Source organism: Neobacillus sp. FW104-15D2, assembly GCF_058790155.1.
In genome coordinates this window covers 115,343-158,901 of record NZ_JBYTCJ010000009.1, presented here as the reverse complement: position 1 = coordinate 158,901, position 43,559 = coordinate 115,343, and the positions used below count along the sequence as shown (strand labels likewise).

Below are 43,559 nucleotides of genomic sequence, written 5' to 3'. Positions count from 1 at the left end.
AGCGAAGCATCCTGGAGTGGAAAACAACCGGCCAATTTAACAACCGCCATCCTTTAAGGACTTTTTCAGTGGCCTCGCTGCTAGCCGGAGCGTTTTTTTTGTGTGTAATAAAGTACAGAGTTTTAAATATCTAGCTCCAGCGCCCAGCGAGTGTCCATCGCGCTTCTCCCTGCGATAAGTCAACATCGAACTCAAGTGCTCCTGTGCCACAGCTTTTTCAAAGTGCCTTTCATATTTTAATGCTGCTTGTTCGGTAACTTTTCACTTTGGTGTTTTTTGCTTTGGCGCTTTTTGCTTTCCTCATTCTTCTTTTGGCGTTCATGCAATTTTTCTACAAACTCGTGTGTATTATCCACGAAATTACCTCCCCAAAAAATAATTCACCTTGATAATTTAACCTTCGTAATTAAAACCATGCATGCAGAAGCTTTGTTAAAAAAAGTAATTTTTTTGGAAAGTACTTTACTTTTTGGAAATGGATGGAATATAATCAAACTGTACTAACAATAATAGTACACTTAGTACAGATTGGGGGTCACTATGTTTGAGCTTGATATGAGGAGCCGTAAACCCATTTATGAACAGCTGGTCGATAAATTAAAGGAACTGATTATAAATGACATACTTAAAACTGACGAGCAGCTTCCATCCGTCCGGACATTGGCACAGGAGCTCACAATCAATCCGAACACGATTCAAAAAGCCTACAGGGAACTAGAGGTTCAGGGCTTTATTTATTCTGTTAAAGGGAAAGGCAGCTTTGTTAATCCAATTGATATTAAAAAAGATACTGAAAAAATGAAATCCGTCAAAAAGGAGCTTGGGAAGTTAATCCTTGAAGCGCTCTATCTTGGCATTCCGGCGGATGATCTAATTAAATTGATAAAAGACTTGGATGCTTCAAAAGGGGGAGGCGAAAGCAATGATTGAGATGAAAAATATTAGCAAGGCATTTGACCGGTTTGAAGCAGTTAAAAATGCCAGCCTGACGATACAAAAAGGCTCCATCTACGGACTAATTGGCTCTAATGGGGCAGGAAAAACAACACTAATCAAGCTTCTGGCAGGGATATACCAGGCGGATAACGGAGTGGTGAGAATTGACGGCGAAGCGGTTTATGAAAATACCGATATTAAACAAAAGCTTTTTTATATACCAGACCAGCCTTATTTCTTGAATCATTACACAGCTAAACAAATGGCACGCTTTTATAAAAGTATTTATCCGGGCTGGAGTGACCAGCGGTTTCTGACACTTGCCGATCATCTGGGATTGGATATAAATAAAAAAATCCATACTTTTTCCAAGGGGTGGCAGCGGCAGGCTGCATTTATCCTGGCTCTCTCAGCCAAGCCTGAATTCTTGATCCTGGATGAACCGCTTGATGGACTGGACCCGGTAGCCAGAAAAAAGGTAAAAAACCTGCTGATACAGGATGTGGCGGACAGAGAGATGACCATTCTAATTTCATCACATAATCTCAGGGAGCTGGAGGATATTTGTGACCATATTGGAATTATCCATAATGGTGAAATGCTTATCGAGAAAGAACTGGATGAATTGAAATCGGATGTTCATAAAATTCAGACAGCCTTTAGAGACGGATTGCCGGAACAATTTTTAAAAGGCCAAAAAGTGCTTCACAAAGAAAAGAGAGGCAGCATTTATTTATACATTGTAAAAGGAAATGAAGAGGAGATTGTAAAGCAGATCCGGCAAGAAAGCCCAGTTATCTTTGATTTGCTTCCGCTCACTTTAGAGGAAATTTTTATCTATGAAATGGGGGATTATGGATATGCCATCCAAAACGTCATTGTGGAATAAGGAGATAAGCACACAGATTGTCCGGAGCACTGGATGGGTCTCCCTCGTTTACTTTATTGGCCTCTTTATCGCATTGCCACTGAGTATTATGCAAAGGTATTCAGATGAAATAAGGATGCCGTTTCAAAGGGCAGATAACCTTTATCAATTTACATTTCAAATACAGATGAGTTTGACCCTGGCTGTTCCGGTTTTGCTCGCTGTTTTCCTGTTTCGTTATCTTCATGTTAAACAGGCGTCTGATTTGATGCACAGTCTTCCTCTAAAGCGGGAAAAACTATTTCATAGCTATGCTTTGAACGGTGTTTTATATTTAATCATTCCTGTCATACTTATTGCGATTTTAACAATCGTCCTTCATTCGGCAATGGGATTATCAAAGGTGTTTAACATTGAGGATGTATTTTATTGGGCAGGAACAACTATCCTCGTTGATCTTGTATTATTTACAGCCGCAGTATTTATTGCGATGCTTACTGGAATTTCGGCCGTTCAGGCAGTATTGACGTATGTCTTTCTCTTTTTCCCAGTAGGTATTATGCTTCTTGCATTTTATAATTTTAAAGTCTTTTTATTTGGATATCCAAGTGATTACTTTTTAACAAAACAGGTTGAAAAAATGTCTCCGCTTACTTACGCGGCAGAACTAGAAAGCCATAAATTCACCTGGACAATGGCGTCTGTTTACGGCGTGTTAATTATTCTTCTATATATTTTCTCTTTGTTCCTTTATAAAAAAAGGAAGCTGGAGGCTGCCTCAGAGGCAATCGCATTTAAAGGCTTACGGGGAGTATTTAAATACGGCGCCACTTTTTGTGCCATGCTTACAGGAGGAACATACTTCAGCCAAACCAGCCAAACATCCAACAGCGATATCTGGTGGACAATAATCGGCTACGCAATTGGTGCAATAATCGGCTACTTTGCTGCTGAAATGGTATTGCAGAAAACCTGGAGAGTTTTCAGGAATGTCAAAGGCCTTGCCACTTTTTCAGGTGTGATTACAGTTTTGATTCTTGGGGTACAAACCCTGGGATTTTATGAGAACAGAATTCCTGAATCAAATGAAATACAAAGCGTCCTAATGACGGACAGTTTGAATATTGCAAGGCCAAATGGAGATGTATACACAGATGCTTATGGGTCTCCATATGCGCCGCTTCCAATGACGGAAAAAGCAAATATTGAAGACGTACGCAGGCTTCATAAGCAGATTTTAGCGGACCGTAAGCAGGATTCTAATGATATTAGAGAAGAAAGGCAATTAGTCTTCTTGGTTTATAACCTGAAGGACGGCGGAAAAGTGATCCGTGAATATAGAATGTACGAAAAGTATTATGCAGATCTTTATAAGCCAATCTATGAATCTGCTGAATTTAAGCGGACTACCTACGATATTTTCAGAGTGAAAGAAAACAAGGTAAAAAGCATCATTTTTAATTCCAATGGACCGAATGGTAGCAGTGCTGCTGTTTCTTCTCCTGAGGATGTAAAAAAAGCGATTGCCCTGCTTAAAAAAGACATTCTGGAAGAATCTTATGATGATCGAACTTATTTTAAGTCAAGAGGCTCCAATATCGAAATTCGCGTTGGCAAGCGTCAATTTATAAACCTTCAGTTAAGCCCCACTTATAAAAATACCAACGAGTGGCTTAAGAAAAAGGGTTTGCTTGAACAGGCTAAAATAACAGCTAAAAACCTGGATGCTATTTTTGTGGCCAAAAAAACTTTAGATCCAGAGACCGATCCTGAAAGGGAAGCCAAGCAAATACAAAAGGATCCACAGACTTTAAAAATAACAGATCCAGGTCAAATGAATGAAGCTATAAACAGCGCAAGTGTCGGCAGGAAAGAATACCATTGTGTATTTACTTATAAGGGCGGAAACTTCCATGAGATTTTCTACTTTGATGACAAACACGTCCCTGATTTTATAAAAGAACATTTTAAATAAAAGGGGGTGGAGGCGTAGTGCGCCACGATTTTGAACAATTGCACTCAATGCACTCCAAACGGCTTTTCTATATTGCCTATTCAGTCACAAAGGACCGGTTTCTTGCAGAAGATGTCGTGCAGGAAACCTTTCTTAAAGCTTTTAAAAAAATGGACACAATAGATAACGTTGAAAAAGTAGGGGCCTGGCTGTCATCCATTGCTGCCAGGACGGCTATTGACTTCATTCGAACTGAAAAAAGAAAAAGGTGGGTTCCTGCAGACCAAAATTTGATGGAAAAGCTTAATTGGGAAGTTCCATCTGAAATGAATACCGAAAAGGAAGTAGAAGCACGTCTTCTTGAGGCTGACTTGAATAGAAGAATTAGCTGCCTTGCTTCCGAATATCGGGACATTCTCCTATTAAAGGTGAAATTCGGACTAAAGGAGCAGGAGATTGCAGGACTCCTTCAGCTAAAATCAGCAACCGTAAAAACAAGGCTCTACCGGGCAAGAAAGCAATTAAAGCAGTCTTTCCTGGAAAAATACTCAGCATAGCTCAGAAAAAAGCCGGATTCCCATTATTGGGTCCGGTTTTTTGCAGGATTTCTCCAAAGGGTTCTTTAATTAAATAGATAGGAATTATCTAAGAGAGGAATGAATCATATGAATCCATTTGTTTTTGCCGGTATTGCCCCTCACGGTACGGAAATCATTCCGGAATTGGCGGGAAAGGATCCGGGAAGAATGTCTGAAACACGCAAGAGCATGTTTAAGCTTGGAACGGAAATGGAAAAAGCGAAGCCTGAGGTTATCGTGGTTTTAACCCCTCATGGAACCAGGATCAATGGACAGTTTTCTATAACTGACTCTGAAAGAATGATGGGCTCTGTCGATGAAGATGGAATTTTTTTCGAAATGGAGAAAAGAGTGGATAGAGAGTTTGCAAGAAGCATAGCTGAAAAGGCTGCCGGAAAAGGGGTGCCTGTGGGAACAATTAATTTCGGAACCTCTGCCGGGCCAATATCCTGCCTGCCAATCGATTGGGGAGCTATGGTCCCGCTTCGTTTCATGCCGGAGGTACCAATTGTTGTCATCAATCCATCAAGAGAACTTTCGTACGAAAAGCATGTGGAGTTTGGCCGGGCCTTAAGGGAAGCGGTGGAAGCATCATCAAAACGCGTTGGATTGATTGCGAGCTGCGATTGGGCCCATGCACATGACGAAAATGGACCGTACGGATTCGATCCAGCTGCTAAAAAGCTTGATGAGGAGGTTGTTTCCCTTATAAAACAAAATAAGCTTGAGGGTATGGCCGAATTTGATGAAGAATTCATTGAAGCAGCTAAGCCTGACGGAATTTGGCAGACCCTGATTCTAGCTGGAGCCATACCGCCAGCTGAACGGAAAATTGAACTTCTTTCGTACGAAGTTCCGACCTACTTTGGATTAATCTGTGCTGCAGTAAAATAGAGAAATGAGCTCCTAATGGATTAAAGGGGATTTTTCGAGTAAAATCAGGTAATCAAAGAAATAAAAAAATAGGTGGTAAAGCAATGAACGACTATAAAGTTGTTGTAAGAAATGGCAGTGATATTATCTTCTCAGAAGTGATAAAAGCATATGATGAAAGAGAAGCACTAGGGGAATTATTAATCAAAAGTGAGCTATTTGGCCAGTCTTTTACAGATATAAGAATAAATGAAATGTAATTAGTAAAAGAACTAGTTTTTTTATGCTGGTTCTTTTTGTTTTCTATCGGGTGGATTAAGCAAGTGGGCTATTTATCTATTATACCCTTTCAATTTGATTGTAACGATACTAGCCGGTTTTGTCGTTCTTCTTTTAAGGATATATTTAAAAGTAGGAAACGACCAAGTTGTTTTAAAATAGGGTTCAATTGACATTACTTTGTCAGCCGAACCCGTTACTTGAAAAGTACTTTTAAAAATATTATATAGCTTGCCTTTCGAGTTCATCTGCTATAGTTGTTTTTCTAAACTTCATATAAAAAATAGCTGTGAGCACAATCGATATAAATCCATAAAGGACACACATAACCTGGAGTCCTACTGCATCAAGGAGAAAACCCGTCAGGATTAGAACAACCTGGAAGGTAATCCGGTCAAGCATATTACGGAAGGAGAAGAATCTGCCGTGAAACTCCTTTGGTACTCTGGTTTGAAAAATGGTTGCAGCAGTCGGGAAAAAGCAGCCAACTGAAAAACCAAAGATAAAAAATGCCATAACTGTAAAAACGGCCTGGTCCGCCAAGTAAAGAATAATTTGTGCAAACCCAATCACAAATGAAAAGATAAATAAAATCCGATAAGGGGATAATTTATCACTGACCTTTTTGATCACAAAGGCCCCTGTCATAAAAGCGATTCCTTCTGTTGTATAAATCCAGCCTTTAATAGCTGGACTGTGCTGCAGCTCGCTTATATCCATAACCAGCAAATTAAATCCGCCAAGGAAAAGTAAGGGTATAAGAACCAGAACCAGGGTCATCCCCACAATAGGAAGCCCTTTTATAATGGGGAAAACATCTTTAAACCCTGCAGGTTTGGCCCCGGACTTCTCTTTCATTGGCTCTATTTTTTCCTCGAATTTTAAAAACCAGGTGAAAATAAACAAAGCAGCGTATGCACCAAGAGAGAGAATATAAACCATTTGAAGCGGCATAACCACAAGAAGAATCCCGGCCACCGCTGTTCCGATAATCCGGGCAAGTGTAGTGACATTCATATATACTCCATTAAGGACCAGTAAGTCCTTTTCAGACACGACCAGCGGAATAGCTGCCTGCAGAGCCGGAAAGTAAAAGGCTGCTGATATCTGGAGAATAACCAGGAAAACAAGCATCCACCAGACAGAGTCGGTGTGGATGGCAACAAGCATAAATAGAACACTTATTGTCCGCATTAATCCCGAAGCAAGCATCACTGTTTTTTTGCTCGTTTGATCAATAAGCTTTCCGGCATAAGGACCAACTGCGATTCCTGCAAGAAGTCCTGCTGCTAAAAGCAGTGATTTCATAAAATCTGAGGGCACATTTGCCTGCATAAATTCCAAATTGCCTATAATCCCAAGCCATAATCCCAGACCTGCAATAAATTCTCCACTTAATAAAATCCATACGTTTCTATTTTTCCACATGGACTGTCCCCCTTTGTTTAAATTTCGGTGTTCGAAATATCCTCATATATCTTACTATATAATGACAGATAATTGTTAATTTTCTATCGGGTAAAAATGTTAAGCCTTCCTAAAGTAGTACTTTTAAGGGATAAGGTAAATAATAGTAGAAATAAAAAAGTCTGGAAGGGGTAAGGTTTTATGAAGAAACATATTATATTGCTGCTGGGAGCTATTATCTTTCTCTCGGTGGCCACAGCATTTTTTATAAGGGGGGGAGAAACTATCGCCACTCAGCCAATGAAGGATCCTATGTCATTTCAGCTAGTTGATGAAAGCAGCTTATCCGATTTGGAAAGAGCTTTTGTATTGATCGCAAAAGAATATCCAGGTGTTCATAGGTTCGGCTCACTTTACGTGATTTCCCTGGGGCAAAAACCACATCCAGGGTATCGCATGGAATTAACAGGGCAGAAACAAATTTTGGAGCAAGTGAAGCTATATATTCGGCAGCTTCTGCCTGAAAAGGGAAAGATGTATGCCCAGGTAATTGTCTATCCGCATCTAGTTGGAAGAATAGAGCTCCCAAAATACACTACGCTGTCTGTTTTAGATGCAGAAACCAAAAAGCCAGTTTTGGATCAAACCGGTTTTAAGCTTGAGTTTCATGATGAGCAGGTAGCAGCCGATACAAGAAAAGCTTGGACGATTCCACTAGATCATCCAATTTCTCAATCAGAACTGAGTTCGTATAAAATCACTCTAAAAAAAATGGACGGAATGGAGCTGCCGGTCACAACAATTTTAGAAAGGGATAATCAAATAAAAGTTATTCCAAATGAACCTTATGAAATAGGAGTAACGTATTTACTGCAGATCGTCCATCCCAAGGAGAAGGAAACGAATATGGCGGTCTGGCCTTTTAAAATTATCCAATGAAAAAGGGGCGCTAAAAAGTGCCCTTTTTTCATGTTTTATGGAATTTTTAAACAAATAATCGAATAGAATTTTAGAATGTGAGAGGAATCCATTTAGTTTTACGGGAATACTATAAAAAAAGATAAATTTGGGGGAAATATGGTAAAGGTTAAATTCATTTTTTTAATCGTTCTGGCGGTATGTTTAATGGGATTGGCTGGCTGTGCCGGTAAAACGGCGAAGGAAGCCGCACTGGAAAAGAAAGTAGCTGAACTCGAAAAGCAGGTTTCACCTCCGAAAAATAAAGCACCTAAACAAGAAGAACCAAAACAGGAGGAAAAGCCGGTTGTGATACAAGTTATCGATCCAATAACCAAAAAGGAACTTAAAACTTTTACACCCAAAGATCTCGGATATGGAACCGATAATGAAAAATACAAGGCGGAAATGGAAAAATGGGCAAAGGAATTAGCCCGGGGAACCCAAACCACACCAGGATACGACCAGCGTATGGTACCTGACCATATTGATGCAGGAGGCAACATTGTTAAGGGGAAACCAAAAGTAATTTTAGAGGAAAAAGAACTGCTTGATAAAATAATGAATGCCTCCCAAGCTGGAGGTTCAGTTGAACTGCCATTGTATGTTACGGACAGCAGCTATAAGCCGGAAGAAGTTCCTTCTTTAGGAGAAATAGTCGTAGCTTCCTATACAACTAGATTTAATAGTTCAGTAGTGGGAAGATCTAAAAATATTGAACTGTCTGCTCAGGCCATTAATAATGTAATTCTTGGTGTTAAGGATACCTTTTCATTTAATTCTACCGTAGGTCCGAGTGATCTGGCACATGGATATCAGCATGCACCTGAAGCAGTGGACGGAAAGTTGGTAGACGGTGTAGGCGGAGGAATCTGCCAGACCTCATCCACTCTCTACAATGCAATAGATAAACTGGGTGTAGCGTATGTTGAAAAGCACCACCATTCCTTGCATGTCGGATATGTTCCAACGGGAAGAGATGCAACTGTATCTTACGGCGGTTTGGATTTCCGATTCCAAAATACAACAGGCGTTCCTCTTCTTTTAAAGGCTTATATAAAAAGTGGTGCGCTGACCATCGAAGTTCGGACTTCTAAAAACTATCAAACAGCTTTAAAGACTGGACATGTAAATTCTTAATTGCCCGGACCATCCTTTTCCAATTTGGGAAAGGAAAGTTTAAGAGAGTCATTGGCACGGGGATTATTCCGCGGATAGGGGCAACCTGAAGCCGTGGCCATGCATTCTAAAACTGGAGTAGTGAATTTTGAAGCTGAAGTATTCGTGCATTCCAGGGGGAAGTCGTGCATTCTGGAGCCGAAATCGTGCATTTTGAAGTCAAAATCGTGCATTCCGGAGTCGAAATCGTGCATTCCGAAGCCGAAATCGTGCATTCCGAACCCGAAATCGTGCATTCCGGAGTCAAAATCGTGCATTCTAAAGCGAAAATCGTGCATTTTGACGCGAAAACCATCTATTTCAAAGGCCAGCTCTAGCATTCCTTATCTAAAAGCTCATATTTTTATAAAAAAATGGTCTTCCAGCTCCAAATGAGATGAAAAGTATGATTATTTTAATAGAAAATGAACCTTCTCAATAAAAAAAGTTCCAAAATAAAATAGAGGCCGTCCCACACGGGAAACCTCTATTTTTGATTGTCTTGATAATGTAAAATATAGTTAATATTACCAAGTAAAAAGGAGACAGCAATGGATAAAAGTCTTCAGCCACATATAAGAGTAGGAAAAGATATTGGGATCCAATATGCCTTGCTGCCGGGTGATCCTGGAAGGGTTAAAACCGTCGCAGAGTTCTTAGATGATCCCAAAGAGATTGCGTATAACCGTGAGTATCGAAGTATTTCAGGTTCATATAGAGGGATTCCTATTTTAATAACATCAACAGGAATCGGTGGGGCCTCCACAGGAATCGCAGTTGAAGAATTAAAAAATATTGGTGTGAAAGCGATGATTCGAATAGGAAGCTGCGGAGCCAATCAGCCTGGAATTAGGGTGGGAGACTTGATTATAGCTTCAGGTGCTGTAAGGAATGACGGAGCATCAGCGGCCTATATCGATCAATCATATCCAGCTGTTCCTGATACAGATTTACTGTTTCATATAGCAGGTGCTGCGAAAAGATTATCTTACTCACACTTTAAAGGTCTTGTCAGGAGTCATGACAGATTTTATACGGATGAAGAACAGTTGATTGACGAATATTGGGCGGGAAAAGGAATACTTGCTTCTGATATGGAAACGGCAGCTTTATTTGTAATTGGCGGCTTGCGGGGTGTAAAGACCGCATCCATATTAAATGTAGTAGTAGAAAAAGAGGAGAATCTTGAAGGGGGAATCAATAACTACATTGATGGTGACAATGCCGCAAAGCTCGGAGAAGAGAGAGAAATCCGGACTGCATTGGAAGCTATTGTATCATTTCACACTTCATTCCATTCCTGACCAGCAGCATACAGCATGAATCCAGCTCGTTCATTTAATAGCTTGATATTTATTAAGAAAACAAATGGGAGGGTTCACTCATGCAAAAACAAAGCATGTGGTCTTTGAAATTTTCAACAGCAGCTCTTGTATTAATACCAACTGCAGTAGGAATAAATTATATCGGAAAGCTTTTTGCAGGGCTTTTGAAATTGCCGCTATGGCTGGATTCAATTGGCACTGTTTTGGCAAGTATTCTGGCAGGTCCCATCATTGGTGCTCTGGCGGGTGCAGTAAACAACGTTATTTATGGACTTACAGTCGATCCAATTTCGTTTGTTTATGGAATAACAAGTGTTGCCATTGGCCTTGCAGTTGGAATTTTATTTTATAAAGGCTGGCTGACCAGCTGGTCGAAGGCAGCCCTAGCAGGACTAATAGTAGGACTTGTAGCAACGATCGTTTCGACACCAATCAATATCGGATTCTGGGGAGGACAGACAGGTAATGTTTGGGGAGATGCTTTATATGCGATTGTCTTAGCCAAGACAGACTCTGTTTGGCTAGCATCATTCCTTGATGAAATCGTGGTTGATGTGCCTGATAAACTGCTTGTTGTGTTAATAAGCTTTGCAATATATAGAGGACTTCCAGGCAGCGTGTCTCAAATGTACAATAACAGCAATAAATTTGAGAGCTTGGATTAAGACAGTACTGAAATAATACAAGCGGGAGCATCGGAAAATGGGTGCTTCCGCTATATTTTTAGAGGGTGATTTAGATTGAAGCAGATCAGTTTATACGCAGATAGAAATTCCTTTGTACATGATCTCGATCCTATCAGCAAGCTTTACTATATTCTTTTTTCAATTTTGATTCCGGTCGTTCACCCATCCATCACCGTTTCTGTGATATGCGCCATTCTTAGTGTTTTGCTACTTCTTTTGGCAAAGGTTTTCAAAAAGGCACTGCCTGTTTTTTTATTGGTTTTCATTGTCCTTATTACGGTTGTGATCATTCAGGGCCTGTTCCGTCCGGGGAATGAAACAGTTTTTTTAAAAATTGGACCTGCTGTATTTTATAAGGAAGGTCTCCTGTATGCACTTAAAGTAACTTTACGGGTTACTGATATTGTTGGGGCCTTTCTGATTCTCGTACTGACAACAAAACCTTCAGATTTAGTTGAGTCGCTTGTGAGGAAGGGATTATCACCAAAAATCGGCTACGTGGTTATTTCTGTTTTTCAAATTATCCCTGAGATGATATCAACAATGAGCACCATTATGGATGCCCAGAGGGCTAGAGGGCTCGAAACTGAGGGAAATATAATTACCAGAATAAAAGCATTTATACCGCTGCTCGGACCGGTAGTCCTTGGATCTCTTGTTAATACAAAGGAAAGGGCAATGGCCTTGGAGGTAAGGGGTTTTAATGCTCAGGGTAAGAAGACATTTTTAAATGAGGAAAAAACCTCCGTTTTAAGCAAACCTATTCAATGGGGGCTTCTGCTTATTGTAGTGGTGGCAATCGTTTGGAGGCTGCTGGCATGACCAAAATCATAGCTGAAAACCTAAAATATAAGTATCCTTTATCCGATAAAATGGACCTTGATAATATTTCCTTTGAGGTAAAAAAAGGAGAGTTTATTGGAATTATCGGTGCAAATAAGGCGGGGAAGTCCACACTGTGCCTGGCACTTACAGGACTTGTACCTCATTTTTACAAAGGGGCTTATGGCGGTAAGGTTTTTGTGGACGGATTGGAAGTGAAGGAGCATTCCATAGCGGAAATATCTTTGAAGGCTGGTATTGTTTTTCAAAATCCTTTTACTCAAATGACTGGCTCAAAGATGACAGTTTATGAGGAAATTGCCTTTGGGCTTGAGAACCTCGGTATAGCTCGCGAAGAAATGCAGAAGCGGATTGACCATGCCGTGGACTTAATGGATATTGCTTCTTTAAAGGAGAGAAATCCATTTGATTTATCAGGGGGGCAAATGCAAAGGCTGGCTATTGCCAGTATTATCGCCATGAATCCGGAGATTATTGTCCTGGATGAACCAACCTCGCAGCTTGACCCTGAAGGATCGGAAGAGGTATTTCTGGCCGTTCAGTTGTTGTCCAGGCAGGGAGTAACTGTCATTATGGCAGAACACAAAATGGAGAAGGTTGCCAAGTATTGTGACAGAGTTTTGCTCCTTCATAATGGGAAAGTAATTGATTTTGATACACCTGGAAAAATCTTTTCCAGAAATGATCTAATACAGTATGGCCTTGTTCCGCCTATCTTTACATCGGTATGCAGAGAACTTGGAGTGAAAAAGCAGGGGACGGACGAATATCCAGTGACCCTTGAGGAAGCAAGAGCAGCATTGGGGAGGAATGTTAAATGATAAGAGTTGAAAATTTAACATTCTCCTATCCAAATGGACCAGAGGTTTTATCGGATATTAACCTGGTTTTCGATGGAAGATTCACTGCCATTATTGGCCAGAATGGGGCTGGTAAAACAACCTTTGCCAAATTGCTTAAGGGCCTTTTAAGACCCTTTAATGGTGAGATTTTTATAGGAAATCAAAACATTAAAGAAACATCAGCGGCTATGCTCGCTGGTAAAATTGGTCTTGTCTTTCAAAATCCAAATGACCAGATTTTTAAAAGCAGAGTCTTGGACGAAGTAATGTTCGGTCCGCTTAATATAAAATTGGATAAACAAACTGCAAGGGAAAAAGCCATTGAAGCGTTAGAAATAACAGGTCTTGCTGATAAATTGGAAGTTAATCCTCATGATTTAAGCCTTTCGGAAAAGAAGCTGCTTTGCATTGCTTCCGTTTTAGCTATGGATACAGATATTGTTATCCTTGATGAGCCAACCATTGCCCAGGATCATACTGGAAAGGAAACCATCCGAAAAATAATCCAAAGCTTAAAGGAAAGAAACAAGCTTGTTATGACCATCATCCATGATATGGACTTTGCTGCTGAAAACTTTGAAAGAATCGTTATTTTTAATGGTGGCAAGGCAATTCTAGATGGAGATGCTCGTTTTGTTTTTAGCCAAAAGGACGTTCTGCATCAGGCGAGAGTCGAAGCTCCTGCTGCTGCAAGGCTTGCTGAGGAACTAGGACTTGCCGGCACTTTTTTAACAGAAGCAGAGTTGATTGAAGATCTCCGGCAGCGCGGGGGAAGAGCACAATTTTAATTGGGGACAGACTTGTATTGACACACTTCCATTAATTTGGTATATTAATAGTAATTAGTTGAATAGTAATCTCCTAAAGGGGAGTAGCTTTTACAACAAAGTCGTCATTACGGAGTAGACCTCCCGGCTTTGTTGGCAACATAACGTTGTTAGCAAGACCTTTACCCATGGGTAAAGGTCTTTATTTATTTTTAAGCCTTTACCGAACGATGGTAAAGGCTTTTTCTATGTCCTTTTATCCATGGTGTGAGATGAAAAAGATAAAAGGAGAGATGGAGATTGAAAATGTTCAAAAGAAAAGCCAAAGTCAAACGGGAGGTGAGAAGCCAATGATTTTAAGAAAATACATGTCTCTTATTGGTATTGGATCTGCAGAAGTCGACCTGGTCCTTGATAAAGATGTTTATAGGCCGGGGGAAGCTGTTCATGGCTGTTTCTATATTAAAGGCGGCACGATTGAACAGCAAATTAAACGGATTGATTGCGACTTGGTGATGGAGGACAGTTCCATTCAAAAGGAGGAGACTGTTGATTCAATATCCATATTGTCTTCTTCGCAAATTGAATCAGAGAAAACAGTCCAGTTTCCATTTTCTTTTCAGCTTCCGGAATCCCTGTCAGCTTCAACAGAGCAGATAACCTATAAGTTTAAAACCTTACTTACATTTACAGAAGGCCTTGAAAGCCAGGATTCTGATCATATAAAAATCATTTCAAAAAGAGATCAATCTTAAAAGGAGGATATGACAAATGGATCTTTCATTATTGCTTGAATACGGATGGGTATTACTTATTTTAATTCTTCTGGAGGGACTCCTGGCAGCAGATAATGCAGTTGTTTTGGCAATAATGGTTAAACATCTGCCAGAGGAGGAAAGAAAGAGGGCCTTGTTCTACGGACTTGCAGGTGCCTTTGTTCTTCGTTTTGGATCACTGTTTGCCATTTCCTATCTTGCTGATGTATGGCAAGTGCAGGCCGTGGGTGCAGCATACTTATTGTTCATTGCACTGAATCATATTATCAGAAAGCTTCTGGTTCATAAAAATAATCATGTGGAAAACGAAGATAGCCAAAAGAAAAAGTCAGGCTTTTGGTTAACAGTACTTAAGGTAGAACTGGCGGACCTCGCCTTCGCGATCGATTCTATACTAGCCGGAGTCGCATTAGCAGTGGCTCTTCCAGATTCGGGCTTACCGCAAATCGGCGGACTTGATGGCGGGAAATTTCTGGTTATCTTTGCAGGAGGGCTGATTGGAGTCATTATCATGCGCTTTGCTGCGAATGTCTTTGTAAAGCTCTTAAATTCAAGGCCTGGCCTAGAAATTGCTGCATTTATGATTGTAGGCTGGGTTGGAGTGAAGCTTTCTGTTTACTCGCTATCTCATCCTGCACTGGCGATTATGCCGGAAGAATTTGCCGAATCTCCAGCATGGAAAATTTCCTTTTATGCCGTCCTTGTTTTAGTTGCCATGGGCGGGTGGTTTTTATCGAAGGAAAAGAAAGAACTGCCGCAATAAATCAACTAGTTTTTAGATATCTAGGACTTTATCAATCAGTTTCAAAGATTAATCGATTAAAATGGACCATTAATCAATCAACTTCAGAGACTTATCAATTAAGTTGAGGGTTTTATCAATCATTATGGGATTCACCCTTGGTAGGTTTAAAAGCCAGGCGAATGCCTGGCTCTGTTAATTGGATTAAAAATAAATCAAACTAATCTAAGGATAATCAATCTTATGTGTGTAACCAATCATGTCTAGAATTAAATCAATCAATTTCCAAGATTTATCGATTAAAATGGACCATTAATCAATCAACATCAGAGACTTATCAATTAAGTTGAGGATATTATCGATTATTTAAGGGATTGGTCCTTTAAAAATTTAAAAGCCAGGCGAAGGCCTGGCTCTGTTAATTGGATTAAAAATAAATCAAACTGGTACAAGGTTAATCAATCTTAGGTGTAATCAATCATGTCTAGGATTTTATCAATCAAGTTCAAAGATTAATCGATTAAAATGGACTATTAATCAATCAACTTCAGAGACTTATCAATTAAGTTGAGGATTTTATCGATCATTTAAGGGATTGGCCCTTTAACTATAACTTTTTAAGTTTAAAAGCCAGGCGAATGCCTGGCTCTGTTATTGGGTCTAAAATAAATCAAACTGGTACAAGGATAATCAATCTTAGGTGTAATCAATCATGTCTAGGATTAAATCAATCAATTTCCAAGATTTATCGATTAAAATGGACTATTAATCAATCAACTTCAGGGACTTATCGATTAAGTTGAGGATTTTATCAATCATTTAAGGGATTCGCCCTTTAAATCCGATAACTTGTTAAGTTTAAAAGCCAGGCGAAGGCCTGGCTCTGTTAGTTGGGTCTAAAATAAATCCCAAGGATAATCAAATCTTAGATGTAATCAATCATATTTAGGGTTTTATCAATCAATTTCAAGGATTAATCGATTAAATTGGACTATTAATCAATCATATTGACAGTTTTATCCCTTAAAGAGAGATAGAAAAAAGCGCCCTCAGGCGCTTTTTTTACTCGGCAACTGTTAGTTTAATTTGGTTCCAGTCTCTGCGGTAGAATCTCATCAGCAGAACGAGGCCGAAGATGGATAGATAAGTATATAAAGCAGTCCAGGCGCCATAGCTTGATAGATTTAGAACAAATACCATTAGATACGTTAAAGGCACAAAGAATCCCCAGGCAAGAATGAGGGAGGATCGGAGTAAAAAGGTTGTATCTCCTATACCCCTTAGGCCGCCGCCATAGAAATTGAAGAAGCCATCAAAAATCTGTAAAAAAGCAGAGACCATAATGAGCTTTGCTGTCAGCAAATAAACATGAGGGTCATCGGTATAGATTCTTGCGACTGATTCAGAAAAAAAGAATTCAAAGCTTCCCAGAACGAATAGGAAAAGGCCACCCATAATAGCCGTTTCTGTCCCCATTTTTCTTGCTTTATCAGGATTGTTTCTGCCAATTTCCTGACCTACCAGAATTGTGGCTGTGGAACCAAATGCTCCCGCGGGCATAAATCCGAAGCTCATAATGCTGAGAGCAATTTCATTTGCTGCAAGAGCGTTCGTACCCAGTCGGCCAACAAAAGCGGTGAAAACAAACATGGCCATACTTTTTGAGAATTCTTGAGTACCCAGCTTAAGGCTTTCTTTAAAAATTAATTTTGACTCGTTCATGCTTATGGACTTTATAGGGGAAAATCCGAACTTTTTATTTACAATCACAAAAAACGCAAAGGCACTGATAAGCATTGCTGTAACTTCACCAAGAAATACTGCCCAGCCTGCACCGATTAATCCCATTCGCGGAAAACCTAGGTGTCCGTAGGTAAGGGAGTATGTAAAAAGAATCATAATAGCATTTCCAGCCAGAGAGGCAATCATTGGTGTTTTTGTATTTCCAACACCTCTAAAGAAACCATGGAGAGTAAAAGTAAGGATAGAGAAAAACATGGCAAAAAAACGGATTCGCAGATAGCCGGTTCCGATATGTGCTATTTTTTCAGAACCTCCAAGAATATTCAAAATTCCTCCCGCAGCCACAAGGCCGATAATCAATATGGCGATACCTGCCAAAACACTTAAAATCAAACTGATATAGGTCCGTTCCATTCCTTTTTTCATATCATTTGAGCCATAGTTTTGAGCTACAAGATAGTTAACTGTATTTCCGATTCCGGAAAAGGCAGCCCAGGCATTGTACATAATAATGTTGGACACCCCAACAATGGCGATTGAAAGAGCACCCAGTTTTCCAATCATAATTAGATTAATCATTCCGGTTACCGTCATAGAGGCAAAGGATGCAATTGAGGGGATAGCAAGACCTAAAATTTGTTTCCAGTTTGTTAGCATAGCTGTCTCCTGTTCAGTTCTCTAGTTATGCTTATCCAAAACCTTCGAAATGCGAAGGAATATGGAAGCCTTTAACCATATTACCATGAAAACACTCTTTTGGCTCTCAATAAAAAAAGCAGATCCATAAAGAATCTGCCTCGGAAAAGTTCACAGTTCATTTGGATGAAAACCAATTAATTGAGCCTTTTTATCCACTCCCAATGTTGTTTCATTAGGAAAGGTAATAATGGAACTGATATATTCCCAGCGAAGTAAAAGATTAGTTGTGCAAGTTTCCTCTATCTGATCTTCGCTTGGAATGGATGTGCCATCTTCTTCTGCTACCTTTGTTCTTTTGTAGCACGGGTTTTCTACCCAAATCCCCATACTCTCCGTGTTAATGAGTTTGACTAAATACCATTCCTCCGACTGGAATATCCCTGTAATCTGTCCAGTCAAACCCTCGGGGAAGTTCTTCAGTTTGATTTGGATTTTCTGATTAATAAAGCTGTCTAAATACATCTTCCATGCCTCCAATCATGAAATAATCCACAACACTTTACTAATTCCTTATTAAGAAACATCTAAACTTGAAATGGCAGGAAAAGCGGTGAAGCTTGCAGAATCATAGTGAAGAAATTCAACAAAATGAGGAAAATAAAATGTTAATTTATATATACGTACTTGCGGCTTACTTTTTAGGGAATTTTTTAACCGCCTTCTTTATCGTTAGACTTTTGGGAAAAAAGGATATCCGCCAGGAGGGCAGTTGGAATCCAGGAGCACGGAATGCTGGGAGGACTCTTGGAAAGCTAGCTTTTGTTTTAACTTTTCTAGGAGATGCATTAAAAGGTGCCCTAGTTGTTTTAGCTGGAGGATATGCTGGTTTTGGGCAGGGAATTCTCCTGCTTGGCCTTGGCGCTGCTCTTGTCGGGCATATTAAGCCGATTTTCTTCAGGTTCCGGGGAGGAATGGGGATCTCTGCTTTTATTGGTGGAATGACTACATTCGAACCGCTATCTGCTTTAGTCATTGTTTCAGGATTCCTTATTTTTTATCCGCTTACTAAAAGTTTTACGATTGCCGGGCTCCTCTCTTTCATTTTGATTCCTATATCGTTTTTGTTTTTTGGATATAAAACAATACCTATTCTTATCACTGCCCTCCTGGTCGTTCTTATCTTAATTGTCCATGCCGAGGATATCAGGGAAAGGTTTGATAAAATGTTTTCAAAATCATAGACCTTCATTACAATCCCTCCCTAATGAGAGGGACTGAAAATTCTTATGCTGCGGTCTAATAATTAGAAACATAGGGGTTCGGGGGATAGAGACTTGGATAATATTGAGCTGCTTGCCCTTAAGTAAATTGAATACCGATCCTCCTGACTGGCAAAGTTACGGTGAAACCACTGAAACCGGAGTGAGTATTCCGAATCTGCAGGAGCAAAAAAATAATATATCATTAGAAATTTCCCATTATCCATCATGGATAAGAGGGCAGACAAAAATTAAAATAAAGTAACTAAATAAGCCTGGATTTCTAATCCAGGCTATTCTTTTCTATAAATAAATACCTAACCTCTTTCAACCTTTTTGGCTGCCCATATAGCGAGCTGAAGAGTTAATGCGTCCATAAACACTTTTGGGTCATATCCTGTTTCTTTTTCTATTTTGTTCAATCTATAAATTAATGTGTTTCTGTGAATGAAAAGAGCCTGAGCCGTGTTTTGGATGTTTAAATTATTTTCAAAAAAGGCTCCCAGTGTATCTGAATATTTTTCCAAAGTTTTATTCATGATACGTTTTGAAAATTTTGCTGCTTCAGCCAAGTCGGTTTTATAAATTAGGGCCTTGGATTCTACTTTGGAGAAAGGAACTATATCAATCGTATTATCTGTGATGTCCAGTGCAAGGTCACAGTCTATATAAGATTGATAAAACTTATCTAAGCTGTTAAATGGAGTGCTGAAGGAAAGACGAAAGCTGATTTTATGCCTTTTTAACTCGGCAGCCATCTTATCAAAAACTTTTTCTGTCCCAGGGAAAGTGCATTCAGATAGGGCAATGAAAATTCTATTTATATTGATAAAACTAATAATTCCCTGTTGTTCTCCCATGATTAATTCCAGGTTTTTGATAAGAATATTGTTGGAGATTTTTCGTTCGTTCATTTGCATTACACAAGAAATAAAAGGGGGATTAAGCCGTTGTTCTAACAACCCCAGCCTGCGTTTAATTTGATCATAGGAAGGCGTGGCCTTAAGCAGTTCTTCAATTATTAGTTCCTTTGTTCTCTGCTGCCATTCCATTTGTGTTGATAGATAATTTTGATTGATCATCAGTTCCGTAGCCATTTTTACTAATCCTCCTAAAATCTGAATTTCAGAAGGATGTCCAGTAATCCCGATTACGCCTACAATGGACTCCTGAAAGACAATTGGAAGATTGATCCCAGGCTGTGAGCCTTTTAATTTATCAGCTTGCTCAGCGGAAATACTCAGCGTCTGTCCAGTTTTTAATACAGTTAATGCGCCCTCATGAATATCTCCTATTCTTTTGGTATCACCCGAAGCTATAATTACACCTTTTTCATTCATTATATTTATATTTCGATTTAGGCGAAGAGAGGTCTCATTAACTATAATGGAAGCGATTTCCTTCGTTAGCATATTTCCTCCGTCAATTTAGTTATAGAATACAAAAAAATGAAATAATTCTTATTTATTTTCGTTTATTATACACGATGTAAAGAGTAATTAAAAAAAGTATAATGAAATTACGTTATATGAAAGCGTTTACTTAGGAGGTTGCCATGAAAATAGTAATCGCCCCTGACTCATTCAAAGGCAGCATGAGTTCAGTAGAGGCAGCTAACTCAATAGAAAAAGGAATATTGCGGGCTTTTCCTGAAGCAGAGACAATACTGCTGCCGGTTGGAGATGGCGGAGAAGGAACGTTAGATACACTTGTAACAGCTACAAAAGGATATACGGTTCCAGTTTTTGTGAAAGGTCCTCTTGGAGATATGGTTAAGGCTGAATACGGCATTCTTGGAGATGGAGAAACCTGTGTAATCGAGATGGCTAAGGCCTCCGGACTTGCACTAGTTCCAGATTCTCAGTTGAATCCTTTAAAAGCGACCACATTTGGAACTGGGGAATTAATTAAAAAAGCGCTGAGTGATGGCTTCAAATCTTTCATTCTAGCTTTAGGCGGATCTGCTACTAATGATGGCGGTGCCGGAATGCTTCAGGCACTTGGATTAAAGATTATGGCTGAAAATGGAGAGGAAATTGGTTTTGGCGGGACAGAGTTAATAAAGGCGGCTTCTATAGACACTGCCACTTTTGATGCTAGAATTTCAGAATGCAAGTTTCTTATAGCTTCAGATGTCCAAAATCCTTTCATTGGCCCAGAAGGTGCCTCTCACGTTTTTGGCCCTCAAAAGGGTGCTTCGCCTAAGGATGTAGAATTCCTGGATAAATGTTTAAGTAACTTTGCGGTTGTAATAGAAAGGGCTACGGGAGTTCATTTACATGACCTGCCAGGTGCCGGGGCAGCAGGCGGAATTGGTGGTGCTTTTCAAGCCTTTTTCCCTTCTGAAATGCGGCGCGGCATTGATGTGGTAATTGAATATACCAAGCTGAACCAGTTGGTTGAAGGAGCAGACCTTGTCATTACAGGGGAAGGAAAGGTAGACTTCCAAACTGCTTCAGGGAAAACACCAATGGGGGTTGCCCAGGCAGCGCAATTCAAAAATATTCCTACTGTCATTATTGCAGGCTCTGTAGGAAAGGGTATTGAATCGCTTTATCAGCACGGAGTTGTAAGCGTTCACAGTATTATTAACAGGCCTATGGAGTTGGCAGAAGCCATGGAAAAGGCTTGCGAATTAGCAGAATCAACTGCCGAACAAGTGGTACGTTCGTTTTTTTATCAAAAAGAGTTAATAGTAAGCAAAGTTGGAAGTAACTAAATACTTTCTGATCGCTGGGCATTTGAAACGGCCTTACAGATCCGACAGGCGTTTTAGGTAATTAATTTGATTTAAAAAATTGATAATACTAGAGAGGAGCTACACATTATGAAAATCAAAGCAACCCTTGATAAGATCCCAGGCTCGATGATGCTTTTCCCGCTACTTCTTGGTGCAGCGTTAAACACTTTATTTCCAAGCACACCTACATTTTTCGGTTCCTTTACTGGAGCACTTTGGACAGGCGCGCTCCCAATTTTGGCGGTATTCTTTTTCTGCATGGGTACTACTTTAAGTTTTAAAGCTACACCTTATATTTTGAAAAAAGGCGGCGCCTTATTATTCAGTAAGATTGGTGTTGCAGCTATTGTCGGTATTATTACTGCTCATTTTATTGGTAATGGAACCGTTCTTGGCGGATTGTCAGTATTGGCAATTGTTGCTGCTATGAATGATACAAACGGCGGTATGTACATGGCTTTAATGGGCCAGTTTGGAAAAGCTGAAGATGCAGGCGCATACTCTATTATGTCTCTTGAATCTGGTCCGTTCCTTACAATGGTTACATTAGGAGCAGCAGGACTTGCTGGTTTCCCTTGGCAAACAATGGTTGGTGCTATTCTTCCATTAGTATTAGGTATGGTTATCGGTAACTTGGACAAAGATTTCAAAGAATTCTTTGGTAAAGCAGCTCCTGTTCTAATTCCATTCTTTGCTTTTGGACTTGGTGCAGGACTCGATTTCAAAAAAGTAGCAACTGCTGGTTTAACAGGGATCCTGTTAGGAGTTGGGGTTGTCGTTATCACAGGTACTGTTTTATTCCTTGTAGATCGTTTAACAGGCGGAAATGGAATCGCTGGATTAGCTGCCGCTACTACTGCTGGTAATGCAGCTGGTGTTCCTGCTGCAGTAGCTGCTGCAAACCCTGCGTATGCTTCTGTAGCTGGTTCTGCAACAATAATGGTTGCAGCCAGTGTTATCATAAGTGCCATTCTATGTCCGATTGTAGTTGCTTGGTATGCAAATAGGCTCAAGAAAAAAGAGGCATATAAGCTGGAAACCCAAAAAGTCAGTGCTTGATAATTCATAAAAGTCTGGCAAAGTGGTATGCTTTTGATATTACAAAAAAACAGAGTTATTGCCCCATCGGTAAAAAGAAATCTGCCCCTGAGAGCAATCTCAGGGGTTTATCTTTTCATTTTTAATTTAAAGTATTTACGGGAATAATAAATTGGTTGTTTTTTAGAGTTAGCCTTACATTTCTGAAAAAATAGAAAGAGAGTGATTGATATGAAAACAAATCTGCTGTATGGCCAAAACGGACTTGAGGTTGAGATACCAGATCAGGCATTTATTGTTGAGCCTAAAAACCTGCCGGGCTTAGAGAATGACCGTGAAGCTATAAAACAGGCATTAAGAAATCCGATTGGCTCATCCCCACTTAAAGAAATGGTTAAATCAACAGATACTGTAGCCATTGTCATTAGCGATATTACAAGGCCAACCCCGAATCATATACTTGTTCCTTTGTTAATTGAAGAGCTTAATCATGTGCCACTCGAGAATTTCGTTGTAATAAATGGTACAGGCACTCACCGTGACCAGACTAGGGAAGAGTTCGTGCAAATGCTGGGCGAGTGGGTAGTTAATAATATCCGAATTATTAATAATAACTGCCATGATAAGGATACATTATCAAATGTCGGACATAGCAAATTCGGATGTGATGTTTACTTAAATAAGGAATATGTTGAAGCGGATTTCCGAATTGTAACAGGATTCATTGAACCGCACTTTTTTGCTGGATTCTCTGGGGGACCTAAAGGGATTATGCCGGGAATCGCAGGGCTCGAAACAATCATGACCTTCCATAATGCCAGAATGATCGGAGATCCACTTTCCACATGGGGAAATATGGTTAATAACCCTGTTCAGGATATGACAAGGGAAATAAACGGACTCTGCAAACCACAGTTTATGCTGAATGTTACTCTTAACAAAGAGAAAGGAATAACATCTGTATTTGCTGGAGAGCTCTATGAAGCCCATGATAGAGGATGCGAATTTGTTAAAGAACATGCCATGATTCGCTGTGAAGACCGGTTTGATGTGGTAATCACTTCAAATTCTGGTTATCCTCTTGACCAGAATCTTTACCAGGCAGTAAAAGGAATGAGTGCTGCACAGAAGATTGTCAAAAAAGGGGGAGCTATTATTATGGCATCCGAATGTTCAGATGGATTGCCGAGCCATGGTAATTACTCTAAAATTTTCGAACTAGCTGATAGCCCTCAAGGATTGCTGGATCTTATTAATAATCCTGAATTTAAAATGTTTGACCAATGGCAGGTCCAAAAACAGGCAGTTATTCAGGTCTGGTCAGATGTTTACGTTTATTCAACGCTTTCCGATGATCAGGTAAAAGGAGCAATGCTCAAGCCAACTCATAATATTGAGCAAACCCTTCAGGAACTAAAACAGGTTTATGGTGAAAACATGACAGTTGCAGTCCTGCCGCTTGGCCCACTCACCATACCATATGTTAAGGAATAATAGAGGAACAGGAATTAGAATTGCTTAAGATATTACCGGCAGACGTGTTTTTCAATACCATATTGTAAAACGGCAGTGATGAATCTGCCGTTTTTTTTATGTCAAAGTGTTTTTAAAAAAGTAATATTATTAATCAAACGTTTGATTAAAAATGACCTCAAGCTTTAGGATATTGAACATGTATCCATAAGGATTTTAGGATTAAGCTATTTTCATTATCTCAATAAAATGAATACAACAAGATTTTCATTTTAAAGAGTAAATAAAAAAGTAGGTGGTATATGATACTAATATGAGATGATTAGAGGTGAAGCCTGTGGATTTTCAGGGAGTGTTTATTGAAATTCTTATTTTGCTGGCAGTTTCTATTTTCGTTATTGCCGGAGCAAAATTAATAAAGCAGCAGTATTCTATTGCACTTGTTGTGGTAGGGCTTGTATTAGGACTTACGGATATTCCTTTTTTTGAAGCGTCGGAGAATTTTATAACAAAGTCAGAGGTTTTTCATGCCATTATCGTTTCGCTTTTTTTACCGATATTGCTTGGTGATGCATCGTTAAAGATGAATGTTAACCACTTTTTTGATTACCGCCGTTCCTCCATGTCTCTTGCATTCCTGGGAACATTGTTAACGTTTTTTATTATTGGCTTCGCAGGTTATTATTTTCTTCAACTGCCCCTGGTTACTGCATTTACGTTTGCTTCTCTTATGAGCGCCACTGACCCTATCAGCGTCGTTTCGATTTTTAAATCAATGGGTGTTTCGAAGAAGCTATTAACCGTAATGGAAACAGAATCCCTTTTCAATGACGGTGTGGCGGTCGTTCTTTTTAAAATATCAACGGTTTACCTATTAACTTATATTGAATCAGGATTAGCCGGAATTGGAAGTGGAATCCTATTATTTCTTCAATTTTCTATTGGAGGGTTAATTGTAGGAGGGATAATGGGTTATATTTTTTCACAAATCATCAGGCTATTTGATGATTATCCCTTAGAGATTGCCTTTACACTGCTTCTGTTTTTTGGCAGCTACTTTATTTCGGAGCACTTCCATGTATCTGGCGTTATTGCCGTTGTTGTAGCTGGACTTATCTATGGAAGCTATGGAAAAAGGATTGGCATGAGCCAGACGACCAGCCAAAATATTAATGCGTTTATGGATACCATCACAGAGCTGGCCAATAGCTTGATTTTTTTAATGATCGGTCTGGAAATTAAAAATATCGAATTTGCGCATCAATGGTATTTTATTGCTGTTGCAATTGTTATTGTCCTGATAGCCCGAACTATTGCTGTTTATGTTAGCACGGCCTTTAGCAAAAAAATTCCTGGCAGCTGGAAAGCGATCCTTAACTGGGGCGGTTTAAAAGGGAGCCTTTCTATTGCTTTGGTTCTGAGCCTGCCTGCATCGTTTGAAGGCAGAAATATCATTCTGATTTTAACCTTTAGCATAGTCGTGTTTTCTCTAATTGTACAAGGGTTGACAGTAAAGCCGCTTGTCTTAAAATTAGGCCTTACAAAAGAAGACTCAAAATCATAAAAAGAGCCGTAAAATCTTTAAACGATTTTACGGCTTTATTTTAAGCAAATCAGATTGCATATGACAAACAAGGACATCTGCCTAAAGGACTTTTTTTTCTTTAATATCCTTTTTAACCTTCTCAACTAATTCCTCGAAATGCCTAGCGTCTTTTTTTAAGAGTACGCCCTTTCCATAGCGAATATGGTCATATGCGTTAAAGAAGTCCTCCTGAGAAGGGAAATCTGTACGCTCAAACCATTCCCGAAGCGTTTCATATTCCTTGCGTCCTTTCCCGTGTTTGTCGGCAAAGATTTGCAGGTCATAAACCAGCTTCCTTAGATATTCCTGTGGAGAACTGGTTCCAAATAAACGACGGCTTCTCTTAGTCCCCCCTGAAGGGGAAAGGAATTCCACATTTAGAATTCCGGATGTTTCGACTGTATCTATATTGTCTGTTCGGAATTTTTTAACGAGCAGCCATACAATAAGGATTGTAAGGATTGCCACTATAACCCAGACCCAAGGAGAAATATGAAGATAGAATGTATCGATTTCCTTTTTGGCTGCATTGCTTTTTCCTACAACACTTTCCGGAATCGCATTTTGTGACGAGTGAGATTGTATAATCTTTGCCAGCTTAAATAAAGGGGCAGCAAGTACGGCTGCTATAAGAACAAGTACCCCGACTGTTTTGAAGAAAAGCCATTTAATGGCGGGCATAAAAATCCCGGCGAAGACAGCAGCAAGCAGGAGTGCAAGTCCAAAAAATATACCAAAGCTTTTCGTATCATGTACTCCGTTTCGTTTTTCTGTGCTCTTTATAAGCTTTCCTGCACTAAACAGTGCTGTAAATAGAATGATAATGGCAAAGAGCCAGTTAATATAATGGTATTTTAGCATCCAGCACATCATAAAAAGAGGGATACTGCTGCAATACATAATTAAAGGCAGTTTTGTTCGTTCCGAGGACCATAATGTTGGGTCCTTTGAAAAAGCATCCAGCCGGATAATAAGAAAAATGGTACAAACGAAAGCAGACATAAAACCAAATCCCAAAAGAAAACCAGCACCCCCGCCCAGGATGCCGCCAGCCAATGAAATCACCGGGGCAGCCTGTTTAAATTTAAGAGAGGCGGCTAAGCATAAAATCCCTGCAGCAATAAACGCAATAAATGCAGTTACGGGGGGAACTTTATTTTCCCCAATATAAAAAAGAAACAATAGAAAATATAGGCATAAGCCTTCTAAAAATAGATAATAAGCGGGAAGAACGTAATTTTTCATTTTTATCACCTTCCTGCCGGTTACGTACGCCCAATTGGAACGATCGAAGCATCCTCGAATCCGTCCTGTAGCAGAAATAAGCGCTGATTATTTTTTTTCATTTTTAAAAAGTAAGGCTGATTCAAATTTTCAAAGGAACCGCAAATAATTACTACAGGTGAATTTTGCTGCTGCTTTTCCACGCTGTGGAGAAATTTGCTTACTGGCAGGGTAATTCCAATACGTCCAATTCGGGCGAGAAGATCCAGCACCTTTGCCAGCTGCCGCGGTCCTTCCCCCTTTGGCAAATGATACACAGATGACTGGTTTGCAACTATTAGGTTCAAAAACAATTCATATGGGATAGAATGTTTTGCCGCATATTGGGCTAAAAAGGCAATATTTGCGGCGATTGACTCAATATTCCTAATCATTCCCAGTCCATGCCTGATGTCCGGATCTCTTAGATTTACGATAAAGGTCCAGGAATAATCGGCTTTGTGTTCAAACACTTTTGTTTGCAGAGACTGAACCTTTGCACTGGCCTTCCAATGAATTTGTTTGAATGAATCCGAATATACATAATCCCTGGTTGCAACGGGAGACAGGATTTCCTCATGAATGCTGGACCTGACGGTAAAGTCACCATTTGATTTAAAGGAAGTCAGTCGCTCCATGGGGACAGGAAAGGGTGTAGGATAAACCAGAACTTCCTTTTGGATAAAAGGTTTGTACTTGAGCTCAACTGAACCAATACCGAAAAAGTTGTCTACTGTTAATTCCAATGAGTTTATTCTTGTGGCCCCGCGAGTTATTCCTTTAATTGGTATAGACAGAAGGACAGCTTCCTTTCCCTTTAAATGAATCGGTAATGTGAACTCCATCTCGTCGCCATTATTTTTAGAAGGAAAACCAGCTCCTTCAACAATAGACTGAAGTTTTATTTTTAAGGAGGCCTGGAAGACTGGAAGGCGGCTATTCTGGGAAATCTTCAGTCCCAAAAGAGTTTCTTCGCCTATGGAAATCCGGAGGGTTTTCTTTTCATTATCGAATACAAGTTGGTCAGAGACATGTTTAAGATAATAGATACTCATTCTGCTGAGGATTAGCAAAAAAGCCCCAAGAAAGATGAACCAGAAAGAGGGCTGATAAAGGCTGAAGAACAGGATTAAAGCAGAAATGGCTGTAACAGCTTCAAGTGCCTGGATTCCCTGTATTTCCTTGTTCCATATCATCTGCGGACCCGGCCTGTTTCTACAGGAACTTCCACCTGTGTTAAAATCGATTCCACTACCTGGCTGTTCGTCTTTTTCAAGGAAGCATCAAGCGTTAATACAAGACGGTGGGCGAGCATGCATACCGCAACATCCTTGATATCCTTCGGAGTGACAAAGCTGCGGCCCTGTAAATACGCTTTTCCCTGAGCTCCTCTCATTAATGCCAGAGTTCCACGCGGGCTGACTCCCATCTCAATTTCATCGTGATTTCGAGTCAGTTCTGCAATTTTTAAAATATAGTCCTCTACATCTTCAGAGAGTGTAACCTGTTTGACCTCTTGTTTCATTAGTGCGATTTCTTCAAGGGAAAGAACTGCTTCCAGTTTGCTGAAGGGAGTGCCATTGCGATAAGCACGCATAATCTGCTTTTCTTCTTCCATAGTTGGGTAGCTTAGTGAAATTTGCATAAAAAAACGATCCATCTGTGCTTCCGGAAGAGCAAAGGTTCCCTGCTGTGACTCAACCGGATTCTGTGTCGCAATGACCATAAAAGGATTAGGAAGGGAGATGGTTTCCCCGTCAATCGTTACCTGCCGCTCCTCCATAACCTCGAGAAGGCTGGCCTGAGTCCTTGGTGTGGCCCGGTTAATTTCATCGGCGAGGAGTATATTGGTCATTACGGGTCCAATTCTAAGCTGAAAATCCTGCTCTTTAGGATGAAAAAATTGAATTCCTGTTACATCGCTCGGCAATAAATCGGGTGTGAATTGTATTCGTTTGAATGAACCTGTAATTGTTTTAGCAAAGCTTTTTGCTAATTGTGTTTTTCCTGTTCCCGGAACACTTTCGAGCAGCACATGCCCATCGTTCAGCAGAGCAATAACCAGCAGTTCCACGGTATCTTCTTTTCCGATAATAACCTTGCCAATTTCCACTTTAAGCTGTGAAACTTTATCTATTATTTTCATTGAATAACCCCTTGTCTATATTAGGAAACGAATAGTTTAAAATTGAGATACTATTATTTTATATTTTATTTATAAGGACGTCTATTTAGGAATGGAAAACAAATCTATAGGAATAGCAAAAGGCTGCTTTCAGTTAAGCAGCCTGGGATTCCGTGATAGGGCATTGTTAACAACTAGTGTTGATTTTATTTATGCTGATTGTAGCGGAAAGTCCCGAGCCGCCCGAGGAAAGCGAGGGGCTAGGAGCGAAAATCAACATTAAAATTTAAAAGGTTCTTTTATAAAAAAACCGGAATAATAGATAGGCAATTTTGAAGACGATAAATCCCATAATTCCTCCTATGGTATTAAGGATAATATCATCAACATCAAGACTGCCAACTTTTAACTGAAATTGCAAAAGTTCTACTAGGATGGTTGATGTAATAACCAAAAGAAGAGTACGCCAAAATGAGAAATACTTGGGAAAAAGCAGAGGAAGAAAGAAACCAAGAGGCATAAATACCAGAACATTGCCCGCCAAATTAGAGAACCAGGCGTTGAAGTTAATATGGTCGGATGCTTTAATATAATTGCGTATCGTCCAGAAAGGGACAAGATTATAGGCAGCTCCGCTATCCTCAAATCGTGAATGGGCAGACTGGCGATAGGGACTAAAAAATAAAAGAAATATACTATAAAAGATATATAGAGTAAAAGTGAAATAGGAAGTAGCAGCGAATAGGCTTTTTCCTTTAAAGTGGAATTTAGGCAGCATACTTGTCTCCTGAAAACGCTTATTTTGTTTAATAGTTTACCAGAAATATATGAGTGAATGTTAATTATATGCAAGGAAAAACCCTCGCTATTATAAAGAATGAAAAGTATTTTTGGAATGAGGCAAAGCAGTATATACTGTTTATCAGACTTGGTTTGCTATTTTTTAAAGGAAGTGGAGAGTATGTATATCGCTTTAATAGTAATTCTAATCTTCGCGGCATTGATTCTTTTCAGTATTATTTTTATGCTGGCTGCCCCGGTTTTTGGAGGGACAATCTCGAAAAAGAGAAGGCGCGAACTTAATCGTTCAAAAAACTTCGTTAACAGCAAGTTCGTTAATCAAATACCCACCTTTATGAATATGGGTTTAAAAGAAAATATCGGTACCTTAAGAGATTTTATGAAAAAAGGCGGACAACGAGAACCTGGCGCTCCTATTCCGGTCGAAACTTACGTAAAGGGGAATGGAGAAGGCGGCACTAGAATCACTTGGTTTGGACACTCAGCATTTTTGCTGGAAATTGACGGTAAAGTTATCCTGATCGATCCTATGTTTGGCAAAGTTCCTTCCCCTTTTCCTATGATTGGGGGTAAGCGGTACAGCAGCAGACTTCCAATTGAAATCAAAGACCTGCCGAAAATTGATATTGTCCTGCTTTCACATAATCACTATGATCATCTTGATTACGGAACTATTTTAAAAATTAAAAACAAGGTTGACCGATTCATTACACCTCTTGGAGTCGGGACCAATTTGGAAAAATGGGGAATAACTAAAGAAAAGATTTCAGAGCATGACTGGTGGGACAAAGTCAGGGTTGATAACCTGAATTTTGTTTGTACACCGGCAAGGCATTTCTCCGGAAGAAGTCTACTTGACCGGAATGGCTCCCTTTGGTGTTCCTGGGTAATAAATGGGCAGGATTCCAAAATTTTTTTTAGCGGAGACAGCGGATATGCGCCACACTTCAAGGAAGTAGGCGAAAAATATGGCCCGTTTGATGTAACTCTGATGGAATGCGGACAATACGACAAACGCTGGGCGGCCATCCATATGATGCCTGAGGAAAGTGTACAGGCACATCTCGAGGTAAAAGGAAAAGTTATGATTCCTATTCACTGGGGTGCATTCACCCTGGCCCTGCACAGCTGGACGGACCCAGTTGAACGAGCCTCCAAAGCCGCAAAGGAACGGGGGGTTATCCTTGCCACTCCGAGGATCGGGGAAACAGTTGAAATTGGTTTTTTTGAATATCCTTCGTCTGTTTGGTGGAGAGTCCTATAGACAAAACGCTGCCCTTGGCAGCCTTTTGACATTTACATTAATGTAATAGTAAATTTACAAAACTCGAAAATTCTGGAAACATGCCCTTTACATTTTTATTGTTTAATGAAGTAGGTTAAAAAAATTAAAATTGTGGAGGAAATCATGGCTATAAAAATAAGAAGCAAAAAAACAGTATCACTAGCTTTAGCTTTTGGACTAATGATCCCAGCACTTGTTCCGGCAGTGCATGCACAAGACAATAATTTAAAGATTGATTCTGTTAAATTTAACAGCATGAAGGCTCCTGAAACTATTGATGAAATGGTAAAAACATATACAAATGCCTCTGTTGATGTGAAGTACAGTGATGGCTCAGTCAAAAATTTCCCTCTCACATATAAATATTTATTTAAATCTGAAGACAAAATCGCTGATGTAAAGGGCGAAAAAATTGCAGCGGGTACACCTATAGATGTTAATGGAAATCCAATCGTGGACCCAAGTGTTCCTGAAAAAACATACTTTGTATCAGATGCCCCTGACAGCAACAGCTTCCTAAAGCCAATTAAAGGGCAAAACTTTATGGTTACCCATTATGAATACGACACGATTGATGCGGCAGGAAAATCTGCTTATGGACTTGTGCCTGCATCCATGTCCTTGACACGTTTGGACCAGGATCAAAAGACAGGCAAATTAAAAGCAGCTGAGGTAAAGAAAATTGATTTTTCTGAGGTAAACGGATTGTGGATTCCTTGTAATGGTTCTGTTTCTCCATGGAACACACATTTAGGTTCTGAAGAATATGAGCCTGATGCACGCCAATTTGAAACCAATCCAAATTCTCAGGCAGCTACTTGGACTAAAAGCTTTGCTAAGTTGTATTTCGGGGACGAGAAAAAGGCAAATCCTTATTTTTATGGCTATGTTCCGGAAATTAACATTAACGCCGACGGTTCAACCAAAGTGGTTAAACACTACAGCATGGGCCGTAAATCCCATGAACTTTCTAAGGTTATGGCTGATAACCGTACTGTATTCTTTGGAGATGACGGACAGAATACGATGATGTTCATGTATGTTGCCGATAAAGCCCGCGATCTTTCAGCTGGAACTTTGTATGCTGCCAAATTCGTTCAAACTAGTACTGAAAGTGGCGGATCAGGCAACCTTCAGTGGATTAATCTTGGACATGCAACTGATTCTGAAATTAAGCAAATCATTGATAAAGGTACCAAGTTCAGTGATATTTTTGAAACATCGGAAAAGCCGGCAGAAGGCTTTACGGCGATCAAACAATATTCTTATGGAAAAACAGAATATCTAAAGGTAAAGCCTGGTATGGAAAAAGCTGCTGCATTTATGGAATCACGCCGTTATGCGGCAATACTCGGCGCCACTTCTGAATTTAATAAAATGGAAGGCATTACGGCCAACAATAAAGACAAAAAGGTCTATGTTGCCATTTCCGACTTGAGCAAATCGATGGAAAAGGATACAACAGGAACTGAACCATCAGATGACATCCGTCTTCCTAAAAGGAAATCTGGGGCGGTCTTCCAATTAAATCTATCTGGAGGTCTGAAGGATCAGCAGGGCCATCCAATCAAGAGCGGATATGCTGCATCATCTATGAATGCAATGGTTATCGGTGAGGATCTTCCAGCGGCTGACGCTTATGGAAACACTGCAGCTGTTGATAAAATTGCAAGCCCTGATAATTTAAGTTTTTCCGAAGATATGAGAACCCTGTTTATCGGTGAGGACAGCAGCCAGCATACAAACAACTTTGTATGGGCCTATAATGTATACACAAAGGAACTTTCCCGAGTACTGTCTGCACCTGCTGGAGCGGAATCAACAGGACTTATGGCAGCAGATAACCGCAATGGTTTCTCTTATGTAATGAGCAACTTCCAGCATCCAGGAGATGAAGTGGAGGGCAAAACGATTACTGCAGTTGATAAAGAGGAACTGCTTAAAGAAATTGACAAGCAAATCGGAATCAACAAAACCGGCGGAGTTGGATATATCTCTGGTCTTCCTTCTCTGGAAGGTTTACAAAAGGAACACTAAAAAAGATAAACTATAAGGAAATGGCCATCCCATAGGGACGGCCATTTTTTTAATTGTTAAGAAAGCATAAAGTTTAACCTTTTAAATTGTCTAGCTCCAGCGGCCAGCGAGTTTTCATCTCTGAAAAGCTTCCTTGAGTATCTTGCATCAAGTATGACCTTTAGGTGATACTTGGTGCAGCTATTGTCCATCCCGCTTCTCCCTACGCTAAGTCAACATCGAACCCAAGTGCTCCTGCACCACAGCTTTTTCATAGAAGCTTATGTTCAGCTCGTCGCAAAGCTGCATGTCGTCTATTAAGAGAATCCGTTACAGGAAGTTTACTCAGGTAGTTGCTTCGCTGAACGGGCGCTTGCGCTTTTCTTATAATACATAAAGATAAACACTCAGAAAGTGGGCAAGGGTGCCGAACAGAATGAAAATGTGGAATATTTCATGGAAGCCCAAAAGCTTAAATTTTAAAAAGTTTGGCTTGCTTCCGTAAATGACTGCTCCAATGGTGTAAAAAATTCCGCCGAGCAGCAGAAGGAACAGGCCTGTTTTATTTATAACATGCGAGAGTGGAGAAGAAACAAATACAATCATCCATCCCATGGCAACATAAATGATGGTTGAAATCCAGCGGGGGCATTTAAACCAAATCATTTTGAAAAGTACGCCAGAAATAGCCGCAACCGAAATAATAGAAAATAAAACCCAGCCAATACGATCATTTAAACTAATAATGCAAAAAGGGGCGTAGGTTCCCGCAATCAGAATAAAAATCATGGAGTGGTCAAGACGCCGTAGGAATGCAATAACCTTATCCCTTGCCATTACCATATGATAGGTTGCAGACGCAGAGTACAGAAGTATCATGCTGATTCCAAAGATAATCACGGCTGTGATGGCAAACGGAGAGGACTTTTCAATTGAAGCTTTAATTACCATTGCCAGAAGGGCGGCAAAAGATAAGAAAGCACCTGCAAGATGGGTAAATCCATTAATTGGTTCACGAATATAAGTATTCAAACTTAATCCCTCCACTTCGTTATGTAGTTTTTAATACTACATATAATGATACGACTATAATTATATGTAGTCAATCAATATTGAGAAAAAAAGAATTTCATGTATGATGGAAGTAGAAGAAAATGGATGACGAGGTATCCAAATGAAAAAAGTAAACGAAACACTTTCACAGCTTGTACAAGACAAACAGCTTCCTATAGACGACATCCCTCAAATTGATTTATATATGGACCAGGTGATCCAGCTTTTTGAAAAAAGGTTCGGCGGGTCGAAACGAAATGACCAGGAAAAGGTCTTAACCAAAACCATGATAAATAATTACGCAAAAGGTAAGCTTTTCTTTCCTATAAAAAATAAAAAATATTCGAAAGAACATCTAATCTTGATTAGTCTTATCTATCAAATGAAGGGAGCTCTTTCGATTAATGATATTAAATCTGCGCTTGAAGGGCTGAATGAAAAGGCGGAGGCTGAGGAAGGTGTCGACTTTTTTTACGAGAGTTTTCTTCATCTTTCCGCCAAAAATGCAGAGCGTTTTCGGGAAGATGTTTTCATCAGGGGAAAGGAAGCCGAGGAAGAAGCTTTAGGGTGGCCGGAACCCTCAAGTGATCTTGAAAGAGCCTTATTAATTACTTCATTGACAGACATGAGCAATCTTTACCGCCGGGCAGCTGAAAGACTAGTAGACGGTCTTGCTGAAGAACGCAGCCAAAGGAAGGAACAGCATCATTTGGCTGAGAATAAAAAGAAACAAAAGAATCGAAAATAATATTTATTAGGGGGTTTTTAAATGGCAGAGCTTCGAAGACTAGGACAGTCAGATATTAATATTTCGGCACTCGGACTTGGAACATGGCAGTTTAGTAAGGGGAATGGCCTTGTTGGCCGCTACTGGCCGGTGATTGAGAAAGAGGATGTCAGAGACATAGTCAGAATGAGCCTTGAAGGCGGAATTAATTGGTATGATACAGCGGAGGTCTATGGAAAAGGAAAATCAGAAGAAGCTCTGGCAGATGCCTTGAATGCACTTGGTGAAAAAGCCGGGGAGGCTTTAATAGCGACCAAATGGTGGCCTGCCTTCCGCACAGCGGGCTCCATTACCGCAACGATTGACCAGAGGATCGAGGCGTTAAAGGGAAGAACAATTGACTTATACCAAATCCACCAGCCGTTTTCTTTTTCGAGTGTAAAGGCAGAGATGGAAGGTATGGCGGCCTTATTAAAAGATCAAAAAATTCGTTCAGCTGGAGTCAGTAATTTTAACGAAACTAAAATGAGACAGGCACATGATATATTGAAGCAACATGGCTTTCCGCTGGTATCCAATCAGGTAAAATACAGTCTTCTTGACAGAAGAATTGAACATAACGGGGTTTTGTCAGCCGCAAAGGAACTTGGAATAACTATTATTGCTTATTCACCGCTTGAACAGGGTATTCTTTCTGGAAAGTTCCACAAAAATCCTGAGCTTTTAAAAAATGTATCCGGTCCCCGTAAGTATATATCCCATTTTAAGCCATCTGGTCTTGCCAAAACAAAGCCTTTAATTGATGTGCTTGAACGATTGGCAAAGGAGTACAACGCTTCAGCAAGCCAAATCGCTTTAAACTGGCTGATTCATTTTCATGGAGAAACCGTTGTAGCTATCCCAGGTGCATCTAAGAAGCATCATGCTGAAGAAAATATTGGCGCACTAACTTTTAAACTCACACAATCTCAAATGGACGAGATCGACAGACTTTCAAAGGAAGTAGCTAAATAGAATAAATGATATATCAAAGGGTCATCATGAATTGGTGACTCTTTTTCTTTCCGCCCTAAGTGGAAACTAGGTAACAAAAGGTTCACCTTAGTGCCTACCCTGATTCATAATAGGAAAAACGGTAACAAGAGAACCGTCAGCATGCCCTTTTTTGGTTTTTAAAAGGGAAAGTGGTAACGAATGATCCGGCCATCCATCCCGACCGTCAATGAAATAAAAATTCAACCAAAATTTCTCTTTTTAAAAGAGAAGGAATGAACTATAATGGAATTATAAAAGTTCACAAATTTGTCGAAAATAAATAGTGACATTGCGCGGGTTTTGGGTTATTTTGGTGAGTTTAGGAGGATGGACATGATTAGAGCGGCAATCGCAGGAGTACTAGGGTTTATCTTGATATTTATCGAATCTCTAATTGTTATGTGGCTTAAAGGATTACAAACAATCGAGTTCGACGGAATGTCTCCGTTTATCAGCATATGGGCAATGAATTTTTTCCTCGTCTTCACAATAGCTACCCATATTCAAACCTGGTTTGTTAATCGTCCAAATTTCAATAAAGCAGAAGAAGATAACTTCTATTAATAGAAAAAACGCCTCAGGATACCGGCAATCCGGACCGAGGCGTTTTTTTATTTAAACATTTTGCTGAATCGCATTATTTCTTTTGAAAACAGTTTTCCTGATAAAGGGAACAACCCAGCGGTCTAAGCCGAATTTTCCAGCGTTCAAGCCAGCGAATAGGATGATTGCTCCGATAAAAAGGTCAGTTGGAATGTGAGATACTGTTCCAGCAAGGAAGAAAGAAAAGTTCATCAGAAGTCCAAAGAACATTGCTGCAGTAGTCAGGCATCCAAGAATTAAGCCAAGCCCTACCAGGAATTCACCGAGAGGAACGACTGTATTGAAAATATCAACGTTTGGAAGTGCAAAGCCTTTTAAGAAAGATACATACCAGCCGTAAACAAGTGAACCGTCGGGACCTTTGACCGGATTGGCAACGGCGCCTTTCAAGTAACCAGAAGCATCAAACCCGCCAGTCAGTTTATGCAGACCCGCAGTCAGCCAAGAGTAGCCTAAATATATACGTAAAACTGCTAAAATCCCAGAAGCTATAACATTTTCCCTTAACCATTTAACCATGATTAATCTCCCCTTTTTTGTTAATAAGTTTTATACGGTGTTTACACTGTTAATATATCAGATAGAATGTTAAAAAAGCATAGATTTTCCAGGTATTCACATATCTGTAAAAAAGGTTTGAACAAATTGTAAACACCTAAAGTTTTACAAAAAAACAGTTGCAAAGACTTTGCCTATTTGCATTTTCCTTACATCAACGGCAATAATAGGGAAAGTGGAAAAAAGGAATAATGAAAGCAGGGGTATTATTGACTGATTTTTTATCATTAGGAATATCGCAGGCTTATGCGAATCTATTAAAAACAAACGGGATTACAGTACCGACGCCTATTCAGGAAAAGGCTATCCCTCCAATAATGGAAGGAACGGATGTTATAGCCCAGGCTCAGACGGGAACAGGAAAAACATTTGCTTTTGTCCTGCCAATCTTGGAAAAGCTCAACCCGGAAGCGAATCATGTTCAGGCATTAATCGTAACGCCTACAAGGGAATTAGCGCTTCAAATAACAAGTGAAATTAATAAATTTATTGAAGAGAGAGAAGATATTCTCGTTTTGGCGGTTTATGGAGGCCAGGATGTAGAGAAGCAATTGAAAAGGCTTAAAAAAGGTCCGCAAATTGTAGTTGGAACTCCGGGACGGATGCTCGACCATATTCGCCGGGGCACGGTTCAATTATCAAGAGTATCGTTTTTGGTATTGGATGAAGCAGATCAAATGCTGCATATCGGCTTTCTAAATGAAGTTGAAGAAATTATTAAGGAGACGCCGCGAAGCCGGCAGACCTTGCTTTTCTCTGCTACTATTCCAGATGAAATCAGAAAATTAGCGGGGCGGCATATGCGCAGCCCGGAGAACATTCAAATCCAAAAGAAACAAGCACCGGCATTAAGCGTAAACCAGCTTGCAATACATTCTACAGACCGTGCAAAGCAGGCTGTACTGATGAATTTAATTGAAACACATCGCCCATTTTTAGCTGTTATTTTTTGCAGAACGAAGCGGAGAGTAAGCAAGCTTTATGAGGTACTGAGAGCAAACGGTTATCAATGTGATGAATTACATGGAGACCTGTCGCAGGGAAAAAGGGAACAAGTTATGGAAAGATTCCGGAAGGCTGAAATCCAGCTTTTGATCGCTACAGATGTGGCAGCAAGAGGACTGGATGTCGAAGGAGTAACCCACGTATTTAATTACGATATCCCTCAGGATACGGAAAGCTATATTCACCGGATCGGCAGAACAGGACGCGCAGGACAAAATGGGCTTGCCATTACTTTGTACAGTGCAAAGGATAAAGAGGATCTTTATTCCATTGAAAAAGATTTAAACATCACCATAAAAAAAGAAAATAGTGAACAATCCGTCTCCCAGGAAGATAAAAATGAAGATGAGAGAGCGGATCGTGGCAGGAAAGAGAGCAAGCCAAAAGCATTTGGAAAGAGAAGTGGGGACCGAAGCCGTAAACCACAGCGTGAAGGTGGAAGAGGGGCAGCTCAAAAGCGGGTAACTGGAAACGGCAGGAGAAATGAAGAAAGCAGGACTTCTAATGATCGCCCTTTTTCTAAAGAGGGGGATTCCTTTAGGGGCAATGAGGGCAGAAACCGGCCTGCTGGAAGAAGTGCTTCGCCGTCATCAGGTAATGGAACACGGCGTGAACGAATGGATGAAAGAGGGTCAAAGCCTGCTCGGAGAACGGATGACCGAATAGGGAACGATGAAGAAAACAAATCTTCGCGTTTTAAAACGGACCGTCCATTTACAAGAAGTAATGAAGGAAGAAACCAGCGTCCAGGGAAACGTGATTCAGAAGGTGTAGGTACAAGGCGGGAACGAATGGATGAAAGAGGGTCAAACCCTTCTCGGAGAACGGATGACCGAATGCGGAACGATGAAGAAAACAAATCTTCACGTTTTAAAACGGACCGTCCATTTACAAGAAGCAATGAAGGAAGAAACCAGCGTCCAGGGAAACGTGATTCAGAAGGTGTAGGTACAGGGCGTGAACGCTTGGATGAAAGAGGGTCAAAGCCAGCACGGAGAACGGATGACCGAATGCGGAAAAATGAAGAAAACAAACCTTCACGTTTTAAAACGGACCGTCCGTTTACAAGAAGCAATGAAGGAAGAAACCAGCGTCCAGGGAAACGTGATTCAGAAGGTGTAGATACAGGGCGTGAACGCTCGGAAGATAGAGATGTAAACCGAGGAAGAAAGCCGGAGTCGGGTAAAAAATTCGGAGCAAGACCGGGTAAATCAGGTAGACCAGCTGCAAAAAAAACGAGAAACAATCCAAGCCAGGGTGGCGGTAAAAGGAAATAAAGGCGAAGGGTGAAATCATCTGATTTCATCCTTTTTTAAATTTTGAACTTTAAACTCTAAGCCCCAGACCTAATTAAATTTCCAAAAGGTGTAGGTGTGGAAATTACATCCGAAAAGGGAAGGTGCAGGACTAAATTTGCGAGCGTCATTTCCAAAGGGAATGGCGTATATGTCAACGGTGCTAATAAAGATGCCTATGTTGTCATGATGTAGATATGGATACAGGCGGAGGGGGAAACTAAGTTTAAGATGGAATAAGTAGAAGTTTTCCGTTTTTAGGTAGAAGTTAAAATAAAACAGGTAGAAGTTTTTTTAAAATAGGTAGAAGATTTACGAATTGAGGTAGAAGTTTTTCCTTAGAATGAAACCAAGTTTAAATTTGCAGAACCGAACCTGAGATTTGTAGAAAGCGAACTTAATTTTGTAGAATAGCCTATCCAATTTGCAGAATGAGCTCTAAAATAGCAAAAAGCCCTGGAGTCTTCCCGGGCTTTTGCTATTTTATATACTTTTAAATTGGAGTATTACCACTTTCTATCTCTATGCCAGACACGATAGCAAATTCTGCCCAGCTAAACTCTGAATTTGAGGCATTCTTGAAAGATCGATATTTCCTCCGCTGACAATTACCCCGCAATGGGCTGAGCGAAGATGGCGGGCATGGGCGAGAACCGCTGCAAATGCAGCAGCTCCGGCTCCTTCAATTAAAGTTTTTTTGCGTTCAAGCATAAAGATCATGGCTGCTGCAATATCGGTATCCGATACGGTAAAGATATCATCTACGAAATCTTTAATAATAGGAAAAGTCAGTTTGCCTGGCTGCTTTACAGCAATTCCATCCGCTATAGTGGAGACACCTTTTGAAGTATCCAATTTATAGCCGTGGAATTGATTATATATTGCACTTGCTCCTTTAGCCTGAACACCAATTATCTTAATTTTAGGATTTACCATTTTGGCCGCTACCGCAATGCCTGAAATTAATCCGCCTCCTCCAACTGGTACGAGGATTGTATCAAGTAAAGGTTGCTGTTTCAGCATTTCAATGGCTATGGTTCCCTGACCGGCCATCACATCGTAATCATCAAAGGGATGAACAAAGGTGCTTTTTGACTCCTGCTGTTCCGCAAGAGCTGCCTCGCAGGCTTCATCAAAGGAGGCCCCCTTTAAGACAATGGTTGCCCCATAGCTTCTGGTTGCCTGGATTTTAGCGTCCGGTGTCTTTTCGGGAACATAAATTTTGGCTGAGATGCCCCGTTTTGCTGCTGCTAGGGCCACCCCTTGAGCATGATTGCCTGCAGAGGCAGTAATGACACCATATTTAACTTGTTCGTTAGAAAGGTTGGCAATTTTAAAGCTTGCACCTCTTACCTTAAAGGCACCCGTTTTTTGCTGATTTTCCATTTTAAAGTATACATTCATCCCTGCCAATTTATTGACAGAGGTTGATATAGAAAGGGGAGTATGATGTACGACCGACGAAAGATGTTCCATCGCTTCCTTTACCTTTTCTTCTGTTAAGCAATTCCCAATGGGGTTCACACTCCTAGTGTTGTGCAGTTTCAAATTCCTTAATTTTATCTTCAATGTTTAAGGTGATGGCAATATCATCCCAGCCATTCAAGAGCATTTCCTTTGAATAAGGGGAAATATCAAACAATGCCTCAAACCCCTGATTATCATAAATCCGCTGTTCTTCAAGATTTACAGTAAGCTGGTATGAATCCTGTTCGGCACGATTAACGATTTCTTGTACCTGCTCATCTGTAAGCTGGACAGACAGAATTCCATTTTTCACACAGTTGTTTTTAAAAATATCCGCGAAGCTCGGGGCAATAACAATTTTAAAGCCATAATCCTGCAAGGCCCATGGAGCATGTTCACGGGATGAGCCACAGCCGAAATTTTCTCCTGCTACAAGGATGGAGGCACCCTTAAATTTCGGGTTGTTCAAAGTGAAATCTTCGCGAAGGCTTCCATCATCCTTAAAGCGCCAGTGGTAAAAGAGAAATTGCCCGAAGCCCTGGCGTTCAATTCTTTTTAAAAATTGCTTGGGTATAATTTGGTCAGTATCTATATTGGCCCGGTTCAATGGATAGACGAGGCCTTTATGAATTCGAATGGGTTGCATATTTTGTAGCCTCCTATGAATTGAGTACTGCCTGAGAAAATTGGCGAACATCAGTAAAACGTCCTTCAATTGCAGCTGCGGCTGCCATTTCCGGACTTACCAAGTGGGTACGCGCCCCGTTACCCTGGCGTCCTTCAAAATTACGATTGGAGGTGGATGCGCATCGGCCGCCCGGAGGAACAAAATCATCATTCATAGCCAGGCACATACTGCATCCCGCGTCACGCCATTCAAAGCCTGCTTCTTTAAAAATAACATCCAAACCTTCTTTTTCAGCCTCAGCTTTAACACTTGCAGAACCGGGAACGACTAGGGCCCGAACTCCATGATGTACCTTTCTGCCCTGAATCACTTCAGCTGCGTTCCGAAGATCGCTAATTCTCGAGTTCGTACAGGAACCGATAAATACATGGTCGATTTCAATGCTTGAAATAGGCTGGCCAGCTTCAAGACCCATATATTCAAGAGCACGTCGAATTTCATCTTTTTCGCTTTCCTTTGCAGCAGATTCGGGATCAGGAACAGAGGAGGTAACTGGCAGGCACATTCCCGGGTTTGTACCCCAGGTAACCTGTGGAGCAATCTCTTCAGCTTCAATTTCGATGACAGCATCATAGGAAGCGCCCTGATCAGATGCTAGAGCTCTCCAGCTATCAGCTGCTTCTTCAAATTTCTCTCCCTGAGGGACAAAGCTTCTGCCCCTTAAGTACTCAATTGTGGTTTCATCAGGTGTAATCAAACCTGCCCGAGCCCCAGCCTCAATGGACATATTACAAACCGTCATACGTTCTTCCATTGAAAGACCCCTAATTGCTTCGCCCGTAAATTCAATAACAAAGCCAGTTCCGAAGCGGACGCCATGTTTTCCAATAATGGCGAGGATCAGGTCCTTCGCTGCAACTCCCTGGCCCAGCTGGCCGTTTACTTTTACATTAAGCGTTTTAGGGCGGGCCTGCCAGAGGGTTTGCGTAGCAAGAACATGTTCTACCTCGCTTGTTCCGATACCGAATGCCAGCGCACCAAAAGCACCGTGAGTAGAAGTATGGCTGTCACCGCAAACGATGGTTTTGCCAGGCTGAGTTAGTCCTAGTTCAGGACCTATGACATGAACGATTCCATTTTCGGGGTGATCAATATCTGCAAGCGTAATACCGAAATCGGAGCAATTTTGTTTAAGAGTATCCATCTGTGTTTTTGAAATTAAATCCTTGATAATATGGCGCTCCCTGGTAGGAACATTATGATCCATGGTGGCAAAAGTAAGATCCGGGCGGCGTACCTTACGGCTGTTCATCCGCAATCCTTCAAAGGCCTGGGGAGAAGTAACTTCATGGACAAGATGCAGGTCGATGTATAGTAAATCCGGTTTGCCATCCTCACGATGGACAACATGCTTCTCCCAGATTTTTTCGATAATATTTTTTTGCTTTTGCATTCGAATCCCCCCAATTACTAAATTTAATGGTTAGCCCGCTGCCCCCTTGGAAATTGTCTCATTCCAAGAGGGGGGAGCTAAAATGAAGCTTGCGCTTTTCTCCTTATGCGTAACATCCCATGATGCATTTCGATGTATTTTGAGTAACGATGTAATCAATGATTCTGCGTGTCATTTCAACCGTTCCAACTTTACGACCATTCGGAATCTGAAGATCAGCTGTCTGGTATCCGGAATCAAGTACTGCCTGAACAGCTTCTTCGATTAGCGCTGCTTCTTTTTCCATCTGGAATGAATATCTCAGCATCAGTGCAGTCGATAAAATCATCGCAACTGGGTTGGCAATGCCTTTTCCGGCGATGTCCGGTGCAGAACCGTGAACCGGCTCATAAAGTCCAACCCCATCCTCACGAAGGCTGGCTGAAGGGAGCATGCCTAGTGAACCAGTTAGAACAGATGCTTCATCGCTTAGAATATCGCCAAACAGATTCTCGGTAACAATTACATCAAATTGAGATGGATTAGTAATCAATTTCATAGCTGCAGCATCAACAAGAACATGCTCTACTTTAACATCAGGATACTGCGCTTTTTTCTCTTCAACTACCTCGCGCCACATCTTGCTGGACTCAAGAACATTAGCCTTATCAACAGAGGTGAGGTGCCCGCGGCGTGTCTGCGCAGCCTGGAAGCCCTTATCTACAATTCTTTCAATCTCTTTTCGGGTGTAAGCCAGAGTATCTACAACAGCTTCGCCGCCATTCACGCGTTCACTCG

The 43,559-nt window shown here is 40.5% G+C and carries 42 protein-coding genes (1 of these 42 cut by a window edge); 27 read left to right on the top strand and 15 right to left on the bottom strand.

The features are described from left to right. Positions 1-236: 236 nt before the first annotated feature. Positions 237-356 (bottom strand): DUF4023 domain-containing protein, encoded by a 120-nt coding sequence (locus AC3WR0_RS09710; protein ID WP_081679972.1) that lies wholly within the window; start codon positions 354-356, stop codon positions 237-239. 184 nt (positions 357-540) lie between these two features. Between AC3WR0_RS09710 and AC3WR0_RS09705 the strand changes: the two genes are divergently transcribed. From AC3WR0_RS09705 to AC3WR0_RS09680, 6 genes are all read left to right on the top strand, one after another. Further along, positions 541-930 (top strand): GntR family transcriptional regulator, encoded by a 390-nt coding sequence (locus AC3WR0_RS09705; protein ID WP_492552123.1) that lies wholly within the window; start codon positions 541-543, stop codon positions 928-930. Beyond that, complete coding sequence (locus AC3WR0_RS09700) at positions 923-1,825, top strand: ABC transporter ATP-binding protein (protein ID WP_492552122.1); 903 nt, start codon at positions 923-925, stop codon at positions 1,823-1,825. The genes AC3WR0_RS09705 and AC3WR0_RS09700 overlap by 8 nt, the downstream gene beginning before the upstream one ends. Continuing rightward, entirely contained in the window at positions 1,797-3,779 is a 1,983-nt protein-coding gene (locus AC3WR0_RS09695) for a DUF6449 domain-containing protein (RefSeq protein ID WP_492552121.1), read from the top strand. Before AC3WR0_RS09700 ends, AC3WR0_RS09695 begins: the two co-directional genes overlap by 29 nt. Positions 3,780-3,796: 17 nt before the next feature. Further along, entirely contained in the window at positions 3,797-4,315 is a 519-nt protein-coding gene (locus AC3WR0_RS09690) for an RNA polymerase sigma factor (RefSeq protein WP_492552120.1), read from the top strand. A gap of 108 nt (positions 4,316-4,423) precedes the next feature. Then, complete coding sequence (locus tag AC3WR0_RS09685; protein ID WP_492552119.1) at positions 4,424-5,230, top strand: DODA-type extradiol aromatic ring-opening family dioxygenase; 807 nt, start codon at positions 4,424-4,426, stop codon at positions 5,228-5,230. An 83-nt stretch (positions 5,231-5,313) separates the two neighbouring features. Beyond that, positions 5,314-5,469: a hypothetical protein gene (locus AC3WR0_RS09680; protein ID WP_155899913.1), complete on the top strand. Its 156-nt coding sequence runs from the start codon at positions 5,314-5,316 to the stop codon at positions 5,467-5,469. A gap of 241 nt (positions 5,470-5,710) precedes the next feature. Here the strand turns inward: AC3WR0_RS09680 and AC3WR0_RS09675 are convergent, their stop codons facing one another. Next, the gene (locus AC3WR0_RS09675; RefSeq protein ID WP_492552118.1) at positions 5,711-6,916 is read right to left on the bottom strand and encodes an MFS transporter; all 1,206 of its coding nucleotides are present in this window, start codon (positions 6,914-6,916) and stop codon (positions 5,711-5,713) included. 180 nt (positions 6,917-7,096) lie between these two features. Here AC3WR0_RS09675 and AC3WR0_RS09670 point away from each other — a divergent pair, with 180 nt between their 5' ends. The 10 genes from AC3WR0_RS09670 (at position 7,097) to AC3WR0_RS09625 (ending at position 15,012) form a co-directional block, all read left to right on the top strand. Then, positions 7,097-7,834, top strand: a complete 738-nt coding sequence (locus AC3WR0_RS09670) for a protease complex subunit PrcB family protein (RefSeq protein ID WP_492552117.1) — start codon at positions 7,097-7,099, stop codon at positions 7,832-7,834. 138 nt (positions 7,835-7,972) lie between these two features. Then, positions 7,973-8,992, top strand: a complete 1,020-nt coding sequence (locus AC3WR0_RS09665) for a VanW family protein (RefSeq protein WP_492552116.1) — start codon at positions 7,973-7,975, stop codon at positions 8,990-8,992. A 164-nt stretch (positions 8,993-9,156) separates the two neighbouring features. Continuing rightward, positions 9,157-9,348 (top strand): hypothetical protein, encoded by a 192-nt coding sequence (locus AC3WR0_RS09660; RefSeq protein WP_492552115.1) that lies wholly within the window; start codon positions 9,157-9,159, stop codon positions 9,346-9,348. Between the two features lie 213 nt (positions 9,349-9,561). Continuing rightward, positions 9,562-10,314 carry a nucleoside phosphorylase gene (locus AC3WR0_RS09655; RefSeq protein WP_492552114.1) on the top strand — a complete coding sequence of 251 codons (753 nt, stop codon included), beginning with the start codon at positions 9,562-9,564 and terminating at the stop codon, positions 10,312-10,314. A gap of 80 nt (positions 10,315-10,394) precedes the next feature. Beyond that, on the top strand, positions 10,395-11,000 hold the full coding sequence (locus AC3WR0_RS09650; RefSeq protein WP_492552113.1) for an ECF transporter S component: 606 nt from the start codon (positions 10,395-10,397) through the stop codon (positions 10,998-11,000). A 75-nt stretch (positions 11,001-11,075) separates the two neighbouring features. Further along, entirely contained in the window at positions 11,076-11,843 is a 768-nt protein-coding gene (locus AC3WR0_RS09645) for an energy-coupling factor transporter transmembrane component T family protein (RefSeq protein WP_492552112.1), read from the top strand. Continuing rightward, positions 11,840-12,685 carry an energy-coupling factor ABC transporter ATP-binding protein gene (locus AC3WR0_RS09640; RefSeq protein ID WP_492552111.1) on the top strand — a complete coding sequence of 282 codons (846 nt, stop codon included), beginning with the start codon at positions 11,840-11,842 and terminating at the stop codon, positions 12,683-12,685. The genes AC3WR0_RS09645 and AC3WR0_RS09640 overlap by 4 nt, the downstream gene beginning before the upstream one ends. Then, on the top strand, positions 12,682-13,494 hold the full coding sequence (locus AC3WR0_RS09635; RefSeq protein WP_492552110.1) for an energy-coupling factor ABC transporter ATP-binding protein: 813 nt from the start codon (positions 12,682-12,684) through the stop codon (positions 13,492-13,494). The genes AC3WR0_RS09640 and AC3WR0_RS09635 overlap by 4 nt, the downstream gene beginning before the upstream one ends. Positions 13,495-13,823: 329 nt before the next feature. Beyond that, positions 13,824-14,228, top strand: a complete 405-nt coding sequence (locus tag AC3WR0_RS09630; RefSeq protein WP_492552109.1) for a sporulation protein — start codon at positions 13,824-13,826, stop codon at positions 14,226-14,228. A 16-nt stretch (positions 14,229-14,244) separates the two neighbouring features. Beyond that, positions 14,245-15,012, top strand: coding sequence for a TerC family protein (locus AC3WR0_RS09625; RefSeq protein WP_027320548.1), 768 nt, complete (start codon positions 14,245-14,247; stop codon positions 15,010-15,012). Positions 15,013-16,053: 1,041 nt separating this feature from the next. Here the strand turns inward: AC3WR0_RS09625 and AC3WR0_RS09620 are convergent. Beyond that, entirely contained in the window at positions 16,054-17,391 is a 1,338-nt protein-coding gene (locus AC3WR0_RS09620; RefSeq protein WP_492552108.1) for an MATE family efflux transporter, read from the bottom strand. Positions 17,392-17,541: 150 nt separating this feature from the next. Further along, on the bottom strand, positions 17,542-17,895 hold the full coding sequence (locus AC3WR0_RS09615; RefSeq protein WP_492552107.1) for a hypothetical protein: 354 nt from the start codon (positions 17,893-17,895) through the stop codon (positions 17,542-17,544). Between the two features lie 140 nt (positions 17,896-18,035). On the opposite strand from AC3WR0_RS09615, the gene AC3WR0_RS09610 reads away from it, so the two are divergent. Beyond that, positions 18,036-18,614, top strand: a complete 579-nt coding sequence (locus AC3WR0_RS09610; protein WP_492552106.1) for a glycerol-3-phosphate acyltransferase — start codon at positions 18,036-18,038, stop codon at positions 18,612-18,614. A gap of 335 nt (positions 18,615-18,949) precedes the next feature. On the opposite strand, the gene AC3WR0_RS09605 is transcribed toward AC3WR0_RS09610, so the two are convergent. Beyond that, positions 18,950-20,044, bottom strand: a complete 1,095-nt coding sequence (locus tag AC3WR0_RS09605; protein ID WP_492552105.1) for a CdaR family transcriptional regulator — start codon at positions 20,042-20,044, stop codon at positions 18,950-18,952. A gap of 143 nt (positions 20,045-20,187) precedes the next feature. Between AC3WR0_RS09605 and AC3WR0_RS09600 the strand changes: the two genes are divergently transcribed. The 4 genes from AC3WR0_RS09600 to AC3WR0_RS09585 all read left to right on the top strand — a co-directional run bounded on the left by AC3WR0_RS09600 (position 20,188) and on the right by AC3WR0_RS09585 (position 25,447). Continuing rightward, positions 20,188-21,351: a glycerate kinase gene (locus AC3WR0_RS09600; RefSeq protein WP_492552104.1), complete on the top strand. Its 1,164-nt coding sequence runs from the start codon at positions 20,188-20,190 to the stop codon at positions 21,349-21,351. 108 nt (positions 21,352-21,459) lie between these two features. Further along, the gene (locus tag AC3WR0_RS09595) at positions 21,460-22,431 is read left to right on the top strand and encodes a 2-keto-3-deoxygluconate permease (RefSeq protein WP_027321884.1); all 972 of its coding nucleotides are present in this window, start codon (positions 21,460-21,462) and stop codon (positions 22,429-22,431) included. A 210-nt stretch (positions 22,432-22,641) separates the two neighbouring features. Further along, entirely contained in the window at positions 22,642-23,904 is a 1,263-nt protein-coding gene (gene larA, locus AC3WR0_RS09590; RefSeq protein WP_492552103.1) for a nickel-dependent lactate racemase, read from the top strand. A gap of 316 nt (positions 23,905-24,220) precedes the next feature. Beyond that, positions 24,221-25,447 (top strand): cation:proton antiporter, encoded by a 1,227-nt coding sequence (locus AC3WR0_RS09585; RefSeq protein ID WP_492552102.1) that lies wholly within the window; start codon positions 24,221-24,223, stop codon positions 25,445-25,447. 81 nt (positions 25,448-25,528) lie between these two features. On the opposite strand, the gene AC3WR0_RS09580 is transcribed toward AC3WR0_RS09585, so the two are convergent. From AC3WR0_RS09580 to AC3WR0_RS09565, 4 genes are all read right to left on the bottom strand, one after another. Continuing rightward, complete coding sequence (locus tag AC3WR0_RS09580) at positions 25,529-26,713, bottom strand: hypothetical protein (RefSeq protein ID WP_492552101.1); 1,185 nt, start codon at positions 26,711-26,713, stop codon at positions 25,529-25,531. 20 nt (positions 26,714-26,733) lie between these two features. After that, the gene (locus AC3WR0_RS09575; RefSeq protein ID WP_492552100.1) at positions 26,734-27,927 is read right to left on the bottom strand and encodes a DUF58 domain-containing protein; all 1,194 of its coding nucleotides are present in this window, start codon (positions 27,925-27,927) and stop codon (positions 26,734-26,736) included. Then, a complete protein-coding gene (locus AC3WR0_RS09570) occupies positions 27,924-28,877 on the bottom strand; it encodes an AAA family ATPase (RefSeq protein ID WP_492552099.1) in 954 nt (317 codons plus the stop codon). Before AC3WR0_RS09570 ends, AC3WR0_RS09575 begins: the two co-directional genes overlap by 4 nt. Before the next feature lie 265 nt (positions 28,878-29,142). After that, on the bottom strand, positions 29,143-29,634 hold the full coding sequence (locus tag AC3WR0_RS09565; RefSeq protein WP_492552098.1) for a VanZ family protein: 492 nt from the start codon (positions 29,632-29,634) through the stop codon (positions 29,143-29,145). 357 nt (positions 29,635-29,991) lie between these two features. Here AC3WR0_RS09565 and AC3WR0_RS09560 point away from each other — a divergent pair, with 357 nt between their 5' ends. Both AC3WR0_RS09560 and AC3WR0_RS09555 read left to right on the top strand, forming a co-directional pair. Beyond that, positions 29,992-30,921, top strand: a complete 930-nt coding sequence (locus AC3WR0_RS09560; protein ID WP_492552129.1) for an MBL fold metallo-hydrolase — start codon at positions 29,992-29,994, stop codon at positions 30,919-30,921. Between the two features lie 144 nt (positions 30,922-31,065). Continuing rightward, positions 31,066-32,979, top strand: coding sequence for a PhoX family protein (locus AC3WR0_RS09555; protein ID WP_492552097.1), 1,914 nt, complete (start codon positions 31,066-31,068; stop codon positions 32,977-32,979). Between the two features lie 363 nt (positions 32,980-33,342). Here AC3WR0_RS09555 and trhA read toward each other — a convergent pair whose 3' ends face one another. Next, a complete protein-coding gene (gene trhA / locus AC3WR0_RS09550) occupies positions 33,343-33,990 on the bottom strand; it encodes a PAQR family membrane homeostasis protein TrhA (protein ID WP_492552096.1) in 648 nt (215 codons plus the stop codon). A gap of 142 nt (positions 33,991-34,132) precedes the next feature. Between trhA and AC3WR0_RS09545 the strand changes: the two genes are divergently transcribed. The 3 genes from AC3WR0_RS09545 to AC3WR0_RS09535 all read left to right on the top strand — a co-directional run bounded on the left by AC3WR0_RS09545 (position 34,133) and on the right by AC3WR0_RS09535 (position 36,337). Continuing rightward, positions 34,133-34,759: a DUF1836 domain-containing protein gene (locus tag AC3WR0_RS09545; protein ID WP_492552095.1), complete on the top strand. Its 627-nt coding sequence runs from the start codon at positions 34,133-34,135 to the stop codon at positions 34,757-34,759. Positions 34,760-34,780: 21 nt separating this feature from the next. After that, positions 34,781-35,752 (top strand): aldo/keto reductase, encoded by a 972-nt coding sequence (locus AC3WR0_RS09540; RefSeq protein WP_492552094.1) that lies wholly within the window; start codon positions 34,781-34,783, stop codon positions 35,750-35,752. Positions 35,753-36,106: 354 nt separating this feature from the next. Then, positions 36,107-36,337 (top strand): hypothetical protein, encoded by a 231-nt coding sequence (locus AC3WR0_RS09535; protein WP_166027518.1) that lies wholly within the window; start codon positions 36,107-36,109, stop codon positions 36,335-36,337. 51 nt (positions 36,338-36,388) lie between these two features. Here AC3WR0_RS09535 and AC3WR0_RS09530 read toward each other — a convergent pair whose 3' ends face one another. Then, positions 36,389-36,898 carry a DoxX family membrane protein gene (locus AC3WR0_RS09530; RefSeq protein WP_492552128.1) on the bottom strand — a complete coding sequence of 170 codons (510 nt, stop codon included), beginning with the start codon at positions 36,896-36,898 and terminating at the stop codon, positions 36,389-36,391. Between the two features lie 245 nt (positions 36,899-37,143). Here AC3WR0_RS09530 and AC3WR0_RS09525 point away from each other — a divergent pair, with 245 nt between their 5' ends. After that, on the top strand, positions 37,144-39,216 hold the full coding sequence (locus AC3WR0_RS09525; RefSeq protein ID WP_492552093.1) for a DEAD/DEAH box helicase: 2,073 nt from the start codon (positions 37,144-37,146) through the stop codon (positions 39,214-39,216). Positions 39,217-39,756: 540 nt separating this feature from the next. Here AC3WR0_RS09525 and ilvA read toward each other — a convergent pair. The 4 genes from ilvA to leuB all read right to left on the bottom strand — a co-directional run. Then, on the bottom strand, positions 39,757-40,758 hold the full coding sequence (gene ilvA / locus AC3WR0_RS09520; RefSeq protein WP_492552092.1) for a threonine ammonia-lyase: 1,002 nt from the start codon (positions 40,756-40,758) through the stop codon (positions 39,757-39,759). A 4-nt stretch (positions 40,759-40,762) separates the two neighbouring features. Beyond that, positions 40,763-41,347 carry a 3-isopropylmalate dehydratase small subunit gene (leuD, locus tag AC3WR0_RS09515; protein WP_492552091.1) on the bottom strand — a complete coding sequence of 195 codons (585 nt, stop codon included), beginning with the start codon at positions 41,345-41,347 and terminating at the stop codon, positions 40,763-40,765. A 13-nt stretch (positions 41,348-41,360) separates the two neighbouring features. After that, complete coding sequence (leuC, locus tag AC3WR0_RS09510) at positions 41,361-42,782, bottom strand: 3-isopropylmalate dehydratase large subunit (RefSeq protein ID WP_492552090.1); 1,422 nt, start codon at positions 42,780-42,782, stop codon at positions 41,361-41,363. Between the two features lie 103 nt (positions 42,783-42,885). After that, positions 42,886-43,559: the 3' portion of a 3-isopropylmalate dehydrogenase gene (gene leuB / locus AC3WR0_RS09505; RefSeq protein WP_492552089.1), read on the bottom strand. The gene runs 433 nt beyond the window's last position; only the last 674 of its 1,107 coding nucleotides appear in the window; the start codon falls outside the window, past its right edge; its stop codon occupies positions 42,886-42,888.

Excerpts from the sequence above, each read along its gene's own strand:
- AC3WR0_RS09655 (WP_492552114.1), top strand. The coding sequence starts at position 9,562 with ATGGATAAAAGTCTTCAGCCACATATAAGAGTAGGAAAAGATATTGGG.
- AC3WR0_RS09675 (WP_492552118.1), bottom strand. The coding sequence starts at position 6,916 with ATGTGGAAAAATAGAAACGTATGGATTTTATTAAGTGGAGAATTTATT.
- AC3WR0_RS09650 (WP_492552113.1), top strand. The coding sequence starts at position 10,395 with ATGCAAAAACAAAGCATGTGGTCTTTGAAATTTTCAACAGCAGCTCTT.
- AC3WR0_RS09640 (WP_492552111.1), top strand. The coding sequence starts at position 11,840 with ATGACCAAAATCATAGCTGAAAACCTAAAATATAAGTATCCTTTATCC.
- AC3WR0_RS09580 (WP_492552101.1), bottom strand. The coding sequence starts at position 26,713 with ATGAAAAATTACGTTCTTCCCGCTTATTATCTATTTTTAGAAGGCTTA.
- AC3WR0_RS09605 (WP_492552105.1), bottom strand. The coding sequence starts at position 20,044 with ATGCTAACGAAGGAAATCGCTTCCATTATAGTTAATGAGACCTCTCTT.
- leuC (WP_492552090.1), bottom strand. The coding sequence starts at position 42,782 with ATGCAAAAGCAAAAAAATATTATCGAAAAAATCTGGGAGAAGCATGTT.
- AC3WR0_RS09565 (WP_492552098.1), bottom strand. The coding sequence starts at position 29,634 with ATGCTGCCTAAATTCCACTTTAAAGGAAAAAGCCTATTCGCTGCTACT.
- AC3WR0_RS09695 (WP_492552121.1), top strand. The coding sequence starts at position 1,797 with ATGCCATCCAAAACGTCATTGTGGAATAAGGAGATAAGCACACAGATT.
- AC3WR0_RS09670 (WP_492552117.1), top strand. The coding sequence starts at position 7,097 with ATGAAGAAACATATTATATTGCTGCTGGGAGCTATTATCTTTCTCTCG.
- AC3WR0_RS09630 (WP_492552109.1), top strand. The coding sequence starts at position 13,824 with ATGATTTTAAGAAAATACATGTCTCTTATTGGTATTGGATCTGCAGAA.
- AC3WR0_RS09700 (WP_492552122.1), top strand. The coding sequence starts at position 923 with ATGATTGAGATGAAAAATATTAGCAAGGCATTTGACCGGTTTGAAGCA.
- AC3WR0_RS09610 (WP_492552106.1), top strand. The coding sequence starts at position 18,036 with ATGTTAATTTATATATACGTACTTGCGGCTTACTTTTTAGGGAATTTT.
- leuD (WP_492552091.1), bottom strand. The coding sequence starts at position 41,347 with ATGCAACCCATTCGAATTCATAAAGGCCTCGTCTATCCATTGAACCGG.
- AC3WR0_RS09560 (WP_492552129.1), top strand. The coding sequence starts at position 29,992 with ATGAATATGGGTTTAAAAGAAAATATCGGTACCTTAAGAGATTTTATG.
- AC3WR0_RS09705 (WP_492552123.1), top strand. The coding sequence starts at position 541 with ATGTTTGAGCTTGATATGAGGAGCCGTAAACCCATTTATGAACAGCTG.
- AC3WR0_RS09595 (WP_027321884.1), top strand. The coding sequence starts at position 21,460 with ATGAAAATCAAAGCAACCCTTGATAAGATCCCAGGCTCGATGATGCTT.
- AC3WR0_RS09635 (WP_492552110.1), top strand. The coding sequence starts at position 12,682 with ATGATAAGAGTTGAAAATTTAACATTCTCCTATCCAAATGGACCAGAG.
- AC3WR0_RS09665 (WP_492552116.1), top strand. The coding sequence starts at position 7,973 with ATGGTAAAGGTTAAATTCATTTTTTTAATCGTTCTGGCGGTATGTTTA.
- AC3WR0_RS09620 (WP_492552108.1), bottom strand. The coding sequence starts at position 17,391 with ATGCTAACAAACTGGAAACAAATTTTAGGTCTTGCTATCCCCTCAATT.
- AC3WR0_RS09570 (WP_492552099.1), bottom strand. The coding sequence starts at position 28,877 with ATGAAAATAATAGATAAAGTTTCACAGCTTAAAGTGGAAATTGGCAAG.
- AC3WR0_RS09540 (WP_492552094.1), top strand. The coding sequence starts at position 34,781 with ATGGCAGAGCTTCGAAGACTAGGACAGTCAGATATTAATATTTCGGCA.
- AC3WR0_RS09625 (WP_027320548.1), top strand. The coding sequence starts at position 14,245 with ATGGATCTTTCATTATTGCTTGAATACGGATGGGTATTACTTATTTTA.
- AC3WR0_RS09545 (WP_492552095.1), top strand. The coding sequence starts at position 34,133 with ATGAAAAAAGTAAACGAAACACTTTCACAGCTTGTACAAGACAAACAG.
- AC3WR0_RS09555 (WP_492552097.1), top strand. The coding sequence starts at position 31,066 with ATGGCTATAAAAATAAGAAGCAAAAAAACAGTATCACTAGCTTTAGCT.
- AC3WR0_RS09615 (WP_492552107.1), bottom strand. The coding sequence starts at position 17,895 with ATGTATTTAGACAGCTTTATTAATCAGAAAATCCAAATCAAACTGAAG.
- AC3WR0_RS09685 (WP_492552119.1), top strand. The coding sequence starts at position 4,424 with ATGAATCCATTTGTTTTTGCCGGTATTGCCCCTCACGGTACGGAAATC.
- AC3WR0_RS09600 (WP_492552104.1), top strand. The coding sequence starts at position 20,188 with ATGAAAATAGTAATCGCCCCTGACTCATTCAAAGGCAGCATGAGTTCA.
- AC3WR0_RS09680 (WP_155899913.1), top strand. The coding sequence starts at position 5,314 with ATGAACGACTATAAAGTTGTTGTAAGAAATGGCAGTGATATTATCTTC.
- AC3WR0_RS09535 (WP_166027518.1), top strand. The coding sequence starts at position 36,107 with ATGATTAGAGCGGCAATCGCAGGAGTACTAGGGTTTATCTTGATATTT.
- AC3WR0_RS09575 (WP_492552100.1), bottom strand. The coding sequence starts at position 27,927 with ATGATATGGAACAAGGAAATACAGGGAATCCAGGCACTTGAAGCTGTT.
- larA (WP_492552103.1), top strand. The coding sequence starts at position 22,642 with ATGAAAACAAATCTGCTGTATGGCCAAAACGGACTTGAGGTTGAGATA.